Annotated in this window: 60 protein-coding genes (1 of these 60 running past the window's edge); 47 read left to right on the top strand and 13 right to left on the bottom strand. The window is 50.9% G+C overall.

Annotated elements, in window-relative coordinates; all coding sequences use genetic code 11:
- A protein-coding gene (locus CF651_RS04435) for a glycoside hydrolase family 2 protein (protein ID WP_094013653.1) crosses the window boundary here: on the top strand, positions 1 to 1744 show its 3' portion. Its footprint begins 29 nt before the window's first position; the window shows 1744 of its 1773 coding nt (coding positions 30-1773); the start codon falls outside the window, past its left edge; its stop codon occupies positions 1742 to 1744.
- A 67-nt stretch (positions 1745 to 1811) separates the two neighbouring features.
- Here the strand turns inward: CF651_RS04435 and CF651_RS04430 are convergent, their stop codons facing one another.
- The 3 genes from CF651_RS04430 to CF651_RS04420 all read right to left on the bottom strand — a co-directional run bounded on the left by CF651_RS04430 (position 1812) and on the right by CF651_RS04420 (position 4099).
- On the bottom strand, positions 1812 to 2135 hold the full coding sequence (locus tag CF651_RS04430; protein WP_144029012.1) for a transposase: 324 nt from the start codon (positions 2133 to 2135) through the stop codon (positions 1812 to 1814).
- A 54-nt stretch (positions 2136 to 2189) separates the two neighbouring features.
- A complete protein-coding gene (locus tag CF651_RS04425) occupies positions 2190 to 2990 on the bottom strand; it encodes a putative protein N(5)-glutamine methyltransferase (RefSeq protein ID WP_218827829.1) in 801 nt (266 codons plus the stop codon).
- A gap of 230 nt (positions 2991 to 3220) precedes the next feature.
- Positions 3221 to 4099: a LysR family transcriptional regulator gene (locus CF651_RS04420; RefSeq protein WP_094013651.1), complete on the bottom strand. Its 879-nt coding sequence runs from the start codon at positions 4097 to 4099 to the stop codon at positions 3221 to 3223.
- 112 nt (positions 4100 to 4211) lie between these two features.
- Here CF651_RS04420 and aroA point away from each other — a divergent pair, with 112 nt between their 5' ends.
- Positions 4212 to 5579, top strand: a complete 1368-nt coding sequence (aroA, locus tag CF651_RS04415; RefSeq protein ID WP_094013650.1) for a 3-phosphoshikimate 1-carboxyvinyltransferase — start codon at positions 4212 to 4214, stop codon at positions 5577 to 5579.
- 185 nt (positions 5580 to 5764) lie between these two features.
- A complete protein-coding gene (gene aroC / locus CF651_RS04410) occupies positions 5765 to 6820 on the top strand; it encodes a chorismate synthase (RefSeq protein WP_094013649.1) in 1056 nt (351 codons plus the stop codon).
- Here aroC and CF651_RS04405 read toward each other — a convergent pair.
- From CF651_RS04405 to CF651_RS04395, 3 genes are all read right to left on the bottom strand, one after another.
- Positions 6817 to 7557: a spermidine synthase gene (locus tag CF651_RS04405; protein WP_094013648.1), complete on the bottom strand. Its 741-nt coding sequence runs from the start codon at positions 7555 to 7557 to the stop codon at positions 6817 to 6819. The genes aroC and CF651_RS04405 overlap by 4 nt on opposite strands.
- 282 nt (positions 7558 to 7839) lie before the next feature.
- Entirely contained in the window at positions 7840 to 8628 is a 789-nt protein-coding gene (locus tag CF651_RS04400) for a phytanoyl-CoA dioxygenase family protein (RefSeq protein WP_094013647.1), read from the bottom strand.
- Positions 8625 to 8912 carry a hypothetical protein gene (locus CF651_RS04395; protein ID WP_094013646.1) on the bottom strand — a complete coding sequence of 96 codons (288 nt, stop codon included), beginning with the start codon at positions 8910 to 8912 and terminating at the stop codon, positions 8625 to 8627. Before CF651_RS04395 ends, CF651_RS04400 begins: the two co-directional genes overlap by 4 nt.
- Before the next feature lie 186 nt (positions 8913 to 9098).
- On the opposite strand from CF651_RS04395, the gene CF651_RS04390 reads away from it, so the two are divergent.
- The 16 genes from CF651_RS04390 to CF651_RS04315 all read left to right on the top strand — a co-directional run bounded on the left by CF651_RS04390 (position 9099) and on the right by CF651_RS04315 (position 23706).
- Positions 9099 to 9968 (top strand): helix-turn-helix domain-containing protein, encoded by an 870-nt coding sequence (locus CF651_RS04390; RefSeq protein WP_094013645.1) that lies wholly within the window; start codon positions 9099 to 9101, stop codon positions 9966 to 9968.
- A 104-nt stretch (positions 9969 to 10072) separates the two neighbouring features.
- Positions 10073 to 10984: a helix-turn-helix transcriptional regulator gene (locus CF651_RS04385; protein WP_094013644.1), complete on the top strand. Its 912-nt coding sequence runs from the start codon at positions 10073 to 10075 to the stop codon at positions 10982 to 10984.
- 63 nt (positions 10985 to 11047) lie between these two features.
- Entirely contained in the window at positions 11048 to 11431 is a 384-nt protein-coding gene (locus CF651_RS04380) for a GyrI-like domain-containing protein (RefSeq protein ID WP_094013643.1), read from the top strand.
- 220 nt (positions 11432 to 11651) lie between these two features.
- The gene (locus tag CF651_RS04375) at positions 11652 to 12932 is read left to right on the top strand and encodes a molybdopterin molybdotransferase MoeA (protein ID WP_179232679.1); all 1281 of its coding nucleotides are present in this window, start codon (positions 11652 to 11654) and stop codon (positions 12930 to 12932) included.
- Between the two features lie 14 nt (positions 12933 to 12946).
- Complete coding sequence (moaA, locus tag CF651_RS04370) at positions 12947 to 13975, top strand: GTP 3',8-cyclase MoaA (protein ID WP_094013641.1); 1029 nt, start codon at positions 12947 to 12949, stop codon at positions 13973 to 13975.
- A 90-nt stretch (positions 13976 to 14065) separates the two neighbouring features.
- Positions 14066 to 14608 (top strand): hemerythrin domain-containing protein, encoded by a 543-nt coding sequence (locus CF651_RS04365; protein ID WP_179232678.1) that lies wholly within the window; start codon positions 14066 to 14068, stop codon positions 14606 to 14608.
- Positions 14609 to 14806: 198 nt separating this feature from the next.
- Entirely contained in the window at positions 14807 to 15493 is a 687-nt protein-coding gene (ric, locus tag CF651_RS04360) for an iron-sulfur cluster repair di-iron protein (RefSeq protein WP_094013639.1), read from the top strand.
- A gap of 43 nt (positions 15494 to 15536) precedes the next feature.
- Positions 15537 to 16769 carry a hypothetical protein gene (locus tag CF651_RS04355; protein ID WP_094013638.1) on the top strand — a complete coding sequence of 411 codons (1233 nt, stop codon included), beginning with the start codon at positions 15537 to 15539 and terminating at the stop codon, positions 16767 to 16769.
- 280 nt (positions 16770 to 17049) lie between these two features.
- On the top strand, positions 17050 to 18090 hold the full coding sequence (locus CF651_RS04350; RefSeq protein ID WP_094013637.1) for a hypothetical protein: 1041 nt from the start codon (positions 17050 to 17052) through the stop codon (positions 18088 to 18090).
- The gene (locus CF651_RS04345) at positions 18077 to 20254 is read left to right on the top strand and encodes a molybdopterin oxidoreductase family protein (RefSeq protein WP_094013636.1); all 2178 of its coding nucleotides are present in this window, start codon (positions 18077 to 18079) and stop codon (positions 20252 to 20254) included. Before CF651_RS04350 ends, CF651_RS04345 begins: the two co-directional genes overlap by 14 nt.
- Complete coding sequence (locus CF651_RS04340; protein WP_094013635.1) at positions 20251 to 20814, top strand: 4Fe-4S dicluster domain-containing protein; 564 nt, start codon at positions 20251 to 20253, stop codon at positions 20812 to 20814. The genes CF651_RS04345 and CF651_RS04340 overlap by 4 nt, the downstream gene beginning before the upstream one ends.
- Before the next feature lie 25 nt (positions 20815 to 20839).
- Positions 20840 to 21376 carry a Rieske 2Fe-2S domain-containing protein gene (locus CF651_RS04335; protein ID WP_094013634.1) on the top strand — a complete coding sequence of 179 codons (537 nt, stop codon included), beginning with the start codon at positions 20840 to 20842 and terminating at the stop codon, positions 21374 to 21376.
- Positions 21366 to 21554, top strand: coding sequence for a hypothetical protein (locus CF651_RS04330; RefSeq protein ID WP_094013633.1), 189 nt, complete (start codon positions 21366 to 21368; stop codon positions 21552 to 21554). The genes CF651_RS04335 and CF651_RS04330 overlap by 11 nt, the downstream gene beginning before the upstream one ends.
- Entirely contained in the window at positions 21551 to 23056 is a 1506-nt protein-coding gene (locus CF651_RS04325) for a nitrate/nitrite transporter (protein WP_094013632.1), read from the top strand. Before CF651_RS04330 ends, CF651_RS04325 begins: the two co-directional genes overlap by 4 nt.
- Positions 23057 to 23071: 15 nt before the next feature.
- A complete protein-coding gene (locus CF651_RS04320; RefSeq protein ID WP_094013631.1) occupies positions 23072 to 23404 on the top strand; it encodes a hypothetical protein in 333 nt (110 codons plus the stop codon).
- Positions 23405 to 23409: 5 nt separating this feature from the next.
- Positions 23410 to 23706 carry a hypothetical protein gene (locus CF651_RS04315; RefSeq protein ID WP_094013630.1) on the top strand — a complete coding sequence of 99 codons (297 nt, stop codon included), beginning with the start codon at positions 23410 to 23412 and terminating at the stop codon, positions 23704 to 23706.
- Here the strand turns inward: CF651_RS04315 and hemG are convergent.
- Positions 23701 to 25143 (bottom strand): protoporphyrinogen oxidase, encoded by a 1443-nt coding sequence (gene hemG / locus CF651_RS04310; RefSeq protein ID WP_094013629.1) that lies wholly within the window; start codon positions 25141 to 25143, stop codon positions 23701 to 23703. The genes CF651_RS04315 and hemG overlap by 6 nt on opposite strands.
- Before the next feature lie 151 nt (positions 25144 to 25294).
- Between hemG and CF651_RS04305 the strand changes: the two genes are divergently transcribed.
- The 4 genes from CF651_RS04305 (at position 25295) to CF651_RS04290 (ending at position 26959) form a co-directional block, all read left to right on the top strand.
- On the top strand, positions 25295 to 25627 hold the full coding sequence (locus tag CF651_RS04305; protein WP_245855693.1) for a DUF2249 domain-containing protein: 333 nt from the start codon (positions 25295 to 25297) through the stop codon (positions 25625 to 25627).
- Entirely contained in the window at positions 25617 to 25850 is a 234-nt protein-coding gene (locus CF651_RS04300) for a DUF2249 domain-containing protein (protein ID WP_245855688.1), read from the top strand. The genes CF651_RS04305 and CF651_RS04300 overlap by 11 nt, the downstream gene beginning before the upstream one ends.
- A 29-nt stretch (positions 25851 to 25879) precedes the next feature.
- Positions 25880 to 26179, top strand: coding sequence for a metal-sulfur cluster assembly factor (locus CF651_RS04295; protein WP_425436206.1), 300 nt, complete (start codon positions 25880 to 25882; stop codon positions 26177 to 26179).
- A gap of 81 nt (positions 26180 to 26260) precedes the next feature.
- Complete coding sequence (locus CF651_RS04290; protein WP_094013627.1) at positions 26261 to 26959, top strand: Crp/Fnr family transcriptional regulator; 699 nt, start codon at positions 26261 to 26263, stop codon at positions 26957 to 26959.
- 28 nt (positions 26960 to 26987) lie between these two features.
- Here CF651_RS04290 and CF651_RS04285 read toward each other — a convergent pair whose 3' ends face one another.
- Positions 26988 to 28115, bottom strand: a complete 1128-nt coding sequence (locus CF651_RS04285) for a TIGR04053 family radical SAM/SPASM domain-containing protein (RefSeq protein ID WP_094013626.1) — start codon at positions 28113 to 28115, stop codon at positions 26988 to 26990.
- A gap of 131 nt (positions 28116 to 28246) precedes the next feature.
- The gene (locus tag CF651_RS04280) at positions 28247 to 29131 is read right to left on the bottom strand and encodes an AraC family transcriptional regulator (RefSeq protein ID WP_094013625.1); all 885 of its coding nucleotides are present in this window, start codon (positions 29129 to 29131) and stop codon (positions 28247 to 28249) included.
- 168 nt (positions 29132 to 29299) lie between these two features.
- Here CF651_RS04280 and CF651_RS04275 point away from each other — a divergent pair, with 168 nt between their 5' ends.
- The 3 genes from CF651_RS04275 (at position 29300) to CF651_RS04265 (ending at position 33937) form a co-directional block, all read left to right on the top strand.
- Positions 29300 to 31897 (top strand): glycoside hydrolase family 2 protein, encoded by a 2598-nt coding sequence (locus CF651_RS04275; protein ID WP_094013624.1) that lies wholly within the window; start codon positions 29300 to 29302, stop codon positions 31895 to 31897.
- Positions 31898 to 31945: 48 nt separating this feature from the next.
- A complete protein-coding gene (locus tag CF651_RS04270; RefSeq protein WP_425436205.1) occupies positions 31946 to 33073 on the top strand; it encodes a glycoside hydrolase family 88 protein in 1128 nt (375 codons plus the stop codon).
- Positions 33074 to 33250: 177 nt separating this feature from the next.
- Positions 33251 to 33937 carry a stalk domain-containing protein gene (locus tag CF651_RS04265; protein WP_094013622.1) on the top strand — a complete coding sequence of 229 codons (687 nt, stop codon included), beginning with the start codon at positions 33251 to 33253 and terminating at the stop codon, positions 33935 to 33937.
- 39 nt (positions 33938 to 33976) lie between these two features.
- Here the strand turns inward: CF651_RS04265 and CF651_RS04260 are convergent, their stop codons facing one another.
- A complete protein-coding gene (locus CF651_RS04260; protein WP_179232677.1) occupies positions 33977 to 36097 on the bottom strand; it encodes a penicillin-binding transpeptidase domain-containing protein in 2121 nt (706 codons plus the stop codon).
- 245 nt (positions 36098 to 36342) lie between these two features.
- On the opposite strand from CF651_RS04260, the gene CF651_RS04255 reads away from it, so the two are divergent.
- Positions 36343 to 37608, top strand: coding sequence for a DHH family phosphoesterase (locus CF651_RS04255; protein ID WP_144029011.1), 1266 nt, complete (start codon positions 36343 to 36345; stop codon positions 37606 to 37608).
- Between the two features lie 250 nt (positions 37609 to 37858).
- Here the strand turns inward: CF651_RS04255 and CF651_RS04250 are convergent, their stop codons facing one another.
- Positions 37859 to 38284 (bottom strand): VOC family protein, encoded by a 426-nt coding sequence (locus CF651_RS04250; protein ID WP_094013620.1) that lies wholly within the window; start codon positions 38282 to 38284, stop codon positions 37859 to 37861.
- A 108-nt stretch (positions 38285 to 38392) separates the two neighbouring features.
- On the opposite strand from CF651_RS04250, the gene CF651_RS04245 reads away from it, so the two are divergent.
- The gene (locus tag CF651_RS04245) at positions 38393 to 39343 is read left to right on the top strand and encodes a helix-turn-helix transcriptional regulator (protein WP_094013619.1); all 951 of its coding nucleotides are present in this window, start codon (positions 38393 to 38395) and stop codon (positions 39341 to 39343) included.
- A 184-nt stretch (positions 39344 to 39527) separates the two neighbouring features.
- Here the strand turns inward: CF651_RS04245 and CF651_RS04240 are convergent, their stop codons facing one another.
- Positions 39528 to 40445: a helix-turn-helix domain-containing protein gene (locus CF651_RS04240; protein ID WP_094013618.1), complete on the bottom strand. Its 918-nt coding sequence runs from the start codon at positions 40443 to 40445 to the stop codon at positions 39528 to 39530.
- Positions 40446 to 40657: 212 nt separating this feature from the next.
- Between CF651_RS04240 and CF651_RS04235 the strand changes: the two genes are divergently transcribed.
- Positions 40658 to 41395 carry a ThuA domain-containing protein gene (locus tag CF651_RS04235; RefSeq protein ID WP_094013617.1) on the top strand — a complete coding sequence of 246 codons (738 nt, stop codon included), beginning with the start codon at positions 40658 to 40660 and terminating at the stop codon, positions 41393 to 41395.
- A 487-nt stretch (positions 41396 to 41882) separates the two neighbouring features.
- Positions 41883 to 43082, top strand: a complete 1200-nt coding sequence (locus CF651_RS04230) for an IS110 family RNA-guided transposase (protein WP_094013616.1) — start codon at positions 41883 to 41885, stop codon at positions 43080 to 43082.
- A gap of 158 nt (positions 43083 to 43240) precedes the next feature.
- Here the strand turns inward: CF651_RS04230 and CF651_RS04225 are convergent, their stop codons facing one another.
- Positions 43241 to 43780: a hypothetical protein gene (locus tag CF651_RS04225; RefSeq protein ID WP_094013615.1), complete on the bottom strand. Its 540-nt coding sequence runs from the start codon at positions 43778 to 43780 to the stop codon at positions 43241 to 43243.
- A gap of 283 nt (positions 43781 to 44063) precedes the next feature.
- On the opposite strand from CF651_RS04225, the gene CF651_RS04220 reads away from it, so the two are divergent.
- The 17 genes from CF651_RS04220 (at position 44064) to CF651_RS04155 (ending at position 57223) form a co-directional block, all read left to right on the top strand.
- A complete protein-coding gene (locus tag CF651_RS04220; RefSeq protein ID WP_094013678.1) occupies positions 44064 to 44354 on the top strand; it encodes a YerC/YecD family TrpR-related protein in 291 nt (96 codons plus the stop codon).
- Positions 44355 to 44816: 462 nt separating this feature from the next.
- Positions 44817 to 45581 carry a sirohydrochlorin chelatase gene (locus CF651_RS04215; protein ID WP_094013614.1) on the top strand — a complete coding sequence of 255 codons (765 nt, stop codon included), beginning with the start codon at positions 44817 to 44819 and terminating at the stop codon, positions 45579 to 45581.
- Positions 45582 to 45630: 49 nt separating this feature from the next.
- The gene (locus CF651_RS04210; RefSeq protein ID WP_094013613.1) at positions 45631 to 46617 is read left to right on the top strand and encodes a diacylglycerol kinase; all 987 of its coding nucleotides are present in this window, start codon (positions 45631 to 45633) and stop codon (positions 46615 to 46617) included.
- Between the two features lie 176 nt (positions 46618 to 46793).
- Positions 46794 to 46994 carry a hypothetical protein gene (locus CF651_RS32745; protein ID WP_245855687.1) on the top strand — a complete coding sequence of 67 codons (201 nt, stop codon included), beginning with the start codon at positions 46794 to 46796 and terminating at the stop codon, positions 46992 to 46994.
- A 134-nt stretch (positions 46995 to 47128) separates the two neighbouring features.
- Positions 47129 to 48637 carry a 23S rRNA (uracil(1939)-C(5))-methyltransferase RlmD gene (rlmD, locus tag CF651_RS04205; protein WP_245855692.1) on the top strand — a complete coding sequence of 503 codons (1509 nt, stop codon included), beginning with the start codon at positions 47129 to 47131 and terminating at the stop codon, positions 48635 to 48637.
- A 422-nt stretch (positions 48638 to 49059) separates the two neighbouring features.
- Positions 49060 to 49401, top strand: a complete 342-nt coding sequence (locus CF651_RS04200; protein ID WP_094013611.1) for a helix-turn-helix domain-containing protein — start codon at positions 49060 to 49062, stop codon at positions 49399 to 49401.
- 6 nt (positions 49402 to 49407) lie between these two features.
- The gene (locus tag CF651_RS04195) at positions 49408 to 50067 is read left to right on the top strand and encodes an ImmA/IrrE family metallo-endopeptidase (RefSeq protein WP_094013610.1); all 660 of its coding nucleotides are present in this window, start codon (positions 49408 to 49410) and stop codon (positions 50065 to 50067) included.
- Between the two features lie 115 nt (positions 50068 to 50182).
- A complete protein-coding gene (locus tag CF651_RS04190) occupies positions 50183 to 50473 on the top strand; it encodes a DUF3892 domain-containing protein (protein ID WP_094013609.1) in 291 nt (96 codons plus the stop codon).
- An 18-nt stretch (positions 50474 to 50491) separates the two neighbouring features.
- Positions 50492 to 50632 (top strand): hypothetical protein, encoded by a 141-nt coding sequence (locus CF651_RS32155; protein ID WP_179232676.1) that lies wholly within the window; start codon positions 50492 to 50494, stop codon positions 50630 to 50632.
- Between the two features lie 936 nt (positions 50633 to 51568).
- A complete protein-coding gene (locus CF651_RS04180; RefSeq protein ID WP_094013607.1) occupies positions 51569 to 52177 on the top strand; it encodes a hypothetical protein in 609 nt (202 codons plus the stop codon).
- Positions 52178 to 52189: 12 nt separating this feature from the next.
- Positions 52190 to 52570, top strand: a complete 381-nt coding sequence (locus tag CF651_RS04175) for a hypothetical protein (RefSeq protein WP_094013606.1) — start codon at positions 52190 to 52192, stop codon at positions 52568 to 52570.
- A gap of 278 nt (positions 52571 to 52848) precedes the next feature.
- Positions 52849 to 53247, top strand: a complete 399-nt coding sequence (locus CF651_RS33260; protein ID WP_342746541.1) for an endonuclease NucS domain-containing protein — start codon at positions 52849 to 52851, stop codon at positions 53245 to 53247.
- A 78-nt stretch (positions 53248 to 53325) separates the two neighbouring features.
- Positions 53326 to 53766: a DUF5655 domain-containing protein gene (locus tag CF651_RS33255; protein WP_342746540.1), complete on the top strand. Its 441-nt coding sequence runs from the start codon at positions 53326 to 53328 to the stop codon at positions 53764 to 53766.
- A gap of 301 nt (positions 53767 to 54067) precedes the next feature.
- Positions 54068 to 55303, top strand: coding sequence for a hypothetical protein (locus CF651_RS04165; protein ID WP_094013605.1), 1236 nt, complete (start codon positions 54068 to 54070; stop codon positions 55301 to 55303).
- Between the two features lie 588 nt (positions 55304 to 55891).
- The gene (locus CF651_RS33350) at positions 55892 to 56200 is read left to right on the top strand and encodes a hypothetical protein (RefSeq protein ID WP_425436204.1); all 309 of its coding nucleotides are present in this window, start codon (positions 55892 to 55894) and stop codon (positions 56198 to 56200) included.
- Positions 56201 to 56352: 152 nt separating this feature from the next.
- Positions 56353 to 56688: a helix-turn-helix domain-containing protein gene (locus CF651_RS33250; protein ID WP_094013604.1), complete on the top strand. Its 336-nt coding sequence runs from the start codon at positions 56353 to 56355 to the stop codon at positions 56686 to 56688.
- Positions 56689 to 56893: 205 nt separating this feature from the next.
- On the top strand, positions 56894 to 57223 hold the full coding sequence (locus tag CF651_RS04155; RefSeq protein ID WP_094013603.1) for a hypothetical protein: 330 nt from the start codon (positions 56894 to 56896) through the stop codon (positions 57221 to 57223).
- Positions 57224 to 57671 lie beyond the last annotated feature (448 nt).

Here is a 57671-nt window from a genome sequence, read left to right as displayed (position 1 = left end):
TCCGCGACCTCAGCTTGTAAGGGAAGCCTGGATGAATTTGAACGGACCGTGGGAATTAGAGTTTGATGATAACCGGGCGGGAGACTCGGAGCAATGGGGCAGGGGACAGCGGGCTTTTACCCGGACGGTTCAAGTACCCTTTGCCTTTCAAAGTAAGCTGAGCGGTATCGGCGAGACGGATTTTCACGATTTGGTGTGGTATCGCCGTACGTTTGCCGTTCCCGACGAGTGGGCGGGGAAGCGAATGCTTTTGCATTTCGGCGCTGTCGATTATTCGGCCACCGTGTGGGTGAACGGTCAGCTCGTGGCATCCCATGAGGGAGGACATACGCCTTTTCATGCAGATATTACGATGGCACTGACGGACGGCGATAATGTGCTGGTGGTGCGTGCTGAGGATTACAGCCGGGATGTTACGCTGCCGCGGGGCAAGCAGTATTGGAAGGAGAATTCGGCCTCGATCTTTTACACCCGGACGACCGGCATTTGGCAAACGGTATGGCTGGAGCCTGTATCGGGCTTGTACGTTGAGAAGCTGAAGTTCAAACCGGATATCGATACCAACGAGATTGAAATCCGAGCCTTTTTGAATCAAGCCCCCGCTGCTGCCGGAAGCCGGGTAGAGGCGAAAGTCGATATCCGCTTCAAGGATGAGTATGCGAGCAGCACGACCTTCACCTTTCAGCAAGCGGAAGAGACTCGTACCGTTCGTCTTCAGGACTTTAACGACCATGGCTTGGGGCGCTGGTGGTCACCGGAACGGCCGAATTTGTACGACGTAACCCTTACGCTGTATGTCGATGGCCGTCAGGTGGATCGTCTGGACAGCTACTTCGGTATGCGCAAAATTTCGGTTGAGGCCGGCAAGCTGATGCTTAACAACCGGGAATATTTCATGCGTCTCATTCTGGATCAGGGGTACTTTCCGGATGGCGTTCTAACCGCTCCGAGCGATGAAGCGTTGAAGCAGGATATTGAGCTGGCGAAGGCAATGGGTTTTAACGGAGCACGCAAGCATCAGAAGGTTGAGGATCCCAGGTTCATGTACTGGGCGGACCGGCTGGGCTATCTGGTATGGGGGGAAATGGCGAATGCGTATGCTTACTCCGAAGCCTATGTGCACAAGGTGACCCGGGAATGGCAGGAAGCGGTGGAGCGGGATTATAATCACCCGTGTATCGTGGTGTGGGTTCCGCTCAATGAAAGCTGGGGCGTTCCCAACATTCTAGTCGACAAGCGCCAGCAGCAGCATGCGTTAGCCATGTATCACATGACCAAGTCGCTGGACGATACCCGCTTGGTCGTGTCCAATGACGGCTGGGAGAGCATGAGCACGGATTTGGTCACGATTCACGATTACCAGTGGCAGCGGGAAGACTTGGAAGCGCGCTATGCTACGCTGGAGAAGACGCTGGGGCCGAAGCCGCACCGCCGCCAGGTGCTGGTCGGAGGGACGGCCTACCAGGGACAGCCGATTCTGGTGACCGAATTCGGAGGCATCGCCTTCAAGAAAAGTGAATGGGAAGGCTGGGGCTACTCAGGTGCCCACAATGAAGACGATTTTCTTCAAAAGCTGGCCGACGTCGTGGAGCCGCTGCTCCAGTCGCCGCATGTTCAAGGGATTTGCTATACCCAATTGACGGATGTGGAGCAGGAAATTAACGGCCTGCTGACCTACGACCGGACACCGAAGGTGCCGCTGGAGGAGCTGAAGCGGATTTTTGGCGGGAATATTCGCATTTAATAGGAGATAAGCCAAGGACCGATAAGGGTCATTGGCTTTTTTTCGCTGCGCCCAGCCCAAGCGCTAATCATTTATCCCTGTCGTATACGGTGAACCGTATCAGTAGATAGATGAAATAAACGCCCAAATAAGAGCCGCACAGCAAGAACAGCGGATTTAGGAACACAGCATGGATTTGGGTCATGAATACGGTATTGTCTCTCAGGATGCCGTAGACGGCATAGGAAACGATAGGTCCTGCCACAAGCGCGCAGCCGATGGCCAAGATATTCCAGACGACTCCGAGCTTGGGCCAAAAGGCTCTGAGGAGCAGCATGAGCAGGGGAACCGCTGCGCTTGCGATAATGAACAGGAGCATCAATGCAATCACCTCTTGTAACCCATTGTTCACCTTTATCCCGCAAAAATAACCTGTTGAGATGAAATAAATGGGAAAGGCGGATGTCTACAATAATCGCTGGCCGCTTGATTCGTCCTGGAGGGCGGGTCTGGTTCCGATGACGACGGTGGCATCCAGTTCATCGCAACGAGTCACCTGCGGGATCAGGCCGCTGCGGGCAAAAATCCCGACGGTATGCGGTACCTGCCGCACACTCGTCTCAACGAGCAGATGGCCGCCCGGTGCCAGCCATAACGGTGCCAAAGCCGCGACTCTTCGCTGGACGTCAAGTCCGTCCTTCCCTCCGTCAAGCGCCGCACGTGCTTCGTGTAGACGAGCTTCCACAGGGAGCCGCTCAATTGCTTCTGTAGGAACATAGGGGACGTTGGCGGTCAGGACGTTAACGCGGCCTTGCAGTCCGACAGGCAGCGGGTCGCAGAGATCCCCCTCGAATACATGGCCGCTGGCGAGGTTGCGACGGGCACACCGGACGGCTGCGGGATCGATATCTGCAGCGTATAGCTCGATCCTTCCCAAATGCGCAGCCAGCGCGGCACCTACAGCGCCCGAGCCGCAGCACAGGTCAACGACGATGGGGCAGGTATAGGGGCGCAAGAGGGTAATCGCCTGACTCGCCAGCCATTCAGTGCGCCGGCGGGGTACGAACACGCCGCATGCCACGGATATGCGCAAGCCGCAGAATTCCGCCCAACCCACAATGTATTCGAGGGGCAGGCCGGTAATTCGCCTGTCTACCATCTCGTTAAGCTCGGCGGACGTTCGTGCAGCGGAGATGAGCAGCCGGCCCTCTTCCTCGGCAAAGACGCAGCCGGCAGACCGGAGCCTCCTGACAGTCATTGTAACCATGTCATCCTCTATGGCCGCTGGCTCTGTTTTTTGGTTTTGCTCATTACACAACAGTTCCAAACGCGGTTTATTCGTGTGGGACAACGCTACATCTCCTTATATAGAAGGTACTCGATAGTAACCATTGTAGACCCTTGCCGGACGGATGTTCAGGTAAAAATTGGTTATGAACGGAATCTTCCTAACTTTCCGAACCTCCGAACCTCCGAAACTCCCGCCTGACTGCAAAGCTAACCCCGGAGCAGCCGGACGAACCGTTCAGCCGCAAGCGACAGCTCCCGGTCCCGCCGGATGGCGAAGCCGATGCTCCGGGAAGGGAGTGCATCCTCCAGCCTAAGCTCGAACAGCTTCCCTTGGGCAAGCTCCTCCGTCACGAAGGAACGTGTAATAAAGGCAGCCCCGTAGCCGAGAACGGCGAACTCTGCAAGCAGATCAATGCTTCCCAATTCGATATCGGCCTTCATCGCCAAGCCTTTGGCTGCAAACCATTGCTCCACGTATCCCCGCGTACTGCTCCCCTTGGAAAGCAGCAGCAGCGGCAGCTCCACCAGCGCTTTCGCAGATAGAGCACGATGTGCCAGCTCCCGGTACGCCTCCCCGACGACAAAGCAATCCTCCAGCACGGCAAGGGTCCGTATGTCCAGCTCCGGCTCGTCGATCGGCAGGTGCAGGAGGGCGCAATCAATGTGACCCTCCTTTAACCGCTGTACGATTTCAGGCGTCTTGCCATGGGATAGCTGGATCCGAATCCCCGGATGCGCTTCATGGAATACATTGAGCTGCGGCAGCAGCAGATGCTTGATCAAGGAATCGCTGGCGCCGATCCGAAGCTCTCCTTCCGTCAGCTGCTTCATGCTCTGCACGTGCATTTGCGCTGCCTCCAATAAAGAGAAAGACTGCTCTACATAAGCAAGCAGCGCTTTTCCTTCCTCCGTCAGCTCCACGCCCTTGGACCGCCGGTGAAACAGCCGCAGTCCCAACTGATCCTCCATCTGCTTGATGGCATAGCTAACCGAAGGCTGGGTAATGTGCAGCTCTTGAGCCGCTTTTGTAAAATTCCCGTGACGGGCCGTTTGCAAAAAAATACGATACCATTCCAGATTAAACATATGATATAAACCACCTCTATGTCATGATTCGAAAATGATGATTTCAACTATTTCATTGCTGTCATTATAATCGGATGTAAGCAAAGAAATCAATTTGAGGGGCGGATAACGGATGAAATCACTGCAGCACTCACCGGATCGTGAAGCAAGGTCTCCCTGGTCCAGACACAATGATAAACAGCGGGTGACACTAAGTCCTCCCCATGCCAGGGTAGAAGGGGTCATCCGGCTGGCAGGCAGCAAAAGCATGACCAACCGCGCGTTGATAATGGCGGCATTAGCGAAAGGAACCTCCACAATTGAAGGCATCCTGCAAAGCGACGATTCGTATTGGTGCATCGATTGCTTAACAAGGCTCGGCGTGAAAGTGATCCTTGAGGGGGCGACCGTTCTCGTTGAGGGCTGCGGCGGAAGCTGGCCGATCGCCTCGGGTGAATTGTACGTAGGAGCTGCAGGTACCGTTGCGCGCTTCTTGCCCGGCGCGCTGGCGGCAGGTGAAGGCAGCTGGACCTTGACAGGCAGCAGACGGATGGCAGAACGGCCGATGGCTCCCCTTTTGACGGCATTGTCTCATCTTGGTGTTCGGTTGGCATATGAACGTAAGGAGCTATGCCTGCCGTTCGTCTTGCAGTCGAGTGGGCTTCAAGGCGGAACCGTGTCGCTTCCGGGCTCCACCTCCAGCCAATTCATCAGCGGCGTTTTGTTATCCGCCCCCTATGCCAAAGCTCCGCTGAGCGTGCACATTGAAGGGGACGTGGTGCAGCGCGACTATGTGCAGATGACGCTCGATATGATGGGCATGTTCGGTGTGACGCCGACCGTTGCGGAAGGAGGGCAGCGCATCACCGTTCCGACAGGGGGGTATCAGGCGGGGACTATCCGGCTCGAGCCGGATGTTTCTGCGTGCTGTTACTTTTGGGCACTGGCGGCATTGACCGGAGGGAGGATTCGGATCGAAGGAATAAACCGTACCTCGACCTGCCAGCCTGATATCGAGCTGCTGGATGTGCTGGACCCCATGGGCAGTACCGTGATTCGTGGGGAGGACTTTGTCGAGGTAGCCGGCACTGGGCAGCTGAAGGGCGGCTTCCAGCTCAGCATGCAGCGGATGTCGGACCAGACCTTGACGATCGCCGCCATGGCTCCCTTCGCCGACGGGCCGATTACCTTGACGGATGCGGCTCATATTCGACACCACGAGTGCGACCGGATCGCAGCCGTCTGCAAGGAGCTACGCAAGCTTAACATTCAAGTAGAGGAGCATGCTGACGGCTTGACGGTGTATCCCGGCCGGCCCGAGCCGGCTGTGCTGGATTCCCATGACGATCACCGTATGGCTATGGCGCTATCCCTCATCGGTACGAAGGTTCAAGGGGTCCAAATCGCAGACCCCGGCTGTGTTTCCAAGACTTGTCCGGATTATTTTGAACGGTTGTCTGCTTTGGGCATAGGGGTGGCATACACGGAAGAGCCCGGATGAACGTGTTGAGGTCGGATGAACTGGCAGGAGTGGAACGAACTGGTGGGGAGCGGGTGAACTGTAGAGCTCCTCGGGAGTAGCAGGGGAAGCGAATGCAGCAAAGCCGAACTGGATAGGTGAATCTGCGTTCGCAAGTGACGTACACTGCGGTGTTATATCATGTACAAGGAGAGAGGGATAAGAGCATGGCTGGAAATACATTCGGAGACAGCTTCAAAATAACAACGTTCGGGGAATCGCATGGAGCGGCCATCGGTGTTATCGTGGATGGGGTGACGCCGGGAGTTGACATGGATGAGGAATACATTCAGCTTCAGATGGACCGCCGCAAGCCGGGGCAATCCTCGGTGACCACGCCGCGCAAGGAGAATGACCTTGTGCATATTGTATCAGGCATTTATGAGGGGCGGACAACCGGAACGCCGCTCTGCCTTATGCTGTACAATCAGGACATGAAGCCGGAGGCCTACCGGGACATTCAGCATTCTTTTCGCCCGGGGCATGCGGATTTTACTTATTTACAAAAGTACGGTATCCGGGATCATCGCGGGAGCGGGCGTGCCTCCGGAAGGGAAACTGCCGCAAGGGTAGCCGGAGGGGCCGTAGCCCGAAAGCTGCTGGAGAGACGAGGCGTCCAAGTGCTGGCCTACACCAAAGAAATTGGCGGGATCGCCTGCCGTACCTTTGATGAAGAAGCTATTGAGCACAATGCGGTTCGCGCCTGCGATCCTTCAGCGGCCGCTCAAATGATTCGGAAGGTTGAACAGCTGGCTGCTGCAGGCGACAGCTGCGGCGGGATTGTGGAGTGCCGTATCCGTGGAGTGGCACCGGGCCTTGGGGAGCCTGTGTTCGACAAGCTGGATGCTGAGCTGGCGAAGGCCATGCTGTCCATCGGTGCGGTCAAAGGCATTGAATTCGGCTCCGGCTTCGCCGCCGCTTCCATGCTCGGCAGTGAGAACAACGATGGAATGGATGCTGCCGGATTCGTAAGCAATCACTCCGGAGGTATTCTCGGAGGCATCAGTACAGGGCAGGACATTGTATTCCGGATTGCCGTCAAGCCGACCTCCTCCATCTCGCTTCCGCAGAGGACGGTCAATGTGCATGGGGATGAGCAGCAGATCCGAACGATCGGAAGGCACGATCCTTGCATTTGCCCGCGAATCGTACCGGTTGTCGAGGCGATGGCTTGCCTCGTGCTGGAGGATCAGTACAAGCGGCAGGCGGCGATGAGGGGTTAATCATCCCACAGCACATCTCCCGGCTCCGGCTCAATTTCAACAAAGCCTGCCAATTGGCGGGCTTGAAATCCGATGGGCTGATTGCCGGCGATCATAATCCGATTTTGCACGTCATGGGCATGCTCGGAGGGAAGTGCGAAAGCCTTAATATAGGGGAACACTTCGCTAAGCGTCGTATGAATGGCGCTGATCCGCCGGTCTTGTCCTCCTTTGCCCATCAGGTTCAGAAGGATATACCCGCAGGGGTACAGCTTTTCCCGCGCCATGTCAAAAAATTGCCGGGACACCAGGTGGACCGGAGTTCCCTTCTCGGTGAACGCATCGACAAGGATATAGTCGCAGGAGGCGGGCTTTTCCTGATGCAGCAGCTGGCGTCCGTCCCCGATCCTCACATTATCTCCACTGTATCCGAAGTACGTCCGGCTTAAGGACACGATGTTCTCATCCAGCTCCGCTACCTTCACGTTTTTTTTCGCAAAATACCCCGCTATCGTCCCGATACCGTGTCCGATAATGAACGCATCCTCGAACGAAGGAAGGTTGTATTCCATCAAGTGAATAAGGGCCCGTGGGTACTCGAACACAACGCGTTTCGGATCGTTCAGATCCATGGCGCCTTGTATGGCATCGTTCGCAAATTGCAGCACCCGGAAGCGCCCCTTTTCACCTTCAAATTCCGTTGTATCGTATATGCTGATGTGTTGATCCAGGCTGGATTGTTGAATAACGAGCTGCAAGTCATCGATCTCCTTCGGGGCATGCTTGGTGACAGTATACCATGCTCCCTGCCGTTGTTCCTATTCTTGGCGCACACACCTTACAATCAGGATACTTGTCCGCATTGTTAAAAGGACCGGGGATCGCCATGCTCCGATCCGTCTGCGCCGATGATGTGCCTGCCCTTCTTCATAGCAAGGAATAGCCGAATTGGCGAATTCGGAATCCGTACAGCTTGGGCTTCGATTCGCAGAAGCCGCACAACCAGACAAAACCCGGTGCCGTGGCACCGGGTTTTACTTCTATAATCCCATCCGCGTGAGCGCGCCCTCGAACGAAGTGTCGACCTTGTCGTCGCCGCACAGGTAACGCCAGAACTTGGCCGTTTGAATCTGATTCACGCGGGCTTCGTCACCGCACCAGGGATGGTACGCTTTTTTGAATACCTCGCGTACCTCTGGGCTATCGTAGTCGTCGGTATTGAACAGGCTGCGCTGCTCCTGGCCTGGACGAAGACGGAGCTTGAACACGTAGCGGGTCTCGTCTGTAAAGTTCGGCTGCGCACAGTGCCAGATGCCGTGGTGCAGGAAGCCGATGGAGCCTGCTTTGGAGACCAGGCGCTTTTGGCCGACAATATTTTTATAGCGTCCGATGCTGGCGTTGCTGACCTTGCGCAGGTGGGAGCCAGGGAGAACGAGGGTAGGACCCATTTCGTCCGGTGCATCGTGAGAGAAGTAGAAGGCTTGAATGTCGAAGCCGAACGGACGCGTGTCGATAACGGAGTCGGCATGATATATCTGGCCCTTAAGATGCTTGGCGCGGACAATGTGCATAAACGAATGGTCATAAATCGGCGAGCGGCCGACGAAGCTTTGGATGGCCCCCTTCACCTGAGGCAGCTCGAAAATGTCGCGGATCACTTTGGATTCATGCCAATATTGGCCGCCATGGCCTTTATATTCGCGCTGCTCCTTATAGGCGGCTTCGTTCAATTCCTGCGGCACGATTTCATCCAGCTTCAAAAAGCCGTTCACGGCAAACTCGGCCATTTGCTTCGCGGTCAGGAGATGATGCTTCTCTACGTTACTCATCCGATCGTCACCTTTCTTTCCAGAACATATTCATAGGGCAGGTGTCCCTGCTCATGCTCGAAGCCTGTACGGAAAATCGGAAGCGTCGGCAGCTGCATAACATTCCAGCCGTCGCGCATAGCGTCCAGCACCGAATCGTACGGCGGCTCGTTGGAATCGCCGGTGTTCATTTGCAGCTGCCCTTTGGGGATTGTGCTGTCGTATAGGGCCCAGGCAACAGTACGGGACTCCAGATCCGGCTCGCTCAGATGCAAAATTAAAATTTGCTGACGGGTTGTGCTCATGGGGGGTTCCCTCCTTAGAGTTTTGCGAAGCAAAACTTGCTTCGAAAGCGTGTGCTGAGTTTTTCGACCGTTCCTGCTATTCGCTTACATTGATTATTTTAGTATGCAAAACGACGGTTGGGGATGTATGATAGTAGCAAACTTTTGCACAATGCTAAGGTAATATCGGTTGGGTGGGGAGGAACTATGGACCAGGACAAATTACAGCTTCAGCTGATGCGAAGCTACTTGGAGAATACCCAGATCAATATGCAGATTGCCCATTACACGAAGGTTGGGGTCAATTGGCGTACGAACAATAGGATGCCGAATGAAAACCGACTTTATTTCATAAGGGAAGGCGAAGGCTGGATCCATATCCGGGGAAAGGACTACAGCCCCCGCAGGGGCCAGCTGTATTTATTGCCTGCGGGAATGAGGCTGTCCTACGCCCCGGTGGTGGAAAATCCCCTCGGCAAGTACTGGTGTCACTTCTCCGCAACGGTGGGGGACGTCAATCTGTTCCAAATGCTGGAGCTCCCGCACTGGATCGAGGTTCAGGATGAGCGCAAGCTGGAGCAGCAGTTCGAGGAGCTGATCGAGCTGAGCAGCGGCAGCCAGGTCACGGCGCCGCTTCGGATCAAGTCCATCCTGCTTGATATTATATCCGAATACATCGAGCAATCCGACGATCAGCTGCACTTGACCGCGATGTCGAGCACCTCGAAGATCAACAGCGTGCTGTCCTATATCGAACGGCATCTGGCGGAGCCGATGACCGTAGAGGAGCTGGCCAAGCTGGTTCATTTTCATCCCAACTACTTTCTGCACTACTTCAAAACGATGATGGGACTATCGCCTATTGTCTACATTAACAAGAAACGACTGGACAAAGCGCGGAGACTGCTGTCCACGACGGATATGTCGGTTTCGGCGATCGCCGATGAAATCGGACTGGAGCTGTACTATTTCTCAAGAATATTCAAGAAATCGGTCAACCTGTCTCCGACGGAATACCGTAAAGCCTCCGGAAAAGTGTATATTGACGGGGATGAGGTTTGGGTAGAGGGGGAGTAGGCGTAAAGGCTGGCCTCGGCATTTACGACAGATCGTTCTTGTCATGTCTGCATCCATAGGGGATGCAGGCCAATATGGCAATTTGATCAGACAAGGAGGATGCCATGAAAACTGCAAGAATGTTCTCCATACTTATCTATTTATTGAAGAAAAAATTAGTTTCTGCCGATGAACTGGCCAATGAATTTGAAGTAAGTAAAAGAACGATTTATAGAGATATGGATGCTCTATCAGCAATCGGAATCCCTATTATTTCTTACCTGGGGAAAAATGGCGGTTTTACATTAATAGATAACTATCAACTAGATAAATTTACATTTACCGAAGAGGAAAAGAAATTTTTATTAGAGGGTTTAACATTAAAAAGTGAGTTGTTTGATAACAATCAATTATCCGTGTTACAAAGAAAAATAGAGCTTTTGAAAGAAAATAAGGAAGAATTTCATTCTAATATTACAATAACTTCATCTACATTACACCGGGAATCGATAGAAGAAGAAACCAAATTGAAGATAAAAAAAGTACTCTCTATCATTGATGAGGGGCATAAAATTCGGATTCAGTATGTGTCACAAACAGCCAATATTTCGAGTAGAATCATTCAACCTTTAAAATTAAATTTTATGAATGGAAGCTGGTATTTGGAAGCCTTTTGCGAATCCAAAAAAGCTTTAAGACTATTTAAATTGACTAGGATAAGAAGCATGGAGGTCATAATTGACAGTACTCGAAATGTTTATACAGTGGAAAATGAGTACTTGACTCCTAAGTCCGTTCAAGTTGAGGAGATTATATTGCTGTTTTCCAAAGGTGAACTTGGTAAGCTATACGATTTTTTTACGGATGATGAAATATCCATTCTTGAAGATGGGAGTATAAGAGTAGCCTTTCATTATGACAGTGCTAAAAATATATTGCCATTTCTACTCATGTTTGGCAGGCATGTAAAGATATTATCCCCACTATGGCTTAAACATGAATATAGGAATGAAATTAAGTTTATTTATGAAAGCTGACAGACTGTTGTCATCATATGAATGTTATAGTTTCCATATTAAAACGAGTAGGAGGAAACATACATGCATGCAGCAGTAACCGAGAAGCTTATTTATGGTAAAAAAATAAGAACCAATAACCAAAATACAGACAAAATACTTAGTCTGTGGGAGGAATTTCTTCGCTTAAATGTAAAAGGGGATATCTATGCTGTTTATAATAATTATTCAAGCGATTATACAGGTGATTATGATTTGCATATTGGTTCTGAACAGAAATATATTGATGAAAGTAGTGTCCTCATTCCTGCAGGAAACTACCATATTGTGGAAGTTGATCCTGCCGACCCGCAGGGCGTTTTTCATGCTTGGGTGCAGATTTGGAAAAGTGATATGAGAAGAGCCTATAAAACTGATTTCGAATTTTATTCTAAAGATGGAACTATACAAATATTTCTATCCGTTTAATCAGAAGCATGCATGGGAAAAGATCTGCAACAGCTCTTTGTTGTGGGTCTTTTTCTGTCTTTAATACCAAATCATCTGGAGGAACACCCTCCGAAGACCTTACGAATGCCATGGCAGGCAGCTGTGGATATGCTGCTGCTGCATGTGATTAGCATCACATCAGACAGCAGCGTAAAGCTTTATGATTCAACTATGAAGGATGAAGGAAAGGAATTTCAGGATGATCGACAGGAACCGGAGGTTTGCCCGCAGAGCAGTCAAGGTCGAATATGCGCAGAGCCTGATCCTGCAGCATGTTCGGCAGTTGGACAGCGAGTATGTAACGATAGATTCATGTTTGCATAGAAGAATTTCAGAGCCGTTGTTCTCGAAAGAAGGCATGCCGCATTTTCGCCGGTCCGGTCTGGATGGGTATGCAGTGCTTGGCGAAGACGCTTCATTCGCGACTCCGCAACATCCCGCCTGCCTAAAGGTGATCGACGAGGTGCCTGCGGGAAGCGTTGCGAGTAAGCAAGTCATCGCTGGAACCGCGATCCGAGTCATGACAGGCTCAGCCGTCCCGGATGGAGCGAATGCTGTGGTCATGTTCGAGCAGACGGAGGAATTCGAAGCGGATGGACAAGTTTGGGTCCGTGTGAAGCACACGGTTGCTCAGGGACAGAATATTACGGGAATAGGGGACGAAATCACGCCAGGGCAGCTGCTCATGGGCAAAGGCACCCGGATCGGACCAGGCCAAATCGCACTTCTGGCTTCCCAAGGACATGCCCGGGTCCCTGTTATTCGCCGCCCGGTCGTCGGTATATTAACGACGGGAAGCGAGCTGGTTGCTGTAGGCGACCCGCTTCTGCCCGGGAAGATTCGCAATAGCAACGATTACATGCTTGCGGCCCAAATTGAACAATACGGCGGGCGCGCAATGAAATATGGAACGGCCCCGGATGACCTCGACGGTATCGCACGTACGATTCGAGCGGCCATACAGGAATGTGATATGCTCGTCGTCTCCGGAGGGGTCTCTGTCGGGGATTATGATATCATGGCCGACTTCTTTTCTTCGATGAACGGGGAAGGCATGGAAATGCTCTTCAATAAGATTGCGATGCGGCCAGGCAGTCCGACTACAGCCGGGTTTATCAACAAGAAGCTTGTATTCGGGCTATCCGGGAACCCAGGCGCCTGCTTCATTGGCTTTGAACTGCTGGTACGGCTTGCACTGCTGGCCATGCAAGGCATAGCCGACCCGTGTAGTCACTCTATCCAGGCGGTGATGGCGGAGGATTTCGGGAAAGGATGTCCGCATGACCGATATATAAGAGGGCGAATGAGCCATGCCCATCAGCAAGTGACGGTAACGGCGCTGGTGAAAAATAACTCAAGTATGCTGGTTTCGATCCAGGATGCGAACTGCCTCGTCCGGATTCCAGCGGGTTCGCGAGGCGTTGCTGCGGGTCAGCAGGTAGAGGTGATACCTCTTCCCTATGAAAGTACCCTATATTGAAAGTGGGACATCGGATGGAAAAACATGATGAGAATGCTCTCCCGATCCATGACGCGCTTGGCCGGCCGCTTCGAGACCTGCGCATCTCCGTTACAGACCGCTGCAATTTCAGATGCCGCTATTGCATGCCTGAAGAGGTGTTTGGCCCTGATTTTCGCTTTCTTCCGCAAGACAAGCTGCTGAGCCTTCCCGAATGGGAAAGGCTGACTCGAATATTTGTATCGCTTGGCGTTGAGAAAATACGAATTACGGGCGGCGAGCCGCTGTTAAAAAACAATATAGGCGAAATGATATCCCTGATCCGCCGGATAGAAGGCGTAAGGGATATTGCCGTGACGACCAATGGATCGCTGCTGAAGCAAAAGGCGAGGGAGTTGAAGGATGCCGGATTGGAACGCATCACGGTAAGTCTGGATAGCCTGGATGAGGAACGGTTTGGCGTTATGAACGGACGGAGATTTCCCGCCAAACGAGTGCTTGAGGGCATCGATGCAGCGGCTTCGGAAGGATTATCCGTGAAGGTGAATATGGTTGTCCAGAAGGGGGTTAACGACCAGGATGTTGTTCCCATGGCCAAATACTTCCGCGAGCGGGGGCACATCTTAAGATTCGTTGAATTTATGGATGTCGGAAACAGCAATGCCTGGAATTTGAAGCATGTTGTGCCGAGCAGGCAGATTATTGAACGCATTCATAAAGAGATGCCGCTGGAGCCTGTAGAATCGAATTATTTTGGCGAGGTGGCTACGCGTTACCGGTATCAGGGCTCCGAGGATGAAATCGGCTTGATCTCGTCCGTAACGCAGGCGTTTTGCGGCAGCTGTACACGAGCCAGGCTTTCTGCGGAAGGGCATTTGTACACCTGTTTGTTTGCCTCAACGAAGACGGATCTGCTCCATGTCATGAGGGAAGGCAAGAGCGACGACGAATTAAGATCCTTTATCGCCGACGTCTGGGGTAAACGCCAGGATCGGTATTCGGAAACGAGACTTACGCAACCGGCAGCTGCGCCGAAGGTGGAAATGTCTCATATCGGAGGCTAGTGTGATGCGCCGCACAGTAGGAATCGGGTGGAGGAGCTATACTTTAGACATTAGGAAATGAGGAGAACTTTGGTTTGGGGGGATTTCGGAATGGAGTTACATGCCTTAAGCTGCAGCTCTGGGCTCGCTTCATCAAACCCGGATGCCATTTTTTACGCGACGGACCGTTTACAGGAGGAACACGAGCAGTTGCGGCAGCAATTGCGGATTCTTGAAGTGAATGCCAAGGAAGTGATGCTGTTGGATGATGTCGGGAAATGTCTGCAGATTGTTCAGCAGCTCAAGATATGGACCGCTCAATTTGAGGAGAAGCTGGAGCAGCACTCCGAATGGGAGGAGCAGGAGCTGTTCCCTTTTCTGATGGCCTATTTCCATCGTCAACCGGTTCCGTCAATCAGGCCTTCTTTCTGGGTTTTGGAAAAGGATCATCAGTTAGGCGTTTCGTTTATCCAATCGTTCAACGAGGCGGTTCTGGATATGACGCCTGGTATTGTAAGGAAGAGGCTCGTGGAAGCGGCCTCATATCTTTTGCAGGGCTGCTTGATCATGAAGGATCATATCACGATGGAGGAGCAGCTGATCCTGCCCTTAACCGAAAGAGTGCTTACAGATCTGGACTACTTTTTCTCCTAGGCATGAGCATATAAAGCTGGATAGAGCCTCCGATCACAATGACGAGTTGTGGAACGGAGGTTTTTGGTGTTTCCGATTGCGGCTGCGGGTTCAACGAGAACCATTTTGACAAATGTGATGACCATCACAAACGGCGCCACACCGCTCAGGTATAGTGGATATCGGATAGAAACACTGAGGACCAGGGAGGGCTTTGACATGGAGATCAATATTCAATTGACGGACCGTGTAGGAGATATTGTCATGAACTATCCCCGAACAGCGGAGGTATTTAAAGAATACCGCATTGATTTTTGCTGCGGGGGCAATAAAGCGCTTCTTCAAGTCATTCGCGACCAGGCCATTGAGGGGGAGGCGCTGTTACAAAGTCTTAGCAATGCAGCCGTATCCCCCGCAGCGGAGGCAATAAACTGGAATGAACGAAGTTCAAGTCAATTAATCGATTATATTGTTCGTACCCATCACGGGTATGTAAGGTCGGAACTGCCGCCGTTAAACGAATACGTGAAAAAGGTGGCCCGCGTCCACGGTTCGCATCATCCTGAGCTCATCCAGGTGCAGCAATGGTTCGAAGCCTTGCGAAGGGAGATGGAGCATCATATGGAAAAGGAAGAACGCGAGGCCTTCCCCGCTGTCATTGCTTATGAGAAGGACCCGACGGAAGAGAAGAAAGAACGTCTGTCAGCCGTTCTGAACACGCTGGAGCGCGAGCATGAAGGCTCAGGCCATTTATTAAAGCAAATCCGTGGGGTTACACACGATTACAAGCTGCCGGACGATGCCTGCACAACGTTCAGGCTCACTTATTTGAAGCTGGAGGCATTGGAGGCCGACATGTTCCAGCATATCCATCTGGAAAATAATATCCTTTTCCAACGCGCTTAAGCGAACGGTTAATGACGGCGGTTTACAAAGGGGGAAGTGATCTATGCTCAGGCTTCCGCTGTTATTCATCGTGACGGGGATTCTCAGCTTTCTGGGCTTCCACGTACTGTCTTTGTTTTCACTCGGAGCATGGATAGGAGAACCGCTGAGAAATCCGGAGGGCTGGTTCCGAATCCATTTGATGGTATTGGGCTGGGGAACGATGATCGCCATGGGGGCCGTATACCAGCTGATGGATGTCGTCTTGCAGCGCAAGCTGTACAGCCGTAAGCTGGGCTATCTGCATTATGTGTGCTTCGTCGGCGGTTCGTCTATATTGTTAGCCGGTTTTTACCGTTCGGAGGTGAGCCTGATTGCCGCGGGGGGGATGCTGGCTTGGGCGGGCATCTGCTTATTCGCCTGGAATATCGGGCAGACGATGCGCCTTGCCGCACAGTGGAATGCGGTTACGATCAGCACGGCCTGTGCCGTAGGTTATCTCGTGCTAACGGGATTTTTGGGTTTGATGATGGGGATCGACTTCGTTCATCCCATCTGGGGCGGGATTCACGATCGCCTGCTCTCGGCCCATATCTGGATGGGGGCGATCGGATGGTTCGGCTTGCTCATCACGGGCTTCAGCTACAAAATGCTTCCCATGTTTTACTTGTCCCATGGGGAATCGGCCCAGCATCCGCCAGCCATCGTCCTGCTGTGGAACCTGGCGACGCTCCTCGGGGCGCTTCAATTTTTGCTGGGGGGCGGGGCATTCTTGAACGGAGTCGCGATCCTTCTGCTGCTTGCGGCACTCCTCTTGTACGAGATTCATATGAGAGAGATACGGAAGCATCGGCATAAAAGCAATCCGGGCTCCGGGATCCTTTGGACGATCTACTGCACACGGGGCCTCACTGCCTATGCTGTTGTCCTTCTAGGTCTCGTGTTCGTTCTTCCGGGGCTATTCGCTCATGAGAAGCTTGTTATCTTGTCAGGATGGCTGTATTTATACGGGTGGGTGGCAATGACGATACTTGGCTATTTATCGAAAATCATCCCTTTCCTGTGGTGGACACATAAATATGGACCAAGGTCAGGAAAGGAGAAGGTTCCCGTGATGAACGATCTCATTCATGACCGGTATGTAGAGTATGGGATGGCCGGGATGTGCGGCAGTATTCTACTGATTTTGCTGGGCATAGGTGTGGGCGGCATGGCCTTCGTCTGGATCGGCGGATGCCTGCTGTCGGTATGCTCGTTACTTTATATGGGGCTCATCGTCCGTGTGTTCATACGCTGAAGCATGGATGACAGGGCTGGCGCGCTATTCGGCATTCCTGGGGATCAGCATGGTCCCGGGGAATGCCTTCTTTTATTTGTCTAAACGATGACAACTGAAAAAGATGTGTGTAGGATCACATTTTTCAAGGCAGCTGAAATATTATAGTGGATACAAGATGAACGAAGGAGAGGTGGCTTTCAATATTTGGCGCAAAGTGACTTATCTCACAGAGTGCAGCAGTCAAAGCATGATTTAATACAAACACAAGAGATCGATTAGTGAAGGGGCAATGATAGACATGGATCGAGCATTCGCGTCAAAATTCGCCAAAAGTATTTTTATCACCGTTTGTGGGCTGGTCCTTCTGATGGGAATCGGATCACGGCTGTTTACCCACATTGACTTGGCTCTATACGGATATATGGTAGGTACGGTTGTCTTCATCTGCGGGTTCTTTTACCGCTTTATTGCTTGGGGAGAACGGCCGCCGACCAAAATTATTTTGAAGAAGGGCCTCAAGCTTCTATTTCGAAAAAGCACCCCCCAAACAACGACGGAGCACCTGCTCACCTACCGTTTTATTTGGAACCGCGGATGGTACCGCTGGACACAGCACGTTCTTCTTGGCTGGGGCTGCATCTTATCAGCCTTCGTGACATTCCCTCTGGTGTTCGGCTGGATGTACTTTACGATGGGGGAAAATGGAACCTACACCGTTGTAGGCTTCGGTATCGATATCATGAAGATTAAGGCCGACGGACTTCTGGGGTTTCTGTTCTACAACGCGTTGAATATTACAGCCTTTATGGTAATCGGCGGCGTATGCATGGCATTGTACCGCCGGATCAAAAATATGCAGGCCCGTGCCGAGCAAACGGTAATATATGATTTTCTTCCCCTGTATATGCTGTTGTTTGTGAGCTTGACAGGCTTGCTTCTAACGTTCTGCAACATATTCCTCCATGGCTACGGGCATTCCGTCGTGACATTAGTGCATCAATGGTCTGTGATCGTGACTTTAATCTATATCCCCTTTGGAAAATTAGCACACATTCCCTTCCGCCCGATGAGCGTTTTTGCCCGAAATTATCGGGAGCATTACGCAGAGCAAGCAACGAAGAGCTGCAAGGTCTGCGGAAATGGCTTCGTATCGGTAGAGCAATCCAATGATGTTATTGCTGTGCTGAAGGTCAATGAGATTGAATTTAAAACCGAAGAGGGCTTTCACTTGGCTGAGCTTTGTCTGCCCTGCCGCCGGAAATACAGAATGTCCCGCTTTACCGGGATACCGACCCATCAGATTCGCGTCAAGGAGGCCAATCAGAATGCCAAGGGATAAGTTCTTTAAGCATATCGCCAATAAGCAGCATCCGAACGAAACGTTAGTGCCAACGCATTGCTCCTACTGTGGTATGCAGTGCGGCATGAACCTCCGGGTGGATAAAGCTTCCAACAAAATTATCGGTGTTGAGCCGCGGTACGACTGGCCGGTCACCCTGGGGAAAATGTGCCCGAAGGGCGTAACCGCCTATCAGCAAACGAATCACGACGACCGGCTGCTGCGGCCTTTGATCCGTGACGATGCCTCGCTCAAAGGGACGAAGGAAGGCTTCCGCGAAGCCAGCTGGGACGAAGCCTATGCGCTCATTGTGAGAAGATTTCAAGAGCTGCAGGCCAAGTACGGCAAGGACTCGCTTTCCGTATTCAGCGGAGTATCCATGACCAATGAAAAGTGCTATCTGACCGGTAAATTCGCCCGGGTTGCGCTGCAAACTCGTTATATTGATTATAATGGCCGGTTCTGTATGTCGAGTGCGGCTGCCGGGTTTCTGCGCAGCTTTGGCGTCGACCGGGGCTCCACCCTGCCTTGGACGGACCTTCATGAGACGGACTGCTTATTCATCGCCGGCAGCAATACGGCCGAATGTCACCCGACGTCGATGTTTCGGGTATGGGAAGTGCAGAACCGCGGCGGCTATTTGATCGTGGCCGATCCCCGGGAAACGCCGATCGCCCGCCGTGCGGACATTCATCTCGATCTGCGTCCCGGAACGGATTTGGCGCTCGCGAACTGTATGATTAATCTGTTGATTCAAAATGGCCACGTGGATGAAGCATTTGTCGCCAATCACACCAACGGCTTCGATGAGATGAAAGAGGTTGTGAAGGAATTCACACCTGAATATACAAGCGAGATTACAGGCGTTGCCCCTGAGAAGCTCATTCGCGCTGCGGAGATTTATGGCAAAGCGCCTAACGCTATCGTCATGTTTGCCCGCGGTATCGAGCAGCAGATTAAAGGCGCCGATAACGTTTCGGCTTACACGAATATGTGCCTGGTCACAGGTAAAATCGGCCGTCCCAAGTCGGGCGTGGCTACCTTTACAGGGCAAGGCAACGGTCAAGGCGGAAGGGAGCACGGACAGAAATCCGACTTGCTGCCTGGTTATCGCAAGCTGACCAATCCCAAGCATGTCGAGGAAGTATGCAAGGTGTGGGGAATCACCCCTGAAGAGATGCCTCAGCCGGGGGTCTCGGCCTACGAAATGTTTGAGCTGATGGAGCAGAAAACCATTCGCGGCCTGTACCTGCTTTGCTCGAACCCGGCTGTATCCGCGCCGAACCAGAATTTTGTCCGTGCTGCGCTCCGCCATCTCGACTTTATGGTGTGCTCCGACATTTATTTGTCAGAGTCCGCTGAATTTGCCGATGTGGTGCTGCCTTCTGTCACCTGGTCGGAGGACGAAGGCACTGTAACGAATCTGGAAGGGCGTATTATCAAGATCAATAAAGCGCAGGAGCCGGTTGGCGAGTCGAAGCCCGACTGGCTGATCGAGGTAGAGCTGGCTGAAAGGCTGGGCAGAGGGAAATATTTCAGCCACCTGAAGACTGCCAGAGATGTCGCGGATGAATTCCGGCTTGCTTCCAAAGGCGGGTATGCCGACTACTACGGCGCAACCTGGGAAAAGATCGAGAAGCAGGACGGCGTCTTCTGGCCATGCCGCAATGAAGAGGACACGGGGACGCCGCATATGTTCCTGGATCATCAGTTCTATCATCCGGATGGCAAAGCCAAGCTGTGCGCGCTTCCCTACAGACCGCCGGCCGAGGAGCCTTGCGAGCAATTTCCGCTGCGCCTGACAACCGGCCGTGTCGTATACCATTACTTATCGGGGAACCAGACGAGAAGAATTCCTTTCCTGCGGGATATGTGTCCGGAGCCTTATGTGGAGGTACATCCGGAAACGGCACAGCAGTACAATATCTCGCATGACGAAGTGGTCAGACTGTTTACACGCCGGGGCGAAGCCTTTTATAAAGTGAAAATCATTGAAGCGATCCGCAAGGATACGGTCTTTGTGCCCTATCATTTTGGGCATGAGCAATCGATTAATCTGCTAACCATTCCGGCGCTTGATCCGATGTCCAGAATGCCTGAGTTTAAAGCCTGTGCTGCGCAAATCGAAAAGCAACCGGAGACGGAGAGGGTGAGCATCCGATGAAACAACATTTGTATATTGAAATGGATAACTGCATCGGCTGTCGAAGCTGCCTGGCTGCTTGTACGCAGTGCGGGGGACACGATGAGAGAAACCGCAATTATGTATATGACGTGAACCCGCTGGTCACGCGTCAGACGATCCCGTTAATGTGTCTGCATTGTGTCAATCCGGCGTGCGCCAGAAGCTGTCCCGCACAGGCGATTCAGATTACGGAAGAGGGTGCGGTGCTGTCGGCGTTGGTTGAGAAATGCATCGGCTGCCAGAACTGCACGATTGCTTGCCCCTACGGAATCCCTAAATTTGATGAAGAGCAGAACTTAATGTACAAATGCGATCTTTGCTATGACCGAACCAAAGAAGGCATCCCGCCGATGTGCGCTTCGGTTTGCCCTACCAATACCCTCCAGTGGTTGTCGGAGGAAGAGCTGGCCGCGAAGAAGGAGCAGCATAAATTAGGCAAATGGACGGCTAGCCATCAGCCTTACGACCCGCTTGAAGGGGAAACGAATGTCAAGATCAGCCTTCCAGGCATTCTTCAAGGGAAACAAAAATTGTTCTAATTTACTTTGGATGGGGTGAGCCTGTATGGAACAGGACAGCAAGCGTGACAACAATCATAGTCCGTTTGATGAGGACAATTATACGCATAACATACGGAAGAACAACGAAAGAAAGCTGGACCGGCGCGGCTTCATGAAGACGCTGGTCGGGGCTGCCGGTGTGTTCGCCATCTCTACGCTTCCTTGGGGGGCGCTGGCTGCCAAAGAATTGACGGGCTTGAGCAAGAAGGGGTATCCGGAGCTGAAAATTACGGATATCAGCTCCATCCGAGTTGGAGATGCCGTGGAATTCGCTTATCCGGGAGAGCATGATTCAGCGCTGCTCATTCGTCTTGGCGAGAATGAATACAAGGCTTATCAAAATGCCTGCACACATCTCAAGTGTCCCGTTTTCTGGAGTAAAGAAAGGGATGAGATGGTTTGTCCTTGTCATCACGGTATTTTCGACGCGAGAACAGGCTCACCAACTGCCGGTCCCCCGAAAAGACCTTTGCCGGAGATACTGCTAAAGAAGGAACAAGGCGCGATTTACGCGACGGGAGTGAAGCGATATGAAACGTAGTTACTTGGGGGTCGGCTTACTCTGCGTGATATTGTTTCTGAACATTGTTTGTACACAAAAGGCAGTGAACGCGTACTATTTCGAACAATACCGTTCCGTTATGGTGTACGCGATCTGCAACGCGTTGTTATTTCCAGCCGCATTATGGGTCTATCGTCGGGAGCGTGATGCCAAATGAATATCAAAAAAATGCAGTTGCCGCTCCAAACGATTAGCTTGGTGCTTGGCTTCATGGTATGGGTCATTTTATCCTCTTTAATGCCGTTTATTAAAGAGACGATTAAGCTAACGCCTTCCCAGCTGACGTGGGTGACAGCGATTCCGGTTTTGTTTGGCTCCGTGATGCGTGTGCCCGTAGGCTATTGGACGAATCGTTACGGAGCCAGAAAGCTGTTTGCCATCAGCTTTGTTCTATTGCTCGCTCCCGTCTACTGGGTCAGTCAGGCCGACTCGTTTGCGGACCTGATCATCGGAGGATTTTTCCTGGGGATTGGGGGAGCCGTCTTCTCGGTGGGCGTGACCTCTTTGCCCAAGTATTACCCGAAGGAGCGGCATGGCTTTGTTAACGGGATTTATGGAATCGGTAATTTGGGCACAGCGCTGTCTACCTTCGGAGCCCCCGTCGTTGCCAACCATTTCGGCTGGTCCACAACGGTGCTGCTCTATAGCATACTGCTCATCGTTATGGCTGTAATGAATGTTTTTGTCGGAGACCGCAATGAGCCTAAGGTGCAAACCTCACTTGTTGAGCAAATCAAAGGGGTTTCGGGCAATTCGAAGCTATGGTTTTTATGCTTGTTCTACTTCCTTACCTTCGGCTCTTTCGTAGCCTTTACAGTTTACCTGCCGAACTTCCTGGTCAGCAGCTTTCATCTTTCCAAGGTGGATGCGGGGATGCGTACGGCCGGATTCATCGTTCTGGCAACAGCAATGCGGCCTATTGGCGGCTACTTGGGGGATAAATTCAATCCTTTCAAAATTCTTATGTTCGTCTTCGCCGGGTTAACCGCGGCCGGGGTATTGCTATCGTTCGCTCCGTCGATGACGTGGTACACCGTAGGCTGCTTAACCATTGCATTGTGTGCTGGAACGGGCAATGGGACTATTTTCAAGCTGGTTCCTATGTATTTTACGAAGCAGGCCGGCATTGCCAATGGTATCATTTCCGCCATGGGCGGCTTGGGCGGATTTTTCCCTCCGCTGCTCCTCACGTTCCTTTTCAAGCTGACAGGTCATTATGCGATTGGCTTTATGGCTTTATCTGAAGTGGCGTTAGCGAGCTTAATTCTGATTGTTTGGATGTTTTATCAGGAGAAATTAGGGCTGTCCTCCAGGATCATCGAGAATACGGTGGAAGGCATTATGGTGACGGACAGCGTCGGACACATTCGTTCCGTGAATGCCGCCTTCACCCAGCTGACCGGCTATGAAGCGAATGAGGTGATTGGTCTGACGCCCAGCGTATTAAAGTCCGGGAAGCAAAGTCGAGACTTCTACAATGACATGTGGGAAAAAATTCGCGGCCAGGGCTTCTGGCAGGGCGAAATCTGGAATCGCAAAAAGAATGGCGATGTTTATCTGGAATGGCTGACCATAAGCGCAGTAAGAAATGATGCGGGAGATGTCGTTTATTATGCCGGCATGTTTAGCGATATTACCGGGCAAAGAGGCCTGAAGTAGGGAGGGGGAGAAGCGATGCCTTGCGAGTTTCAAATGGATCTTTGCTTTATTCGGGAACATACGCCGTCGCCCTTCCAAACGGTGATTGCCGGGCAATTGAACCGCCTCTTTACGGGAAGGGGCACCTGGTATATCGACTACAGGGTTGAGGATGGACTCGATATCGCTGTTGCCGAGGTCAAGGGCTTGGCAGCATGGGAAACCGAAGACGAAGTGCTGCGGTATGTTGAAGAGAACGCCAGTATGGATTTGGAGGCAGAAGCCGATTGCTGGAATCATCTGCAGGGGTATCAGCTTAAAGTGTCCCCTAAGGTTGATGCGGGCTGCTGCCGCTTACAAACGAGGTGAAGGCTATGAATTGGGAAGAAAAGTTGTCGCGTTGGCTGGGCTCACAGGTTGAGGTGCATATCGAGGATCAAGCGGGTCTTGATCCCATCGCGCCCCCCAAAAGGATGACCCTTGCGAAAATCAGTATGACAGAAGACCAGTCCTATATAAAGATGTTTATGAATGAGCATCAATTTCTTGCGATCCCCTTAAGAGGGGATGAATGGACGAGCTTCGTCACCTCCGAGGAGGGGGCGGTCCTCCGCTCCTCCGATCCTTCGGCGCAGCTCGTCTACAAAGTCCATTTTATACCCGGCTCATAGGTTCGTCCGATATAGACGCTGTGCCGCCGCTTTCCCTTGGGCAACACAATCCGGAATGCCGACACCGCGATACGAGCGCCCCGCAACGACGAGATTGGGGAATTGGCCGCCAAGCTCATCCTCGATAGCCTGCAGTCTTTCCACATGACCTACAAGATACTGGGACATGGCTTCTGAATGTCGGCTGATCTCGGTGAATAAAGGAGTAGCTTGTTCTCCTAGAATCCGGGTCAGATCCTTAAGCACAAGATGGGTTAACTCTTGATCGGTCAGCTGTACATGGGTCTGATCGGCCCAATGGCCGACATAGGCCCGTAATAGCACTTTTCCTTCCGGAGCGGTGTGACTCCATTTCATAGAAGTCCACGTACAAGCCGTGATGAAGAGCCCCTCTTGCCGGGGGATGACAAACCCTGATCCTTGCAACGGTCTTTTGAATTGCGCCTGATCAAAGGCCATGACCACGTTAGCCACAGAAACGCTGGGGATTTGCTCCAATCGGCTGGATAGCGGAGTAGATGCATGCTGCAGTATGGACTGTGCCTGCTCCGCGGGCACTGCCAGAATGATACGATCTACCTGGATCGTTTGATCGGACAGGTGGATAGCATAGCCTTCCTGTTGGCGCGACAGCTGGCGAACAGGGCTGTTCAGGCAGATTTGGGTGCCCGCCTGTTGAAGGGCGTCCGCGAGACGTTCAACCAAGGTGCCCAGTCCACCCTTGTAAGTGAGGAACATGCTCCCGCGCAGATGGGGAGGCAGCTGCATGCGGGCGGGATCCGGCATTGCGGGAAGTGGATGGTTGCGGGCAGCCACCATGCCAAGAATCAGACTGCGATTGTGTTCCTCCATGGCTTGCAGCTGGGGAAAGGTGGCAGCCGTACTTAGTCTGTGCAGATCACCGGCATAAATGCCTGCAAGAATGGGGCCGACTAAACGGTCCGCAACTTGTGAACCTAGTCTCCGCTCGATCAGGCTGCCGAGAGATTCATCTCCCGGCGTCTTTTTCTTGGGCAGCACCAAATCCAAGGCGGCCCTTGCTTTGCCGGGGATAGAAAGCAATCGGGTTCCTATGAAGGGCTTCATTTGAGTAGGAATCCCCATAGCCAGACCCGCAGGCATCGGATGGAGCCTTCCGTTCAGGTAAATATAGCTTTTGGAAGCAGCCGGGGACATGCCGACCAAGTGATCCATCAAGTCCAGATCTTTAGATAGATCGAGAACGGCGGGCTTGCGCGCTAAGAAAGAATCAGGCCCTTTTTCGATAACAAAACCGTCACGCTTTAACGTTTGTATAGCGCCACCCAGCTTACCGCCTTTTTCCAATAGGGTTATACGAACAGGCTGTCCGATCCTGGCAAAATGTTTTTGCAGCTCATATGTAGCAGTTAGTCCTGTGATGCCCCCGCCAATAACACCTATATGCTTGACACTCATATCCGCACTCTCCTGTTCTCAGCTTTTGTTCAATGTACCATGGGGAAGCGGCAGCAGATATGATGCAGGTCACTTTTCACTTTTTTGGCAAACGTGATTTCCGTCACATTCGGGGGTGAACCCTTCTCGTATAATGAGGCTATGAGAGGTGATGCAGATGAAGAAGCAGGAGCCGCGAATTGTTGAGTTGGATGTCCGTCCGTATTTAAGACAAAAATTAGAGCCGTTCAAGCTCATTATGGATACGGTTGCTTCCCTGGAGCCTGAAGATGTATTTATGATGCATGCTTTGTTTAAGCCGACTCCATTGCTCGGGGTTATGAAGGTTAAAGGTTATGCCCATAAGGCAGAGGAGATGGAGGAAGGGTATTGGATTGTTGCTTTTGCCCGTACGGATCAAGCCATGGACCCATTGAATGCTCTGCCATTGCGGGAATTCAGCAAACGGGATGCACCGGAGGAGGGGCTCTCGGATGGATCGTAAAGTAATAGAGCTTGATAATCGAGGTCTGGAGCCTCCCCAGCCGATGCTTCGAACGCTCCAGGCGCTGGAAGAAGCGGCCATTGGGGACCGGATATGGATTCACAATGATCGTGTTCCGATGTTTCTTATTGAAGAATTGCAGCGCTTGGGGTACCCGTATCAGATTGAGCGCCAGACAGACGGCTCTGCCAAAGTCGCCATCGACAAAACCGTGATCATTTAGAGGAGGGGCGTGAGGGGACTGTGGAACAAATCATATCCGTTGAGCAGGCAATAGAGCAGCTTAAGCAAGTATTCGACCCGGAGCTAGGGGTTAATATTGTAGACCTGGGACTTGTATATGAAGTGGCGATAACGGGAGATCAGGCTGCGGTACGGATGACCTTAACAACGCCGGGTTGTCCTCTGCATGATACGATTGTTGGCGGGGTTCGCCACGCACTGGAAGGGTTGCCCGGTATTGGAAAAGTGCAAGTGGATGTTGTCTGGGAGCCCCGTTGGACCCCGGAGCAAATGTCTGAAGCAGCAAGAAAGCAGCTGAATACGTTCTAAGCAATGGGCAAGACGGGCCGGGGGGAAAGTCTGGCTCTTTTTTTCATGTGATGAGATGTGGACAGGAGAAGGGGTGTGGACATGAAGGAAGAAGCGATAGATACCGTTAGCCTGCTTCGGCAGGTTCCTTTATTTCGGGATTTATCCGATGAAGAGCTGGGAGGGCTCAGCACAATTATGATTCAGCGCTCTTACCGGAAAAAAACAGTCGTCTTCTCGGAAGGAGGCGACAAGGAAGCGGTATACTTTATTCAGCAAGGCTTGGTCAAAACGTACAAGACCGATGAAAATGGCCATCAGCAAATCGTCTCCTTTTTGAAAAAGGGGGATATGTTCCCGCATACGGGGTTATTTCATGCGAACTGTTATCCTGCAACAGCGGAAACGATTGTGCCGACGACGCTTCTCGCCATGCCGATAAAGCCCTTTGAATTTCTGCTCAGCAGCACACCGGGTGTAGCCGTCAAAATTTTGAGAGTGATGAGCCAAAAAATTCTCGAGCTGCAGGAAAAAATCCAGGAGCTGACCGGTCAAGATGTGCAAAACCGCGGTCAGCTGTTCCTGCTGAAGCTGGCGGAAAACAACGGTAAGGTGAAGAATGGAAAGTATATTATCGAAATGCCTATGACCCATCAGGATATCGCCAATGCGATCGGAACGACAAGAGAGACGGTCAACCGCATGCTGAATCAGCTTCGCAAAGAGGGGATTGTAGAAACTGATCGACTAGGCTTTGTCATTCATGATATGGAGGCGCTCCGGCATTGGAGAGAGAATTAGGCAAGGACTACAGCATCGATATCCAGGCTTATCCGATGGGGGCGGATTCACTAAATGATTTTGGCACATACGGGCAGGCAGGATCGCTTTCTAAATAGTCATTCGTTACCGCATATGCCCGGGCTCTGGAGCCGCCGCAAAGGTCCTTGAATTCACATGCTCCGCATTTGCCCTTGAGCAGAGATTTATCACGTAATTGACGCATGACCGGCGAGCTGCGGTAAATATCGAGCAGCGGCGTCTCCTTGATATTGCCGCAGCGAACAGGGAGGAAGCCGCTGGGGTATACGTCTCCTGTGTGACTGATGAATACAAAGCCATCTCCGTCATTTACCCCTTTGGGGGCCCGGCCCAATCGGTCGAAATGCTTAGGGGATAAGGGGTTTGGGTCTCCAAAAGGCTTAGCCTGCAGACCCTCCAAGCTTCGTTCTTGTGCGATCACTCTTCGGTAATGGGGAGCCTCTGTCGTTTTGATGCCGAATGGCATCCGGGGGCCAAGGCGGTACAGCCACTTCATGACCTCTTCATGCTGCCCGGGGGTGATCATATCCTGCTGCATGCCACGGCCTGTGGGGACTAGAAAGAACAAGCTCCACAGAACGGCTCCCATTTCTTGAACCTTTTCAGCGGTTGCCGCTAAATCGGACAAATTGTATTTGGAGACGGTGGTGTTGATCTGAATCGGTATGTTTTGTTCCTGCAGGTAAGAGATTCCCCGCATCGTCATCTCGTAGGAGCCTTTGGTCCCCCGAAAATGATCGTGTATTTCGGCGGTAGAGCCGTCCAGGCTGAAGGCCCAACGGGATAAACCGACCTGTTTCGCTTTCATAACAGTTTCTCTCGTCACCTTCGGGGTGGCACTTGGCGTCATGGAGACCGACAGCTGCTTCTCGCGTATGGCATAGTCGGCCAGCTCGAACAAATCATTCCGCATTAACGGGTCCCCGCCGGTGAACACGAATAACGGGTGCTGCATCTCGGCGATTTGATCGATTAATCGTTTGCCTTCCTCGAAAGTAAGCTGCCTTGGATCTGATGTGTACTGTGCTTCCGCCCGGCAGTGCAGGCATTTCAAAGCGCAGGCGCGGGTGACTTCCCAAATAACGATAAACGGGTATTCTTGATAGCTGCGGGGTTGGGTTATAGCGGCTTCCATGAGAATCCCCCTTTCCATTTCATGAGTTGTGATGCCTATCATGATAATGAAGATAAGCGTCCTCCGATGTGAAGGGGATCACATATGGAAATAAAAATTGCGTTGAACGGAGGGACGGGGGGCTATTGTGACTAGCCCATCGTCCGTTTGAACTTGTAAGGCGTCAAGCCGACATGCTTTTTGAATAGCTGGCAGAAATACGGGAAATTGCTCAGCCCAATCGACTGTCCGACCTCCTGGACGGAAACATCGCTCGTTCGAAGGAGCCAGCACGCCTGGCGGATACGCCGTGCGGTTAAATATTCCGTAATGCTCGTGCCGACGGATTGCCGGAAGGCCGCCGACACATGGTTGGGCGATAGATGGACCGCTTGGGCAAGCACATCAAGCTGAAATTCCTCCATATAATGCTCCTCGATCCACTCCATAACCTTCTCGGCGACCGTTGATTTCGGTTTCCCTGCGGCTTGAAGCTTAGGCTGCCCCTCCATTTCGGGAGAGGAGGTCTTTTCGGCATGGGCGGACACGAAGTGGAGCATTGCCACCAGAAACAGCATTTGCTCTTCCAGCAGGCGATCAGGTGCCGATAAGCGAATACGCTCCCGATAATCGCCAAGCAGGCGCAGCATCGGCTCCTGGGGAAGGCCGGAGATGACCTGTCCTGCAAGCGGATCCTTCCACAGCCGGCGGAAGAACGACTGCAATGCCGTGAAAGGAGCCAAGTAACGATCCAGCTCCGTCGGCTCGAATACCATCAAGGAACGAATATATCTTACGCCCGGAGGCAGCTTGATCTGAATCCGGTGCAGCTGAAACGGACGAAAGCAGAGCAAGCTCCCCGGAGCCAGCTCTGAAATTTGTTGATTTACAACGACGCTTCCGACACCCTCATGGACGTACAGCAGCTCCATCCCCTGATGGGCATGGTAGATTTCGACGAACTCGTCGGTCCGGTCTCTTGCAAAGGACAGCTGCACCGGATGCTGGTTCAGGTTCAAATAATTCATAATTCGCATGGCGTGTCCCCCTCTGCTGATGTAACCGTAATATAACAACATTTTATCATAACGCTGCCAAACTATGCGGAATCATTTTTTGCTAAGCTTGAAAGGCAGGGAAACGGCTTCATGGGTTAAGACATGAACATAGATGAAACAGACAAGTGCAGACGGAGTGTGTTAAATGTGATTAAACAACGATTAATCAGCGGCTGGGAGCATCACCGCGGGAGCTTGGGCGGCCCATGGGAGGCTTGGCGCCAGGATAAGCTGCAAAACCATTACAACGTGCCGTGGCATCCGGTAGAGCTGCCGCATTCGTACAACGGGCTCGACGTGCTCGACCCGGACGGCAAGTATTATCAGGGACAAGGTTGGTACCGGACCAAGCTGGCCCTAGACAACCCTTACCCGCACGGAAGAACGCTGCTGCATTTTGAAGGAGCGGGACAGCGCACGGATGTATACGTATACACGAGTCAGGTCGGCTCCCACTTAGGCGGCTATGATGAATTTATGGTGGATATTACCGCTGCCGCAGAAGAAGCGAGGTCGATTGAGCGTTATCAAGGGCTGACGCCGATTGCCGTCGCCTGCGACAACAGCCGCGAGCTGGAGACGATTCCGTCGGATGCGAGTGATTTTAACCTGTACGGTGGCGTGTACCGGTATTTGAATCTGGTGTACGTGCCTGCGGTATCGGTGGAGCGCGTTCATGTGGAGCCGCAGCTTTCTAACGATGTCACCCGCTGCACGGTGAAGGTTCGGGCTTCGCTGTACAACCCGGAGGGGCACGGACAGGAAGTGAAGCTGACCGTACGTTTGCGGGACGGCGAGGGCAAGGAGCTGAAGACCTTCGAAATCAGCTCAAAGCCTTGGGAAGGCATGAAGGAGCTGGCGGTTTATGAGCTTGCCAATCCGACGCTATGGACGACGGATGCGCCGTATTTGTACAGCTGTACGGTGGAGCTGGCAAGCGCATACGGACGGACGGAGCAGACGGAAAGGTTCGGGGCACGCAGCTTTGAGTTTGTGAACAAGGGGCCGTTCAAGCTGAACGGCGAGCGTCTGCTGCTGCGCGGTACGCACCGCCATGAGGACCATGCGGGCGTGGGCCCGGCGATGACGGAGGACATGATCCGTACGGAGATGCAGCTCATCAAGGACATGGGCGTGAACTTCATCCGACTCGGGCATTATCAGCAATCCAGAATCGTATTGGAGCTGTGCGACGAGCTCGGTATTCTCGTGTGGGAAGAAATTCCTTGGTGCCGCGGCGGTCTCGGGGGCGAGCAGTACAAGCAGCAGTGCCGCGATATGCTGGCCGCGATGATCGAGCAGCATTACAACCATCCTTCGGTCATTTTGTGGGGACTCGGCAACGAGAACGATTGGGAGTGCGATTTCGATTATTTCGATATCCCTGCGATTCAGACGTTTATGAAAGAGCTGCATGAGCTGTCCCATCAACTGGATCCTAACCGGCTGACGGCGATTCGCCGCTGCGAATTTTGCAAGGACATCATCGACGTGTACTCGCCTTCGATCTGGGCCGGCTGGTACCGCGGTATTTATACGGATTACGAGGAAAGCTCCCGTCAGGCGTTCGAGAACGTGGATTCGTTCTTTCATATGGAATGGGGTGCGGACAATCTGGCGACCCGCCATGTAGAGAAAACGTACACCGGCTTCGAATTTATCGGCCGGGGTGATGGCAACACCGATGAACGGGACGGCGATTACCTGCTGACCGGCGGCGACCCGCGCGTATCGCGTGACGGGGATTGGTCCGAGACGTACTTTTGTGAGATGATCGACTGGTACTTGAAGTCGCAGGAAAAGATGGACTGGCTGACCGGTGCGGCGCAGTGGGCGTTCAAAGATTTTGCCACGCCGGTTCGTCCGGATTCGCCGATTCCTTATTTGAATATGAAGGGCATCATCGAGCGCGACTTCACGAAAAAAGACGCCTACTACGTGTACCAATCGTACTGGACGTCGAAGCCGATGGCGCGCATTTACGGTCACACGATGCCCGTGCGTTGGGGACAAGAAGGGGAGCGCAAGCAGATCAAGGTTTATTCGAACTGCACGGAAGCGGAGCTGTTCGTGAACGGGGCGAGCCTTGGTGTGAAGCAGCGCGACTCGCAAAATTTCCCGGCCGCAGGCTTACGTTGGGATACCGTGCTGGAGCCGGGTGTCAACCATGTGAAGGTCGTCGCGGCGAAGGACGGCATCACCGTCACCGACGAGCTGTCGTTCGAATACCAGACGCAAAGCTGGGGCGAGCCTGCCGAGCTGAAGCTGAACGCGCAGCCGCAGGCCAACGGGCACATTCTCGTCGAGGCGCTCGCGTATGACGCGAAGGGTGTGCTTTGTCTCGATGCGATTCACTTCGTGCGCTTTGGCATCGCCGGCGACGGCAGGCTGATCGACTGCCAGGGCACCGTCCGCGGCTCCAGCCTCATTCAGCTGGCGAATGGCCGCTCACGCATCCTGATCGACCCGGCAGGCGGCTCCGCAGCGAGCGTGCCGGTGACCGGTTTCGTCTCCGCGAGCGGCCCGGCTTCCGGAGCCGGAGCAGGGGCGGCGGCAGCCGGCAGTACGGGCGCCAGCGGCGCTGTACCGCTGGGCGGGAATGCCGCCGCCGAAGGCGCAGACGCCTCAGCTGCAAGCAGCGGCGGCAGTGCAGTATCGGCGGCTGACGCGAGTACGGTCCGCAAGCCGGTGTCGGTTGTCAGTGTGGCCAGCGCAGGCTTGGCTACGGCTTTTATTACGATTTAAAAATCAAGGAGGACGAACCTCATGACGAGATGGGAACCAAGCAAATTTATGAAAGCCGACAACCTGCAGGATGCGCTGCCCCACATTTGGGAAGCGCTGCAGAGCAAAGTGGACCTGATGATCGAGCAGATCGGCGACAAATCGCCGCATGTGGCGCCAAGAGACACCGGCAAGTACGATGACATGCGCCACGACTGGTGGACGGCGGGCTTTTGGCCGGGCATCCTGTGGATCATGTACGAAATGACAGGCAAAGCCCATTACAAGAACGCTGCTTGGGGCTGGGACGAGAAGTTCGAGCAGAAGTCGATCCAACAGAGCAACTTTCATCACGATGTCGGCTTTCAGTATTCGCCGACGGCTGTGATCAAATACAGACTGACAGGCGACGAAGACGGCAAACGCCGCGGGCTGGCTGCCGCCAACTTCTTGGCGGGCCGCTTCAACATTGCGGGCAACTTTCTGCGCGCGTGGAACCAGGACAAAACAGGCTGGTCCATCGTCGATTCCTCGATGAACCTGTCCCTCCTGTTCTGGGCCGCGGAAGAAATTCAAGATCCTCGCTTTAGCATGATCGCCAAAGCCCACGCGAACACGGTGGTCGACCACTTCATCCGGGAGGATGGCTCGGTCAACCACATCGTCAGCTTCAATCCGCTGACGGGCGAAGTCATCGAGTCGCTCGGCGGCCAGGGCGCCGCTCCCGACTCGTCCTGGAGCCGCGGCGCGTCGTGGGCGCTGCACGGCATGGCCAACACGTATCGCTATACCGGCGATACGAAGTACCTGCGCGCGGCTCAGCGCGTCGCGCACTATTTCCTCGCGATGCTGCCGGACGACCACGTCGCGCATTGGGACTTCCGCGCGGCCGAGTCGCTCGACGGCGAGCCGCGCGATACGTCGGCGGCGACCTGCGCCGCCTCGGGGCTGCTCGAGCTGGCCGCTGCGCTGCCTGCGGTACAGGGGCGCCCGTACCGCGATGCGGCTGAGCGCATCCTGCTCTCGCTGACGCAAAACTACGCCACGTGGGATCGTCCCGATCACGAGGCGATCCTGTACGCCGGCACCGGCAACAAGCCGGCCGGGCAGAACATTGACGTCTCCCTCATCTACGGAGACTACTATTATGTCGAAGCGCTCGCGAAGCTGCTCGGCTGGAAGTCGCGGATCTTTTAATCGCGCTGGCGGAGCATCATTCATAAAGACAAGGCCCTGCAACCATTTACGGATGGCTGCAGGGCTTTTGATATTCATATTTATGTAAAATATGGTAAATTTATAGTATCTAAGTCTGAAGGATTTGGATATGTTAGCGGACATTGTTATATATATTTCGTGAATGGAGATGGTGAAATGAAATGGAAACGGATTACTTTGATTGGTGTTAGTTGCATCGCATTTGCATCGACAAGTTTTGCATTTGGAGGCATTGAAAGTATTCAGGCTTATTTAAATCATGATATCAAGTATACGCTCAACAACAAGGCCTGGACACCTAAGGACAGTGATGGTAACACGCTAGCTCCAGTCATCGTTAATGGGACCTCATATCTACCTGCGAGAGCGATTGCCGAAGCGTTAGGAAGTGAAATCCAGTGGGACGACTCCACAAAGAATATTTCAATAAAAACTACTCATGGAACCGGGGACATTAATGAAAGAGATCAGAACATAAATAAAAAAGTAAATGAAATCAAAGAGAAATTAAGGTTAGGATTAACACAACAAGAAGTACAAGGACTATTAGCCGATAAACATGAAAATGCATACAATAATGGTGATCTAGAAAATGGTAGCGATTCATATTGGAAGTATTATCTTTTCAGAGATCCTGATTATACAGCTAAGGATTTGCCGGATCATGTTATTGATGAAGAAGGTCTGAAGAACAAAAAAATAGGCGCATATTTATTTATTGGTTGGAAAAATAACAAATTACACCTATTTTCAATTTCTTATGTTAATCCTAAGGATAATAAGATTTACTTATTTATTTTAAATCCTGACGGAACCACTTCAGAAAATCCAGTTAGCAACTAACTTCAAATTTGAATAAATGACAGTTGAACTCTTGAACCCCTAATTCCCCTTCTTCCCCGCCAAGGGACTGAACAGGCTCTTGATCTTCGGAGACAAATAATGGCTGCCCCGGCGATCCTGCACCTGCTCGACCATCAGGGCGACCAGCAGCTGCGGGTTGTCGGTGTTGAAGGCCACGAACCAGCCGTTCTCCTGTCCGGCGGTGTCCTTCTTCACCTTCAGCTCCGCGGTGCCGGTTTTGCCGGCGAGCTTAAGCCCGTCGACCTTGGCATCGTGTCCGGTACCGGACGGGTTTTCGATGACATCGGTCATTTTATCGGTAACGGTTTTGGCGACATCGGCGCTGAGGAGACCGGGTTTCCACACCTCGCCCTTCTGCCCCTCATTCAACAGCAGGGTCGGCTTGATCATGTTGCCGTTATTCGTGAATACCGTGTACGCCGCGGCCACATGCAGCGGGCTCATGACGACCTCGCCTTGACCGTAGCCGGAATCGGCGAGCTGTACGTCATTGCGCATTTTGCCGTTGTTGGACAGGGTGGAGGCGTCGATTGCGAGCGGGACGGGCAGCTTTTCGCCGAATCCGAACCTTCCGGCTGCTTCGAGAAACTTCTGCGCTCCCATCTCCAGCGCCACTTGCGCGAAGTAAATGTTATCCGAGTACATCAGCGCCTTGGACAAATTGACGGCACTTTGCGATTCGGACACGCGGGTCACATAGTAATTGCCCCAGGACGCATCCTTCTTCCACTGCTTGCCGACGATGCTGCGCTCCGCGTTCGGGTCGAGCATCTGTGCCTGAAGCGCGATTGCTGCGGTAATCGGCTTGAAGGAGGAGCCCGGTGCATAAGCCCGGGCAAAACGGTTCAGCAGCGGCTTGTTCGGATCCTCGCTCCACTGCTTCCATTGGTCGGCAGACACGCCGGTGACGAACGTATTCGGGTTAAAAGAAGGCGCGCTGACCAAAGCCAGCACTTCTCCCGTGATTGGCTGCAGGACGGCTCCTGCTCCCGTATCCTTTTCCAGCTGCTGGTACAATTTCAGCTGCTGCTCCGTATCGATGGTCAGTTGAACGTTCTCTCCATCGACCGCGTCATGCTGCGCGAGTGTTGCTTTCTCCCGGCCGTCGGCGTCGGCGATATAAATACGGCTGCCTGCGGTACCCCGCAGCTTGGACTCGAAGGAAAGCTCCAAGCCGGATTTCCCGATCCAATCATCGGCTTTATAGCCTTTATCTTTATACTTCGTGAGCTCCTCGCTGTTGATTTTGCCTATGTACCCGATCAAATGCGCGGCGGCGGCTTCCAGGGGATAAGAGCGCACCTTTTTCGTACGGTACGTTACGCCCGGGACAGCGGTCAGCGACTCCAGCCGGTTATCCCCCTTCGGGACAATGGTAATCGGAACGAAAAAATCCGGCTTCACCCACGTAGCCTTCAACTGAGCCTGGATGTCCTTCGGGTTCACCTTCAGCAAATCCGCGAGCTTGATCACGGTATCGTCCGCCGGGTCGGGCAGCTTTTTCGGAATGATCCCGATCTCCAGCTTTTCCTCATTAATGGCGAGCCCGAGTCCTTGCCGGTCCAGGATTTCGCCGCGAAGCGGCAGTGTCTCCTCCACGCGGACTTTATCCTTATCCGTCAGCTTCGGGAAAATATACGTCGAGTCCCAGCGGACCCTCCAGCGCTCAACCTCTTTTTCTTTGTCCTTCACCATCACTTTTTCCTTTGCTTTCACCAGCTGTGCAGTTTGGTCATAGGCAATCGGTCCGGCGGAAGTATTCATTTCGACATGCAGAGTATATGCGGCTTTATTGGGATCCGCCTCCGGTTCCTGCTTCTTCGGAGGAGCGGCGGCCGCTTCGCCTGCGGCAGGCTTCGGTGTAACCGGCTGCCACTGAATGGCGAGCCCGCTCATCCCGATCCCGTCGTAGATCGATTTGTGCCTCGTGACGAAGGTATCCAGCGCGACCTGCTGCTTCGTCTCCGCCGGTAGCAGCTCATACATGGCTTCATACTGCTTTTGCTGCCAGGCCTCGACGAAAGCTTTCATCGTATCCTCCGGCTTCGGGTCTACTTTATCGGCGCAGCCCGCCGCGAGCATGCCGAGCAGCAGGACAAACATGCAGCCGCCGGCCAGCTTTCCCCATTTATTGTTCATGGATGCAACCATTCCCTTCCATTGCTTACTTACCATTGTATAGAAGACGCTCGGAAGGAGAAATAGTTGGACTCTGATATTGTCCTGACAGAAGAATGATATGCGAGGGCAGGCAGGGGCAAGCAGCAATAGGTATGTACCGCATAAAGGGCTGCGCTGCGGGGCAATTTACAGGTTGTATTTTAAGTCTGTTTTGCAGAAGAACGAATCAAATCTTGGCCGAACAGGACAGGGGGGACGAACACTTGTATCTTTTATACACGCATAATGATTTGGACGGCGTCGGCTGCGGTATTGTGGCGAGATGTGCGTTCGGGCACAAGGTGGAGATCCGGTATAATTCGGTCGGCGGGCTCAACGTACAGGTCGAACGCTTTTTGGAAAAAGGCAAAAAGAAAAACTACTTATTCATCACCGACCTGTCGGTTCATGAGGCGAATGAGCGAGGAATTCAAGCCTTTGTGCAGTCCGGCGGCAAAATCAAGCTGATCGACCATCACAAAACCTCGCTCCATTACAACAAGTACCCGTGGGCCATAGTGCAGGTGGAATATGAGAACGGGAAGCTGGCGTCGGCCACCTCGCTTTTCTATGAATATTTGATGCAGAACGGGCTTCTGAAGCCGTCCAACGGACTTGCGGAATTCGTCGAGCTGGTCCGCCAGTACGATACATGGGAATGGGAGAAGAACGGGCAGCAGAAGGCCAAGCGCCTGAACGATCTGTTCTATTTGGTGTCCCATGAGGAATTCGAGGAAAAAATGGTGAAGCGCCTCCAGCAGAGCGAGCACTTCGCATTCGATGCATTTGAAGAAAAAATATTGGATCTGGAAGAAGAAAAGATTGAAAGGTATGTGCGGAGGAAAAAGCGGGAAATCATCCAAGCGCCCGTTCAGGAGCATTTCGTCGGCATCGTCCATGCGGAATCGTACCATTCGGAGCTTGGCAACGAGCTGGGCAAAGAGAACCCGCACCTCGATTACATTGTCATTCTGAATATGGGCGGCAAAAAAATAAGCTTCCGCACGATCCACGACCATGTCGATGTCTCGGAGATTGCCGGCCAGTTCGGCGGGGGAGGCCATGTGAAAGCAGCCGGAGCGTCCATGACGGACGATGCGTACCGGTTGTATGTGGCGGAGCCGTTCCCGATGGAGCCGATTCGTGCCGATGCGTATCAGAACACATTTAATTTGAAAAATTCAGCCTACGGCTCGCTGTACGAGAACCGGAAAGAGCAGAACGTATTCCTGTTTTCCTCCGGGGACAGTTGGGTTGTGGATGTAGATGGGGAGGAGCTGGACGAGCCCTTCCCGACGTTCGAGGAGGCGGAGCGCTATGTCAAAAGGCATTATGCCGCGTGGCTCGCCCGGGATCAGACTTATGTCGCCTATCTGATGGAGAACATGGCCGATCGAAGGAAGCAGGCTGGCGGGACGGCGTCAACCTCGGGTTTTGGATTCATAGATGGAAGCCAACACCCCCCAGCTCTGCACTTTCCGGCGCTGTGAGGCCCACATCAGTATGCTGATTGCCCCTCCACATGCAGCAATCAGCATGGCGGTGACGCCGCATGCAGCAGTCAGCATGGCGGTGACGCCGCATGCAGCAGCCAGCATGGTGCCGGCGCCACATGCAACAGTCAGCATGGTGCCGGCGCCACATGCAGCAATCAGCATGGCGGTGACGCCGCATGCAGCAGCTAGCATGGTGGCGAAACCACCAAGCGGCGCAGCCACACGTGTTCATGCTGCCTGCAGTTTAGCGCGGACGCCTCGTGAACACTTGAAACACGACGCCGTACCGGTCGGTCACCATACCGTAGGCTGGACTGAAATGCACCTCGCCCAGCGGAATATCCACTTGGCCGTTCTGGCACAAAGCCTCATACACCCGCTGCGCTTCCTCCGCATCATCTGTAATCAGGCAAATGTTAACCTGATTGCCTTGCTGCGGCGTTTGGCCGGGCATCATGTCGGAAACCATGAGCTCGGTCTCGCCGACTTTGAGCACGGAGTGGGAGATCAGGTCCTTATCCTCCTCTGACAAAGGGTGCTGGGGATCCTGAGGCCCTTCCCCGAACGTTTGTTTAAAAATCACCTTTGCACCGAGGGCTTCCACGTAGAACCGGATCGCGTTATTGGCTTGTCTGTCCAGCATAATAAAAGGGGTCAATTGGGTAATCATCGTTCAACAGCTCCTTTGATTGTGGTTTTCATTTGGCTTCAAATTTATTGTAGCTTATAATGGTGACAACAATTGTCATAAACTCTAAAATATCGGAGCTGTACATCCATGTCCAAATCAAAACGGCTGTTGGATTTGATGATGACCGTCAACCGCAAACGAAAGTTTAAAGTACAGGAGCTAGCCGACGAGTTCGGTGTCTCCAAGAGAACGATCCTGAGAGACCTCCAGGAATTAAGCGAATTGGGCGTGCCTTTGTACTCGGAGGTGGGGCCCCACGGCGGATATCAGGTGCTGAACGAGAGAATATTGCCTCCTATCGCATTTACCGAAGAGGAGGCGGTGGCGATCTTTTTCGCATGCCACGCGCTGCGCCATTACTCCTATCTGCCCTTTGAAGCCGAATCGTCCTCGGCCTTGAGCAAATTTTATTACTACATGTCGGGGGACATCCGCGACCGGATCGACCAAATGAAGAACCGGGTAGACTTTGTAACGCCCAGGCGGCAGAACGAATTCCCTTATTTATCGATCCTGCTCGACGGGGCCTTGAACCAGAAGGTTATCCTCATCGATTACGGCTCCAGGGAGGGGGCTGCATGCAGAAAAATACAGCCTGTCGGCATCTATGCCAGCAACGGATTGTGGTACTGTCCCGCCTATTGCTTTCTGAGGCAAGATTACAGGGTGTTCCGCTGCGACCGGATTCATTCGGCAGTGTACGATAATTCGGGGACGGAGCCATTGGATCTTCGGGAGGTGCATCTGGAGAATCGGGAGCTGTTTCAGCAGGAGGAGCAGGGGGGAGCGCGCCTTCGTCTTCAGGCGGAGCTGACCCAGGCAGGGGTTCAGCAATGCGAGGCGGAGCTTTGGCTGGCGTCCAAGCTGCATATCCGGGACAATGGCTCGGGATGGCTGGAAGGCGAGGTTCCGAGGTACGATCTGCCGTTCCTGGCCCAATTTTTCATTGGGCTGGGGAAGGGAGCGACGGTGAAACATCCGCAGGAGCTGATCGATGAGATGAAACGAAGACTGACGGAGCTGCTGAGCCGGTACTAGCGGAGGCTGCATAGCAGCGGCCTTCGCAGCAAGCGCGCTAGCGCTGCTTGTTCGCCCACACGAAGAAGGCTGTGACTCCATCCCCCGGGATGTGAATCACAGCCTCCTTCGTGTGCCTAGGAAAACTGAGCGCCGGTGCGTACCGGCCCAGCCTTTACTGTGCCCGCGCACATGCTCCAAGCCCTTACTGCTCCGCCCGCATCCGCAGCTTGAACTCCTTCGGAGAGCAGTTGTTATGCCGCTTGAACAGCTTGTAAAACTGTGCCATATTCGGTATGCCGACGGCTTCCCCAAGCTCCATGATGCTGATATCCTGCGTCAGGAGCAGCCGCTCCGCTTTTTTAATCCGTTTATAATTTACGTAGTCAACAAACGAGAGTCCCATCACCTTTTTAAAATATTTAATGAAATAGTGATAGCTCAAATTCAGCACCGCGCAGGCCTGCTCGATGGCGATCTTTTCGCTGAGATGCTCGTCTACATAATCCAGTGCCGGCTGCAGACGCATCAGCTCGAGATTGTCCGCTCCGTGCAGCAGCTCCCGGGTATCGTTGCGTATCAGCAGCAGCAGCAGACGGCGGATCGCGGCACTGATCGCAAGCTCATACCCCTTCCCCTTGGTTTGGGTTTCCTGGAAAATGTCCATAATAAGCCCGTACGCCTGCCTCTGCACCTCGGGGTCGTCCCGGAACATATAATTCAAATGCCCGAGCGGACGCCGCGCTTCGCTGAAATAATGCAAATAAGGCATCGTGCTCTCATCAAAATGCTGCCCCAAATCGAACTGGCATACGATATAGCTCAGCGTCTCGACTCCTTCATGTCTTGTCCGGTGAAGCTGAGAGGAGCCGAACAAGTGCACATCGCCCGCTTGAAGCAGCCGGGAATCGTGCTTGGTCTGAATGCCTAAGCCGCCTTCGACCATAGCGAGAAACTCCACTTCTTTATGATAATGCCAGCGTCCTACCGCCTGAGGCTCCGCAAAGGTGCGCCGGGGGGCATGAATCTGCCATATTTTGAGGCGCAGCAGAGGGTTCTGGTAATCGACATGTTCATTGTGAACGTCGGCTTCCAGCATGTCGTTATCGAACAGCGTGGTCATTCGCGGCGTGTTCCCTCCTGGTTTTACAAACTTTGACAAAACAAGATTGCATACTAGCCTGTTGAATGAAACATGAATAGTATAGCACGTTTGCAGGACCGAAGACATTATTGCATACAAGGCAGGCAGTATTGAGAATATCTTTTTCGCGGCGCCGTCCTATATAATCAAGGAAAGAAAACGCCACACATTTCACTGGAGGTTAACTGCCCATGAGCCAAAAATTACGCGTTACCGTATGGAACGAATTCCGTCATGAAAAAGAAAGCGAGAAGGTCCGCTCCGTCTACCCGAACGGTATTCATGAAGCGATCGGCGAAGGCTTGGGAGCCGAGTTCGAGGTGCAATACGCGACATTGGATGAGCCGGAGCACGGCTTGACCGAGGACAAGCTGAACAACACCGACGTGTTGATCTGGTGGGGTCATAAAGCCCACGGCGATGTCACCGACGCTATCGTCGAGCGTGTACATGAACGCGTCATGCGCGGAATGGGCTTGATTGTGCTGCATTCCGGCCACTTCTCCAAAATTTTCAAAAAGCTCATGGGCACGACGTGCGACCTGAAGTGGAGAGAAGCCGACGACAAAGAACGTCTGTGGGTCGTATCCCCGGGACACCCGATTGCGGAAGGCATCGGCCAGTATATCGAGCTGGAAGCTGAAGAAATGTACGGCGAGCACTTCGATATTCCGCAGCCGGACGAGCTGATCATGGTGAGCTGGTTCGAGGGCGGCGAGGTGTTCCGCAGCGCCTGCACGTTCCATCGCGGCCAAGGCAAAATCTTCTACTTCCGTCCGGGACACGAGACATATCCGACGTACTACAACGAGCAAATCCGCCGCGTCATCTCGAACGGCGTGAAGTGGGCCGCGCCTACGACCCGCGAGTATCCAGTGTACGGCAATCACAAGCCGCTGGAGCCGATCAAGGAGAAGGTGCGCGGGTAAGCATCGAACGGAGGCAAGCTCATCTTCTGGGCTGAGCTGCTCCCCTTGAGGGTCGAAACAACTGCATAGCTAAGACTGAAGCCAGCCGTCCGGCGGAGCGCTCCATGCGTTCTTGCCGGATTTTTTGTGGTATCCAGAGACCCAGATATGCGCTTTGCTGAAAGCCAGTATAACTTGAGGACTATCCGCCTTTGAGCGATGCTCCGATCGAAAAAAAGAGCCGTCACCGGTTGTTCCGGTACAGCTCTTTCGTATTAATAGGTCAACCAGAGTTTACTGGTTGGCCTATTTTAATGGTCGTTTTATGATGGCAGTAGCCGGGAGAACGTGACAGCCTCTGGGGATTTACCCCGTACTAAAAACTGTTCTCCCACTACCCCCTTCTACCATGTTTGAGCTGGTTGAGGCATTGACCTCGTATCACAAGCGAAGCTGTGGAGTTGGAACCATTGTGGGATTACCGGTAAATAGATAATGGAGGAACAATATGAGACCCGTCATTGGTATTGATGTAGCAAAAGGAAAATCAGTCATACAAGCATTCATAAAACGTAATGCTCCTTATGGTCGAGATCAAGTGATCTGGCATACGCCAAATGGCTTAGAACGACTACTTCAAATTTTAGCCGAACTAGAAATGACGACTAAGACGAAACCAGTTGTTATCTTAGAACCAACCGGACATTACCATCGTACTCTCGTTCAGCGAATACAAAGCGAAGGGTATGACATCATACTTGTTAATCCTTTGCAGGCCCAAAGAGCCCGAAGAACAAGTTTGCGTAAAGTTAAAACAGATGCTTCAGATGCTTGGCACTTAGGAGACTTATACTACCAAGAGGAAGATTGGTTAGTCCATCCTTGTCGGGAAGAACATCTCATGGATTTGCAATTTCTAACCAGGCAACATGAGTTCATCACCAGCCTTTATGTACAAGCTAAATTAAACATGCGAACGTTGCTAGATCAAGTGTTTCCAGGCTACGAGGGGGTTTTTAAGGACTTATTTTCTAAAACCTCTCTTAACCTGTTAGACCTGTGTTTGTCACATGAGGGTATCCAGAACAGAGATGAAGAAGACTGGATTCAGACAGTGAGGGAAGCGACAAAAGCCTCTCGTTCCGAGGCCTGGATGAATCGTAAAGTAGACAACTTAAAGGCGGCTGTGCTCCAGAACCCTGTAACACAGGTTTCCTTTGGATTAGAAACAGCCCTACGCAGTATGTTGAAAACGGTACGTGGGTTTCAAATGCAACTCACTGAACTTGAGAAAACCATTCTGGAGTTGTCGGCAATGATTGAGGAAGTAAAGCTACTAGAGACTATCCCTGGGGTAGGCACGAAAATTGCAGCTGCCATTGTTTCAGAAATTGGCGACGCGACACAATTCCGATATCCTAAACAATTGGTGGCATATGCAGGGCTAGATCCAAGTGTCTTTAGCTCTGGAAAGTTTACAGCGACTCAAAATAGGATTACAAAACGGGGATCCAAACGATTGCGACGCGCTGTATATTTAGCCGTCACCTGTGGTTTACGGGTAGGTATTAACCTTCGAATGCGTGAATACTATGACAAGAAAAAAAGTGAAGGGAAGCCCCATAAGGTAGCTGTGATCGCTTGCGCCAACAAGTTACTACATCACATCTACGCTATGCTCAAAAGAAGGCAACCCTACACTTTATAACTCATTAATGCCATAAACTTCCATTCATATGGAGGTTTATTTGTGGTACTTATTTTTCAGTATAACAAATCTTTAGCCTTTCAAAAAGCTTGACTTGACATACCATTAGCTGGTTTTTTTGCTGCCATGCCTTGCCCGCTGGCTTCATTACCCTTACCCTAACGCCCGGTGCGGCGTTTGGTACGGCGCTTGCCGGTGGCCGTCGGCTTGCGCTTGCGGCGCTTTTTGCGGTCGGAGGGGAGCTCGTCGATGTCGCCGCCTTTTTTGCCTTTGGCGAAGGAACCCATCAGCAGCTTGACGAGCGGGGCCATTTGTTGTACGCTTTGCACCATCTTCTGCACTTTACCCATCGTGTCCATGATGCCTTCGATGCCGCCCAAGCGGTCAATCATTTGCTTGACCTGGGCCATATTGAAGGAGCTGCCGCCGGTGCCGCTTCCGCTGCCTCCGCCGCTGAACAGCGAAGCCAGCCCTCCGCCCTTCCCGCCAGATGCGGAAGTGGAGACAGGAACGGGTAAGCTCGACGCTTCCGGCGTCACCGAGCTTAAGCCCAAGCCGCCCGGAAATTGCTGCTGGGCTGCATAGGGATTACCGAATAAATCGCCGCCACCACCCATAGAGTAGGGAGGCGGTGCTTGCTGATAGCTTCGTGTGTGCGCGCCTTGATTGCCTATCGTAGGTCTTTGATGATAGCTCACAGGATTCACATTCCTTTTATTAGATTATGGCAAAGATCCGCGGGTGAGCGGGCTGCTTTGCGCCAAGAGATAGACGTTTTGCCTACTGTAGTCTATGTGCTAGGCGAATGGATGGATTGGACTCCTGTCACGGTTTGGGGCGATTTCTTAGGTTTTAACCCACTACCGCATAAAAATAGTAAAGTTTTGCTATTCTAAAGGGAGGATTTCTCCCGCTGATGTCGAATATTTAATAAGCATGCCAATAAATGAATTGAAGCAGACCATCAAGGGGTTGAACAATATGCAATTGAAAAAATTGAACGATAAAGCGATCGATCAGCTGTTCGAAGCGATTTTGACGCTTAAAGATATTGAAGAATGCTACGTGTTTTTCGACGATTTATGTACCGTGAATGAAATCCAGTCGCTGTCCCAGCGCTTGGAGGTGGCCCGGATGCTGCGTAAAGGCAATACGTACAATCAGATCGAGGCGGAGACCGGAGCCAGCACGGCGACCATTTCCCGCGTGAAGCGCTGCTTGAATTACGGGAACGACGGGTACAAAATGTCCCTGGAGCGTCTCGGACGCTAAGCACGGAGCAAGTTCCGGCAACGCAGTCCGTTTAGAGGCAGGCTGGAGCCGGTGTAGGTTACTAAAAAAGATTGCAGCCAACAGCGAACGCGCTGGCCTGGCTGGTATAAGACGAGTGCGGATGAGGACGCGCTCCCCGAACACGGTCTGGGGACGTTCTTCGTCCCACTCGTTTTTTTTGGTCAAAGGATATTCGCGCAGCGCCAGCACTACCGATCCTGCAGCGTTCCTCCCATGCTTCCACATTTCATCACTGCCGTGCTACCGGCACGCCATGGAAACAGAGATGCTTCTGATAGACGGACCCGGGATCATGGGCAGCAGCCCCCAAATGGATTCCCTATCCAGCTGCAGGCGAAGCCTATAATTTTATGGTATAATAGGAAAAGTTAAAACCAGGAAGCGAGAAGGGCACACTCCGGAGCGCCTTTCTTTTTGATGCAGACAGGAAGGGGAACGCCGGTGAACAGCTATGGAATTTTAGTCATCAGTCATGGATCGCGAAGCGCGGAGTGGGTTCGTCTGGTGGACGAGGTCGTCCAAGCGATGCGGGTGCCCGCAGGTGTGCCGGTGTTTTCCTCTTTTCTGGAAATTGTCGAAGGCCGGCTCATTCAGGACGGGATCACGCATCTGGAATCTCTTGGCGTAACGGATATTATCGTCATTCCATTCTTCGTCTCTTCGGGAAGCACGCATATCGATGAGATCAGCTACGCGCTGGGTGTGAAGCCGGAGCCGCTGCTGCCGACGGATATGACCCCGTTCGCGATTCAGGCGAGGATTCATTTTACCTCTCCGATTGACGACGATCCGATCATTGCGGACATTTTGTATGAAAAAATGAAGCCGCTATCAGTCGATCCGGCACGCGAAATCGTGATGCTGGTAGGCCACGGCAGTATTGAAAAAGGCTTCCACCTGCGGTGGCGCAGAGGGCTTGAGCAGCTCGCCTCCCGTCTTCGGGCGCTGGGCGGGTTCGATGAGGTGGATGTAGCCATGCTGCTGCCGGATCAGCTCCCGCGCAAGCTGAAGGGGTGGCGTGAACGCAAGCCGGAGCATGAGCTGCTGGTGGTGCCGCTGTTTTTGAGCGAAGGCTACTTTACGAATGAAGTGATCCCTGCCCGTATGCAGGGGTATACATATAGATACAATGGAAAAGCGCTGCTCCCGCATCCTCTGCTTGCGCGGTGGATGGAGCGGCAGGCGGATCCTTTTATTGGAAAATAGAAGGCAACACAAGGATACAGCAATTTGATGCGAACGGGTGAACAGTAGAATGGTCAAACGGGCAAGATTGATCTATAATCCATCCTCCGGCAGGGAGGAAATGAAGAAGCGGCTGCCTGAGATTTTGCAGCGGCTGGAACGCGGCGGTCTCGAGACCTCGACCCATGCGACGATCGGGGAAGGCGACGCGACGCTGGCCGCGGCCGAGGCGGTCGAACGCGGCTTCGATATCATCATCGCGGCAGGCGGCGACGGCACGCTGTATGAGGTCGTCAACGGCATGGCAGAGAAGGAAAATCGCCCGCCGCTGGGCATTTTGCCGCTCGGGACAACGAATGATTTCGCCCGGGCGCTTAACATTCCGCGCAGCTGGGAGGGGGCGGTTGACGTCATCCTGCAGCAGCATACGCGCGTTATCGACGTCGGCAAGATGAACCAGCGCTACTTCATCAACATCGCCGGCGGCGGCTCCTTGACGGAGCTGACGTACGAGGTGCCAAGCAAGCTGAAGACCATGATCGGCCAGATGGCCTATTATATGAAGGGGCTCGAGAAGCTGCCACGGCTGCGTCCGATCGATCTGTACATCCGCACCGATGAGGGAGATCTTCACGAGGAAGTGATGCTGTTCCTCATCTCGAACTCCAACTCCGTCGGCGGCTTCGAGCGCCTGGCTCCTGACGCGTCGCTCAGCGACGGCCTGTTCGACGTGCTGATCCTGAAAAAGTGCAACCTCGCGGAGTTTATCCGCGTCGTGTCCCTGGCGCTCCGCGGCGAGCATTTGGGCGATCCGAACATCATCTATATGCAAACGCGCAGCATACAAGTGACCTCACCGGACTACGTGCAGATCAACCTGGACGGCGAATTCGGCGGCACGCTGCCTTGCGTCTTTACGAACCTGCCTTCGCATCTGCATATTTTTGTGGATGAAAGCGGACAATCGGTATACAAACAAAACCCATTACAGCAAATCAAGCTGCCATGGAAAACGACGAAAGCTGGAGTGGACGAACATGAGCAAGAAGAGCAGTAACGGCAAAGGGTTTCGAGGCGGCTCGGAGCGTGGAGAAGCTAGTGCACGTACGGGATTCGGGTCTCGAGGGAGAGCTGAAGAGACTAGTGTACGTACGGGATTCGGGTCTCGGGGGAGAGCTGAAGAGACTAGTGTGCGGACGGGATTCGGGTCTCGAGGGAGAGCTGAGGAGACTAGTGCGCGGACGGGATTCGGGTCTCGAGGGGGAGCTGAAGAGACTAGTGAACGGACTGGATTCGAGGCTGGAGGGAGAACTGAAGAGACAGGAGCCCGATCCGAAGCGAGGGGCTCGAGAACGAAGCTGTCAGGCAGAGGAGAGCAGGCAGCTGGCGGAGCCTCGGGTGATCGATCCCCGGCGAAGGTCGGAGGCGCATTGAAAACTAGGGGCAGAGCCGGGGATGGCCGTAATCAGGCTGGGGTGGTCAGAGTCCCAGAGGCAGGGAGCCGTTCCGCTTCCAGCTCTCGCTCCGGCCGGCCGAATGGAAGAGGACGGCAGCCAGCGGCTGCCGATCTGAGCGGACTGCCCGTGGAGAAGAATGGCGAATACGAGGCAGATATCGTCGGTATCGGGCATGAGGGCGAAGGGGTAGGCCGGGTCAGCGGTTATACCCTTTTTATTCCTGGCGCGCTGCCGGGCGAGCGTGTGCTCGTCAAGGCGGTGAAGCTGAAGAAGCAGTATGGCTACGGCAAGCTGCTGCGTATCATCCAGGCGAGCCCGGACCGGATCTCGGCTCCCTGTCCGATCTACAGCCAGTGCGGCGGCTGCCAGCTGCAGCACCTGAGCTATGAGGGCCAGCTGCGCTTCAAGCGTCAGCTAGTGATCGACAACCTGGAGCGGATCGGCAAGCTGAAGGTGGCTGGGGGGACCTCTGCCGCTTCTTCTGGAAAATCAGACGAGGCTGCGGGCGCAGCTTTCCAAGATGCATCCCATGCTGCAGCTTCCCCCTCAACTGCTGCCACCAAAGGCATCGTCGTGCATCCGACGCTGGGGATGGAGGAGCCTTGGCGCTACCGCAACAAGGCCCAGGTGCCTATCGGCTTCGAGGCGGCTTCTGCCGATAGAGAAGGTGGCCTGGTCGGGGGCTTTTACGCCCAAGGCAGCCACCGCATCATCGACATGGATGAGTGCCTCATCCAGCAGGAGAACAACGACCGCGTCGTCGCCGAGGTCAAGCGGATCGCCCGCGAGCTCGGCATCCGTGCCTACAACGAAGAAACCCACAAAGGCCTGCTGCGCCACGTCGTAGCACGCTACGGCTTTAATACCGGTGAGATCATGGTCGTCCTGATCACGAATGGGGAGAGCCTGCCGCATGTGGACGAGCTGGTCGGTCTGCTACGTCAAGCGATTCCCGGCATCAAGAGTATATGCCAGAACGTCAACAAAGAGCGGACCAACGTCATTTTCGGTGACAAGACGAAGGTACTCTGGGGCGACGATGTGATCTACGACACCATCGGAGCTATCCGATTCGCGATCTCCGCGCGATCGTTCTATCAAGTGAACCCCGTACAGACCGAGGTGCTGTACGGCAAAGCCCTGGACTTCGCCGGGCTGAGAGGCGAAGAGACCGTAATCGATGCCTATTGCGGCATCGGCACGATCAGTCTGTTCTTGGCGCAGCGTGCGCGCCAAGTGTATGGCGTCGAGATCGTCGGCGAAGCGATCGACGATGCTCGGCGCAATGCGCGGCTGAACGGCATCCGCAACGTTCAGTTCGAGGTCGGCGCGGCGGAGGTGGTCATCCCCGAATGGCGACGTCAGGGCATTGCCCCTGACGTCATCGTGGTTGACCCGCCGCGCAAGGGCTGCGACGCTGCGCTGCTCGCGACCATCCTCGAGATGCGCCCCACTCGCGTGGTCTACGTGTCGTGCAACCCGTCGACACTGGCCCGCGACCTGCAGGTGCTCGAGGAAGGTGGGTATTCCACCGTCGAGGTGCAGCCGGTGGATATGTTTCCGCATACCGTTCACGTAGAATCAGTAGCTCTGTTGGTGAGGAATGGTACAGATCGCTGAGATTGCAGTGGTGGAGCGGGTTTGGGGAGTAGTACAGATGGGATTAAATTGTGAAACAGAAGATTAAAAATGATAGAGTTGACTGATTGTTGACGAAATTAATAGATTAATTGGGGGATGCCTAGCGCTTGAATTGGGAGTTTTCAATTATTGGGACAGGGGTTCGACTCCACTCGGAAAACCGAACCCTTGTCCATACAAAACCACAACTTAAGGGGTGGAAAGGGGGGCGTCATCGGTCTAGTCAGTATTAAAAGCGTCAGTACTGTCAGTTGCGTCACGATGACGCTTTTAACGGTACCGACGCTTTTTCTAGTGTCCTGATATGGCCTTATGATATAATTTAAATTAAGAATTGAAATTGTGTTGACAATCAACTCAACGTACTGTAATATTCTAAATACAGAAGGGCAGTGTGTTCTATGAGTGATTTCGGCGAAATGCTAAAATCCCTTCGGAAAGAAAGAAAAGTTAGTCAGCGAAAACTTGCTGAGCTCGTAGGTATTGATTTTACTTATATTAGTAAGATCGAAAGCGGCACCATGGATCCTCCAGCGGAGGATAAGATTCTTAAGATAGCTGAAGTGCTGGATGTCGATTCTGATACGTTGATACTTGCTGCGAAAAAGATACCGAGTGATTTTCAGAAGGTTATTTCTGAAAATGAGGAACTCCCAGCCTTTTTGAGAAAAGCCCAGAATATTTCCCCCGAACAATGGAAAGCAATCCATCGTATTGTTGATGGTAATGTTGAGGGGGAGTAGTAGTAAGTGGCTAAGGTACCTTTCATTTCCCTGGAGCAGATGGAAGCAATAACCGAGAAAATTCTAATGCAATATGGATTTCCAATTGATTCGTCGGATAGTTCTTCAATAGAAGTACCGGTTGATGAGATTATTGAATTTCATTTTGGATTAGACATTGAATGGGATGTAATCGATCATTTTGACCCATCAGGGTTGGTAATGGCAGCAATCTTTCCTCGAAAGCGTAAGATTGTTATGAATGAATCATGTAGGGATCTATTTGAGGAAAAGATCGGTACAATGCATTTTACAATGGCTCATGAGCTTGGGCATTGGGTCTTGCATGTTGATGATGAATTTGATGATCAATTGTCGATTTCAATTGAAGATGAAGAAATCTATTATTGCCGAAGTTTCTCTAAGAAGCCTCCTGAAGAAGTACAGGCTGATATGTTCGCTGGGTGTCTATTGATGCCTAAACCTATTTTTATTCAAACTATTAATGATTTGAAGGAAAACACAAATAAAATAACATTCCGGCATTTATATAAAATTGCGGATATGTTTAAGGTAACGATTTCTGCTTTAAAAGTGCGTTTGCACTCATTGAATTTATTATACATTGATGATAAAGGCAGAATACATAATTCGAGAGAAGATAGTGATGGACAGCTTTCCTTTTAAACTGTCCATTTTTTCAAGGATAAATGTTGAGTTGAAAATCAACACAATATACCTTGTGCAAACAAGTTTAATATAAATATTATCACCATCTAATTAAATAGGGAGGATTCCTACTATGGCAAATAGACACCAAATACTTTGTGTGAACAAAAGTGATCGTTATAATTCGCATGAGAGAATAACACATATCGGCGGGCAAAATGCTGATGGTTCTTTATGGCGTATTACTCAACAACATGCGATTGAGGGGATTGAAAGCGGGAAGTGGGCTTTTTATGTTAGTAGAGGAGGGCGAACGGTGGATGTTATTGTTGCCAAAAGTCGATATGGGAATAAGTATATTAAAACTGTAGCTGATGGTGAAAATCCGGATAATTTGCTCAGCCTACTTGAATGTAAATATTAATTGAAGGGGGTGAAGAATGTGGAAAAATCTAGTACGAAGAAAGTTAGTAGTTCTAAATTAGCTACAAAAGCATCTAGAGCTTTGAGAAGTGCTGGTTCTAGTGCTAAAACAAAGTCATTGGCTGGCTCAGTATTGGCACAGGCAAGAAGCAAAAAGTAATCTAGACTAAATAGTAGGGAGAATGAAATTTTGTTCAGTATATTCGAGTCGATTTGGGACTCACTTGAGATTTTTCACAGTAAAATATCATATTTTATTCTAATGGGTGTAGCATTTATAATTTCATTTTTCTCTTTCAAAGGCATATTAACTTTGCCAGAACCAAGTACAATTCCTAACACTTATATTGATTATATTATCTTCTATCTTCACCATACGAAAGAATATATAGTTGTGATGCTAGAAAGTTTTGTTGCTTTTATTTTGATGGGACTGTTGAGTTTGTCGACAATATACAATGCTTTAGAACTTAGTAGAGAGTACGATATTAGTTCGTGGATCTCAGGTTTAATAATTTTCGTCGCGTAATTATTGGAATAATTGGATTATATTTTTCAATATACTCCTTTATTTTATTTGCTGTTCTTGCCATTACAGGGCTGGCAATAATGTATGGATCTTCTTCAAATGGTGGGAAAAGGCGAAGAGGATACTAGAAACTTCTGTCTTTACGCAACCTCCCCAAACATCCTAAACATCACGCTGCGGCGGATTGTGGATTTGCCAAGCCACGGCTCGGAAAAATGAACCCTTGTCCACACAAACCACAATGGTTAAGTGAACAGGGGTTCATTTTCGTTCTCCAATGACGTAAGGATCAAATTTCAATATAACAGTACCGTCAATTGCGATTTAGTTACGCTTTTGTCTGTACTGTTTTTTCTTTTTGGTGAGGTTGGAATACAGAAGGATTCATTCAACCACAAGCTGTATGCAACATTCAGAAATATAAGACCATAGAGATCAAGCACGATCTAAGAACATCATGAAGAGCACCATCAAGATTGACAAGAAGGAAGTTGGGTGTTATTATCCTATGTAGAGGTCCTTGAAGGTTATCTCCAAGGATAATTAGAACGAGAGGAGTAATCAATAATGGAGTTGTTTCAATGCAAAACATATCCTCTAAATGTAGAGGATAAATTTAATGAGTTTTTGACTGGAGGATTTGTTGCAATTGGTTATCCTGGTTTGGGTGACCTAAGTGGTCTAAACAAACAGGAAATTCGCGAACGTTTAGAACGTGTTTATCATGAAGATCCTGCACGAACCCGTTATCATCTAGGGATGGTTAATGCCTTTTGTAACACTATGTCGCCTGGAGATTTCGTTCTCATCGAGGATCGAAACAACGGCAACGTTCATGTTGGTGTGTTAGGGGCTTATAGTTTTAAGGGAGATTTGGATGATGTGGGGTTATCCCATCAGCGTTCTGTCGATTGGAAAGCAGTCATTCCTCGAAGTGAATTGATACCTGAATTAAAGGAGTTCATCCGAAATCGACCTAGTATAACACAGTTCAAGCACCCGATTGAGGTCGCAAAACTTGAAAGATACCTCAATCAACAACCAGCCACTTTAGGTATTGAAACCAATGAGTTACTGAGCAAGGCTCTTTCGATACTTGCAGAAGAAATGGATTCAAAGGATATTGAGAGGAAAACACGCGCTGCAATAGCATTGTTACAATATTTCAAGAGCTAAGGGGTGTGTCTAATGATCCTCAGTGTTGAGTCGGGTAAGGAAATAAACTATGTTCCACATCGTACCGAGTACGCAAAATGGTTAAAGAAATTACAAAAATTCGATAATACTGCGTATGATCAGATACGAAAGGTATTGAATAACATAGCCGATTTAAATGAAGTTATAACTTCGAGTTGGATTCCTGGGCACGACTGGCATGGAACGGTTTATCAACCCCTTTATTATGCACTCGAAAATGACGATATATCTGCAGCAAAATTTTATGGTCTTATTTTGTTTGAAGTAATTCTCCAACGTCCTGAAACCTGGGGATTTGGTCGTTACGCTAAGGATGGTCGTCCTATCAAGGGGATGACGTATTTCAGATTGCCCAATTGGCAGGTGTCCTAAGCCACCTCCCCAAACAACCTGAGCATCACGCCGCGGCGGATTGTGGATTTGCAAAGCCACGGTTCGCATTTATGAACCCTTGTCCATACAAAACCACAATGGTAAAGATAGGGGAGGAGAATTTCACGTCCTGTACTACATGATTAAGCGTCAGGGGACCTTTATTGGTTCAAACGCTTTTTTGTATACTTTGGAATTGAATATGTTGAAGGAAATTAATGTGAAGTGTTGAATGGTCTAGATAACGTTTTAGTTTATTTTTAGAGGAGCGACGAAACTTGGGGGATATTAAGTTATTTAATATAAATGACGGAGAAGTTTCAGAACTTGAAGGAAGATCAGTAGCAGTTGAAAAGTCACTTCAGACTTTGATGGAGAGGCACTTAGAAGCAATTCTAGGGATACGCTTTTTGGCAACTGAATATTCGACTGGAAAGACACATGGCGGGCGGATTGATACGCTGGGAATAGATGAAAACAACGCTCCCGTGATCATCGAGTATAAAAGATCTACTAACGAAAATGTTATCAATCAGGGACTTTATTACCTCGATTGGCTACTCGATCATAAAGCTGAGTTTACTCTCCTGGTCATGAAAAAGTACGGAAATGATGTTGCTGAACTAATTGATTGGTCAACTCCACGTCTTTTGTGTATAGCCGGTGGTTTCACATAATATGACGGACACGCAGTACAGCAAATCAATCGCAATATAGAATTGTACAGCTACAAACAGTTTGGTGATGAACTACTAATGCTAGACCTTGTCAATGCAACAACAGCCCAAACTATTGAATTGGATACTGTGAAGCAAGTACCGACATCGAACAAATCCTCTGAAAAAACGGTAACTGAATACCTTAAGCAATCTGATGATGTACTTAAAAATCGTTATGAGGCCATTAGGGCATTCCTGTTGGCTTTGGGGGATGATGTTCAAGAAAAAACTTTAAAGCATTACATTGCTTTCAGAAGGATTAAGAACTTTGCTTGTATAGAATTTCATCCCCAAATGGGCAGAATCACTCTTTATGTGAAGGTGAATCCAGATTCCATCAAAATAGAGCCAGGCTTCACAAGGGATGTGAGAAAAATCGGACATTATGGAACTGGCGAGCTCGAGATTACTATTAACAACGATGAGCAGTTAGAGAAGGCCAAGACCTATTTGCTTAAAAGTTATGAATCTAGTTAAACCAAGATATTTAAGCAACCTCTCCAAACAGCCTAAGCATCACGAGGCGACGAATTGTGGATTTGCTGATGCATGGTTCAGAAGATCGAACCCTTGTCCATATAAAACCACAATGGATAAAAATGTTGGACAGGGGTTCTCCATGTCTAGTGACATTTTGAGAAACCGTTAAGTCGTTCTATTAAGACTTGACGGTTTTCCTTTTTTAATAGTCATTGTAATACTTTTGCCCTGTTCGTAGTTGTAATAGTGTAATAATATGGAATGAAAATACCATGCTTCTCGAAAAGGAGTATAAGGAATGCCCATAAAACAACAGTACATAGATATGAAGGCGATGGAGGATTATTCATCAATTAACAGACAAATCGAGGAAAATGCACTTAGGTTGCGACGCTTGCACGAGATAGTATTAAAATGGGGTGAACGGTTTAAAGACTCCAGTCAGAATTTAATCAGGCTTGACTTCACCCATATGCTTGATTCAATAGATTATATACAAAAATCATGTGAATCGGTGTACTACAACACTACAGGTATTGGAAATCGCTTTATTCCATACACAACTTTCTACCGTGAAATACTGTCCACTATAAAACAGATAATGATGAAAGTTTCTCACTTTCATAAGAAACAATTGAAGATTGATAAAAGAATTTCTGTAAAGTACAATTGCATTCAACAATTTTTGGCTAGGGAATTAAAATGGAGAAATAAATCGGAGCATGACATCGATCCTTTTTATGGTGATCACGAGGAAGTATTACGTGTGTTTAGTATCGAAAAAATGCTTTCATTTATAGAAATGGTCATTGATCTACTTGATGATTTAAATGGTCATCGAGAAGATGTAAATCCATTAGAAATATATGCTCCAGTGTACAATGAGCTATCATTATTGCAAAGAAAGCAACTTCTACATGGAAATAAAGAAAGTGCCATTCGCATCTTCTCTTTGACCACTGAATTAAGCTATAAGGTAATGGAAATACGACCAGATGAGGAACTTACAATATTATTAAATTTGGTCATGAAATATCTTGAGGTTTCCAGATGCCTAAAATATACGTATAGTATGGATAACGGACTACGTGGTAGTGGAGAAAAGGAGTATGCGTATTTTGCAAGACTTGGACTCACGTTCAGTTACCAGTTTTATGACAAGCTTGGATTATTTGTGAAGCATCGCTACTCGATAGCTACAAAAACCACCTACTTTAAGGATAATGTTCGGAACGCGAAGAGGGCAATCAATTCCTCTCAACAAGATGAAATCTTAATGAGTTGCATCGAAATTGAGGAAAGTGATGAATACGGTGTGTTGAATGATTTGAGACAAGCGATCTGTCATAAAAATAAATGGGTGGATTATAAAGCATCATCTGAATCGGTGAGCACTTTGATTGTTTTACTTTTCATTACTATGACTGACTTAATGGAATTAATCTTATGTAGTTATTTTGAAAAACGGAATTTCCAGCTTTCGTTAAAAGCGACCGAAGAGGCTTATAACAGAACTAATAGCATTAAATTGTAGACATGCTCTAAATTTAAGAATTATAGATCACGCCATCTCCCCGAACATCCTAAGCATCACGCGGCGGCGGATTGTGGATTTGCAGAGCCACGGTTCGCTGCCATATGTTAAATCCATAAAAACGAAAAGGAGCTTTGCCACTGAAGTTACGGTGGCGGCTCCTTTTTGCGTTATATGGCGTCATTGCCGAGGCTTAGTAGCTCTTGTTTGTCCAGACACTAATAGAGAATGTGTTTATACAAAAACGTTTCTTTGTGACCATAACTGGACAAAAAGAGCGGGAGTCAAAAGAGAATTAGTGGAGTCCAGCAAGTAGATGGGTTCATAAATTTGAGAAGATAAGACGAAGAGCCTCCATAAAGGCGGCTCTTTCAGCACGATTAACATAAGTTAATGGCGAGTTTCAATAAACTATCAGAGAATCACCACAACCAACGGTGTTGGCAGGGATTATGGAAAATACATACAAAACAAACATAACAACAAGAGTGCACTTTTGTCAATGGTGCACGAAAATGTGAACTTCGAGAATCTGAACGCATCGAGATACAATACGCCTTTATTTCCGCTGAATGGGTTGATTAACGAATTTTCTCTGCGCCGCTTAAAGCGCAAGATGAGCGGGACGTTGAAGGCTACGAGCATACATTTTTCATTAATATGATACATATCGAGCGCGTCCAACAAGCTCTTTTGTGTCGTAATGGAAAGGGAGTAGCTCTTATGAGCTTGATGAGTGATTTCGTAAAAGCCTCTTTGTTCAGAATTTCCTGTCTGTCTACTAGGGACCGGTTCCGAAAATACAATGGGGAACTCGAAAAAACGGATCGCTACGATTTAAATTTTGCCTACGGTTGTTACGGTGCTCCAGTTAAAAGAAGTTTGGTTAAAAGTTAATTAATATGGGCATGAATGCTTATTGGAATTGAAAAAAGCTATAAATCGCAGCTTGAACTTTATCTCTAAAATCACTATTTTGCGAAGGATTATGATCGGTAAATGGGAAAATTGTGAGGTCTTTGCAGTTAAATAAACTAAGGGGCGAAATTATGAAAACTGATGACCTGTTGCGAGTAAAATTATTAAGACTTTTACTGGAATTAGAAGAGGAGCGGGTTGCCAACCTTAATCTCGACAACCAGAATAAACATGAAGCAAGTTCTTGTGAAAATGAGATAGAAGAATTTGTTCATCATAAAGCAAATAGCCAGGAAAGATCCGTTTTATCAGTAATCGAATTGTCCAATTATCTTGGCGTCTCTACTGACTGCATATACACGATGGTGCGCGAGAAGCAGATTCCCCACGTGAGGATCCGAAGAAGGATATTGTTTCATAGAGACGCAATTGATTCATGGATTCAAGAGAGTACAGTAAAATCCTAATATTGAGGGGCATATTGCTATGGCTTGCATAGAACAGGTCCCGTGTGGATTTCGGAAGCGGCTGATTGGGGTTATTTATTGTGGTTTCTTTCCATCCGGAGCAAACTCAACGCTTAATACCGAGTAGTGGCCTTTCATTGACCCCCAGAGATGGCTTTTATATGGTAAGATGGTTTGAAAGCATTTTGTGAAAGGAGACCGAACCTTGTACAAATCGGTAGTCAGAGACGGTAAGTTTCTTATTCTTGTAGCTGACGGCGTTTTCGATAATCAGTTAATGGAGTTACCGACAGAAGAACTTGCGGATAAAGTAGCATATGAACTCCAAAGTGCTTGGGAACAAGGTATTTCTTGGGGAGTTCATCAAAAGCGGAAAGAGCTTAATGGTAGTGGGGTAGTTGAAGATATCAGCGAAGTAATTCAAAAGCTAAGGACCATGAGTCCCGCGATCAAGAAATTTATCATCACAGGGTTAATCGGCGCAATGAAAGAATTCAAAGGATCGAGGAAGCTAGAAGATGGAGGAACGTTTTAAGCTGGAAAAGTAAGTGAGGAATTGGAATCAAACCACTATATTTATGTATTAGATCTACGCAGTGGTATTAGGTTTTCCGTAATTCGGGGTAAAGTATCGGGATTGAAAGGACGTGAGTGATGAGGAAAAGGAATTAATTTAGTATCTCATTGAGTATTTTGAAAGCTGTTGCTCGCGGAGTAGAACGTATGATTCTTCACGGAGTAGAATGTATGATTCTTCACGGAGTAGAATGTATGATTCTTCACGGAGTAGAATGTATGATTCTTCGCGGAGTAGAATGTATGATTCTTCACGGAGTAGAATGTATGATTCTTCACGGAGTAGAATGTATGATTCTTAGCGGAGTAGAATGTATGATTCTTCGCGGAGTAGAATGTATGATTCTTCACCTGGCTCTTTTATACATTTCCGAGCCCACGGGACTAAGGGGAACGTCGTATGCAGT

Origin of the sequence: Paenibacillus rigui (assembly GCF_002234615.1) — a bacterium.
Taxonomy (GTDB): Bacteria; Bacillota; Bacilli; order Paenibacillales; family NBRC-103111; genus Paenibacillus_S; species Paenibacillus_S rigui.
This window is presented reverse-complemented; position numbering and strand designations above follow the sequence as displayed.

Coding starts and splice junctions, on each gene's coding strand:
- CF651_RS04425 (WP_218827829.1), bottom strand. CDS start 2,990: ATGGTTACAATGACTGTCAGGAGGCTCCGGTCTGCCGGCTGCGTCTTT.
- CF651_RS04420 (WP_094013651.1), bottom strand. CDS start 4,099: ATGTTTAATCTGGAATGGTATCGTATTTTTTTGCAAACGGCCCGTCAC.
- aroA (WP_094013650.1), top strand. CDS start 4,212: ATGAAATCACTGCAGCACTCACCGGATCGTGAAGCAAGGTCTCCCTGG.
- aroC (WP_094013649.1), top strand. CDS start 5,765: ATGGCTGGAAATACATTCGGAGACAGCTTCAAAATAACAACGTTCGGG.
- CF651_RS04400 (WP_094013647.1), bottom strand. CDS start 8,628: ATGAGTAACGTAGAGAAGCATCATCTCCTGACCGCGAAGCAAATGGCC.
- CF651_RS04395 (WP_094013646.1), bottom strand. CDS start 8,912: ATGAGCACAACCCGTCAGCAAATTTTAATTTTGCATCTGAGCGAGCCG.
- CF651_RS04390 (WP_094013645.1), top strand. CDS start 9,099: ATGGACCAGGACAAATTACAGCTTCAGCTGATGCGAAGCTACTTGGAG.
- CF651_RS04385 (WP_094013644.1), top strand. CDS start 10,073: ATGAAAACTGCAAGAATGTTCTCCATACTTATCTATTTATTGAAGAAA.
- CF651_RS04380 (WP_094013643.1), top strand. CDS start 11,048: ATGCATGCAGCAGTAACCGAGAAGCTTATTTATGGTAAAAAAATAAGA.
- CF651_RS04375 (WP_179232679.1), top strand. CDS start 11,652: ATGATCGACAGGAACCGGAGGTTTGCCCGCAGAGCAGTCAAGGTCGAA.
- moaA (WP_094013641.1), top strand. CDS start 12,947: ATGGAAAAACATGATGAGAATGCTCTCCCGATCCATGACGCGCTTGGC.
- CF651_RS04365 (WP_179232678.1), top strand. CDS start 14,066: ATGGAGTTACATGCCTTAAGCTGCAGCTCTGGGCTCGCTTCATCAAAC.
- ric (WP_094013639.1), top strand. CDS start 14,807: ATGGAGATCAATATTCAATTGACGGACCGTGTAGGAGATATTGTCATG.
- CF651_RS04355 (WP_094013638.1), top strand. CDS start 15,537: ATGCTCAGGCTTCCGCTGTTATTCATCGTGACGGGGATTCTCAGCTTT.
- CF651_RS04350 (WP_094013637.1), top strand. CDS start 17,050: ATGGATCGAGCATTCGCGTCAAAATTCGCCAAAAGTATTTTTATCACC.
- CF651_RS04345 (WP_094013636.1), top strand. CDS start 18,077: ATGCCAAGGGATAAGTTCTTTAAGCATATCGCCAATAAGCAGCATCCG.
- CF651_RS04340 (WP_094013635.1), top strand. CDS start 20,251: ATGAAACAACATTTGTATATTGAAATGGATAACTGCATCGGCTGTCGA.
- CF651_RS04335 (WP_094013634.1), top strand. CDS start 20,840: ATGGAACAGGACAGCAAGCGTGACAACAATCATAGTCCGTTTGATGAG.
- CF651_RS04330 (WP_094013633.1), top strand. CDS start 21,366: ATGAAACGTAGTTACTTGGGGGTCGGCTTACTCTGCGTGATATTGTTT.
- CF651_RS04325 (WP_094013632.1), top strand. CDS start 21,551: ATGAATATCAAAAAAATGCAGTTGCCGCTCCAAACGATTAGCTTGGTG.
- CF651_RS04320 (WP_094013631.1), top strand. CDS start 23,072: ATGCCTTGCGAGTTTCAAATGGATCTTTGCTTTATTCGGGAACATACG.
- CF651_RS04315 (WP_094013630.1), top strand. CDS start 23,410: ATGAATTGGGAAGAAAAGTTGTCGCGTTGGCTGGGCTCACAGGTTGAG.
- hemG (WP_094013629.1), bottom strand. CDS start 25,143: ATGAGTGTCAAGCATATAGGTGTTATTGGCGGGGGCATCACAGGACTA.
- CF651_RS04305 (WP_245855693.1), top strand. CDS start 25,295: ATGCAGATGAAGAAGCAGGAGCCGCGAATTGTTGAGTTGGATGTCCGT.
- CF651_RS04300 (WP_245855688.1), top strand. CDS start 25,617: ATGGATCGTAAAGTAATAGAGCTTGATAATCGAGGTCTGGAGCCTCCC.
- CF651_RS04290 (WP_094013627.1), top strand. CDS start 26,261: ATGAAGGAAGAAGCGATAGATACCGTTAGCCTGCTTCGGCAGGTTCCT.
- CF651_RS04285 (WP_094013626.1), bottom strand. CDS start 28,115: ATGGAAGCCGCTATAACCCAACCCCGCAGCTATCAAGAATACCCGTTT.
- CF651_RS04280 (WP_094013625.1), bottom strand. CDS start 29,131: ATGCGAATTATGAATTATTTGAACCTGAACCAGCATCCGGTGCAGCTG.
- CF651_RS04270 (WP_425436205.1), top strand. CDS start 31,946: ATGAAAGCCGACAACCTGCAGGATGCGCTGCCCCACATTTGGGAAGCG.
- CF651_RS04265 (WP_094013622.1), top strand. CDS start 33,251: ATGAAATGGAAACGGATTACTTTGATTGGTGTTAGTTGCATCGCATTT.
- CF651_RS04260 (WP_179232677.1), bottom strand. CDS start 36,097: ATGAACAATAAATGGGGAAAGCTGGCCGGCGGCTGCATGTTTGTCCTG.
- CF651_RS04250 (WP_094013620.1), bottom strand. CDS start 38,284: ATGATTACCCAATTGACCCCTTTTATTATGCTGGACAGACAAGCCAAT.
- CF651_RS04245 (WP_094013619.1), top strand. CDS start 38,393: ATGTCCAAATCAAAACGGCTGTTGGATTTGATGATGACCGTCAACCGC.
- CF651_RS04240 (WP_094013618.1), bottom strand. CDS start 40,445: ATGACCACGCTGTTCGATAACGACATGCTGGAAGCCGACGTTCACAAT.
- CF651_RS04235 (WP_094013617.1), top strand. CDS start 40,658: ATGAGCCAAAAATTACGCGTTACCGTATGGAACGAATTCCGTCATGAA.
- CF651_RS04230 (WP_094013616.1), top strand. CDS start 41,883: ATGAGACCCGTCATTGGTATTGATGTAGCAAAAGGAAAATCAGTCATA.
- CF651_RS04220 (WP_094013678.1), top strand. CDS start 44,064: ATGCAATTGAAAAAATTGAACGATAAAGCGATCGATCAGCTGTTCGAA.
- CF651_RS04210 (WP_094013613.1), top strand. CDS start 45,631: ATGGTCAAACGGGCAAGATTGATCTATAATCCATCCTCCGGCAGGGAG.
- CF651_RS04200 (WP_094013611.1), top strand. CDS start 49,060: ATGAGTGATTTCGGCGAAATGCTAAAATCCCTTCGGAAAGAAAGAAAA.
- CF651_RS04190 (WP_094013609.1), top strand. CDS start 50,183: ATGGCAAATAGACACCAAATACTTTGTGTGAACAAAAGTGATCGTTAT.
- CF651_RS04180 (WP_094013607.1), top strand. CDS start 51,569: ATGGAGTTGTTTCAATGCAAAACATATCCTCTAAATGTAGAGGATAAA.
- CF651_RS04175 (WP_094013606.1), top strand. CDS start 52,190: ATGATCCTCAGTGTTGAGTCGGGTAAGGAAATAAACTATGTTCCACAT.
- CF651_RS33255 (WP_342746540.1), top strand. CDS start 53,326: ATGCTAGACCTTGTCAATGCAACAACAGCCCAAACTATTGAATTGGAT.
- CF651_RS04165 (WP_094013605.1), top strand. CDS start 54,068: ATGCCCATAAAACAACAGTACATAGATATGAAGGCGATGGAGGATTAT.
- CF651_RS33250 (WP_094013604.1), top strand. CDS start 56,353: ATGAAAACTGATGACCTGTTGCGAGTAAAATTATTAAGACTTTTACTG.